We start from the raw sequence: 57,671 nt of genomic DNA, 5'->3' as shown, positions 1-57,671 counted from the left end.
CGAACGCGAAGGGGATCGCCGCCAGGCACAGCGCCAGCACATTGAGCGGATAGAACCAGCGGCCCCAGTAGTGCTCCTCGTACTCGCTGGCGTCGAGCGCGTTGCGGCGCCGGTACTGGATCGCATCGCGCAACTGCACCGCGCTGAGATACCGCGGACGATCGATGTCCGCGCTCAGCGCGGTCGCGTCCAACTGCGAATCCCAGCGCTCCTCGGCCACGGTGGACTGGCTCACCGAATCCAGCCCGAACACGGTCCGGGTGACGTCGCGCAGCAGCCAGCCGCCCGGCCGGTGCTCGGCGACCTTCGCCAGCGCCAGCGATTCGAGGCGGCCGTCGTCGTCGAACTCGTACAGCCGCACGTCGCGAAGCTCCAGCCAGTGGTCGTCGCCCTCGTAGCGCTCCTCGCCGCCTTCGGCATTGAGAATCACCTCGCCCTCGCGCGCCCACACGCCCGAGTACTGCGCCACGATCAGGTCGTCCGACCGCGACGACGCCTTCAGCGCGTCCGCGCGGCGCTGGCCCCACGGCCCGAGGGTCTCGCCGTTGACCACCATCACCGCGGTGAGGATCGCCAGCGCCGCCACCACCGCCACCGTCAGCCGCCGCCGCGACAGGCCGATCGCCCGCAGCGCGGTGAGCTCGGAGGTGGCGGCCAGTTGCCCCAGCGCCATCAGCGCGCCGATCACCGCCGCGGTCGGGAACAGGTAATGCGCGCGCCGCGGCACCGTGTACAGGGTGTAGACCACCGCCTCGACCGGCCCGTAGTTGCCTTCTCCGACGTCGCCGAATTCGCCCACCAGGCTGAGCATCACGTCCAGCCCGAGCAGCACGGCCCAGGTCAGCACGACGGTGGCGAGCACCACCTTGCCCAGGTAGACGTCATGGATCTTCGGGAACGGCTTCATCGGCTCGCCTCCTGCGCGGGTGCGGGCGGCGGACTGCCGGGCGGCCCTCCGGTACCCGGCCGGCGGGCCCAGCGCGGCCGCTTCATCCGGCCATCGCCGAAGTACAGCCACAGCGCGAACCCGAGCAGCGGCAGCACCAGCCACCACAACCCGAACGCGGGCGCGAGCCGACCGGTTTCCAGCCAGTCACGGCCCATCAGGGCCATCTGCATGCCGACCAGATAGGCCAGAAAACCCATCATGACCCGGCTGTAGCGGGCCTGGCGCGGGGTGCTGCGCGCCAGCGGCACCGCCATCAGCGCGAACGCCAGGGTCAGCAGCGGTGGCGCCAGGCGGAAATGCAACTGGGCGGCGGCAGCGGGCCGTTCGTCGCCCAGCAGCTGCCCGGTAGGCATGATCTCCGGGTCGTTGGGGTCGTACCGTTCCTCGCCCGCCGGCAATCGGACTTCGTTGCTGGCGTAGCGCATCAGGCGGTAGTCCAGGCCGTGGTCGACCGGCCCCTCGACCTGGAAACCCTCCTCCAGCGTCAGGTAGCGCTCGCCGTCGGCGTCCACGCTCAGCGCGCCGGCGTTGGCGGTGGTGACGTCGAGCCGGCCCTCGGAGCGGCGGTAGATGAAGATGCGGCGGAACTGGCTGCCGTCGGTCGACATCGCGCCGACGTAAACCACCCCGCCGCCGCCCGGGAGCTCGGTGAAGCTGCCCGGCTCCAGCCCCGACACCACCAGGTTGCGGTTGGCCTCATTGATCATCTGCCGCGAGATCCGCTCGGCCATCGGGCCCAGCCACAGCGAGCATGCCCCGACCACCAGCACCACCGGCACCACCAGCAGCAGCACCGGCTTCAGCAGCCGCGCCGGGCCGACGCCGCTGGCGGCGATCACCGGCATCTCCGAGTCGCGGTACAGCCGCCCCACGCCGAGCATCATTCCCAGCATCAGCGCCAGCGGCAGGATGAGCGGCAGCCAGTTGAGCAGCACCAGGCCGAGCTGGGCCAGCATCAGCCCCGCCGGCAGCTTGCCCGAGGCGATGTCCTTGAGCACGTCGGTGATCACCCCGCCGATGCTGACGATCAGCAGCACCACCAGCGCGGCGAAGGTCGATTGGGCGAATTCGCTGAGCAGATAGCGGTCGAGCTTGGGCATCGGCGGTCTGGCGGCTGGGGGAACGGGCGCCCACGGTGGCCGTGGCCGGCTCTACGGGGCGTGTTGGTGCGGACTGGCGCGGATTTTTGGAAATGCTGGAAAAACGTTCCGGGCGCGGCGTTCATTCGGAACCCGGGGGCCTTGCTTTAGACTCGGGGGCTTGTCTGGACGCGCCCGAGCGGCACATCGCCACGGCGCCGCCCGCTTCCGCCGGCTTGCTCCGCCGGCTCGCCCCACGGGCGTGCCGGCCGGCATTGTCGCTTGGATGGCGGGTTTTCGCCGCATCGGCGCGACCGGCGGCGACTCGTCCTCCTTTCCAACCTCCCCCCGGAACCTGCTTCATGGCCCTCGAATTCGACCTGAACCGCGACGCACCCGCCACCGCCCAGGCGGACTGCATTGTCGTCGGCGCGTTCTCCGACCGCACCCTCACCCCCGCCGCCAGGGCGCTCGACACCGCCAGCGGCGGCCGCATCGGCAAGCTGCTGGAACGCGGCGATGTCGGCGGCAAGACCGGCGCGACCGCCGTGCTGCACGACCTCGACGGCGTGGCCGCGCCGCGCGTGCTGGTGGTCGGGCTCGGCGAGGCCGGCAAGTTCGGCGTGCCGCAGTACCTCAAGGCGGTGGGCGACGCCGCCCGCGCGCTGAAGACCGGTCCGGCGTCGCATGCGCTGTTCACCCTGGCCGAGGTCGCCGTCGACGGCCGCGACGCCGACTGGGCGATCCGCCAGGCGGTGATCGCCGCCGACCACGCCTGCTACCGCTACAGCGCCACCCTCGGCGAGAACAGCAAGAAGAAGGCCGCCGAACCCGGCCTGCGCAAGCTGTCGATCCGCGCGGCCGACGGCGCCGACGGCACGGCCGCCCTGGCCCAGGGCCAGGCGATCGCCGCCGGCGTCCAGTTCGCGCGCGAGCTCGGCAACCTGCCGCCGAACGTGTGCAACCCGGCGTACCTCGCCCAGCAGGCCCAGGAATTCACCGGCCGCTTCGACAACACCAGCTGCGAAGTGCTCGACGTCGCCGCCATGGAGAAGCTCGGCATGGGTGCGCTGCTCGCGGTCGGCCGCGGCTCGGCCAACCCGCCCAGGCTCATCGCGCTCAAGTACGACGGCGGCGCGGCCGGCGAGAAGCCCTACGTGCTGGTCGGCAAGGGCATCACCTTCGACAGCGGCGGCATCAACCTCAAGACCCAGGGCGGCATCGAGGAGATGAAGTTCGACATGTGCGGCGCCGCGACCGTGATGGGCACCTTCGTGTCCGCGGTCGGCATGAAGCTGCCGGTCAACCTGGTGGTGGTGGTGCCGGCGGTGGAGAACATGCCCGACGCCGACGCCTACCGCCCCTCCGACGTGCTCACCAGCATGGCCGGCATCACCATCGAGGTCGGCAATACCGACGCCGAGGGCCGCCTGATCCTGTGCGACGCGCTGACCTGGGCCCAGAAATTCAAGCCCGCCGCACTGGTCGACGTCGCCACCCTGACCGGCGCCTGCATGGTAGCGCTGGGCAAGTACGCCACCGGCCTGATGAGCAAGGACGACGAGCTCTCGGCCGAACTGCTGTCCGCCGGCGAGCAGGTGTTCGACCGCGCCTGGCGCCTGCCGTTGTGGGACGAGTACCAGACCATGCTCGATTCGACCTACGCCGACGTCTACAACGTCGGTGGCCGCTGGGGCGGCGCGATCACCGCCGGCTGCTTCCTGTCGCGCTTCACCGAAGGCCAGCGCTGGGCGCACCTGGACATCGCCGGAAGCGGCAGCGACGAGGGCAAGCGCGGCATGGCCACCGGGCGCCCGGTCGGGCTGCTGAGCCAGTGGCTGCTGGACCGGTCGGCGCAGTAAGCGCCGCCGGCACGGCAACCACCCGATGCAGGCCGATTTCTACCTGATCAGGAAGGAGCGGTTCCGCGAGGAGCCGCTCCTGCTCGTATGCGAGCTGGCCAAGAAGGCCCACGCGCGCGGCCTGCCGATGCTGGTGCTGGCGCGTGACGCCGGCCAGGCCGAGCGGCTGGACGACCTGCTTTGGTCGTTCGAGCCCGACGCCTACATCCCGCACCACATCGCCGACGCGGACATCGATGGAGACGGGGACGAAGCCGACGTGCTGATCGCCCCGCCCGAGGTCGACGCGCCGCTGCGCGCGCTGGTACTCAACCTGCGCGACGCGCCGGTCGACGGCAGCTTCGAGCGCGTGCTCGAGGTGGTGCCGGCCGACGAGTCCGCCCGCGGTCCGCTGCGCGAGCGCTGGAAGCAGTACAAGGCGCGCGGGCTGGACCTCAAATCACACGACATGTAATCGACCGGCCGCCCCGGACCGGGGCCGCCCTCCATGCCAAGACCCATGACCGACACCCTCGCCCCGTCCTACGACCCGACCGAGTTCGAATCCCGCCTGTACGCGCAATGGGAAGCCAGCGGGGTGTTCCAGCCCAGCGGCAAGGGCGAGCCCTACTCGATCCTGCTGCCGCCGCCGAACGTCACCGGCACCCTGCACATGGGCCACGCGTTCCAGCACACGCTGATGGATGCGCTGGTGCGCTACCACCGCATGCGCGGCTACGACACCCTGTGGCAGATGGGCAGCGACCACGCCGGCATCGCCACCGAGATGGTGGTCGCGCGCAACCTCGCGCTGGAAGGCCACGGCGAGACCCGCGACTCGCTCGGCCGCGACGGCTTCATCGGCAAGGTCTGGGAGTGGAAGCAGCATTCCGGCGACACGATCGAGCGGCAGATGCGCCGGCTCGGCGCGTCCGGCGACTGGTCGCGCAGCGTGTTCACGATGGACCCGATGGCGGCCGAGGCGGTGGTCGAGGCGTTCGTGCGGCTGCATGAGCAGGGCCTGATCTACCGCGGCCAGCGGCTGGTCAACTGGGACCCGGTGCTGAAGACCGCGATCTCCGACCTGGAAGTGGTCAACGAGGAGGAGGACGGCTTCCTGTGGTCGATCAGCTATCCGCTGTCGGACGGCAGCGGCTCGCTGGTGGTCGCGACCACGCGTCCGGAGACCATGCTCGGCGACAGCGCGGTGATGGTGCATCCGGACGACGAGCGCTATAGCGCGCTGGTCGGCAAAACCGTGACCCTGCCGCTGACCGGCCGCGAGATCCCGGTGATCGCCGATGCTTACGTGGACCGCGAGTTCGGCACCGGCGTGGTCAAGGTGACCCCGGCGCACGACTTCAACGACTACCAGGTCGGCCAGCGGCATTCGCTGCCTCTGATCAACATCTTTACCCCCGACGCCGCCGTCAACGACGCCGCGCCGGAGAAGTACCGCGGCCTTGATCGCTACGAGGCACGCAGGGCCGTACTCGCCGACCTCGAGGCCGCCGGCCTGCTGGTCGAGACCAAAGCGCACAAGCTGCAGGTGCCGCGCGGTGACCGCAGCGGCCAGGCGATCGAGCCGTACCTGACCGACCAGTGGTTCGTGAAGATGGACGGGCTCGCCAGCCGCGGCATGGAGCTGGTCGAGAGCGGACAGGTGAAGTTCGTCCCGCCGAACTGGATCAACACCTATCGCCACTGGATGGAGAACATCCAGGACTGGTGCATCAGTCGCCAGCTGTGGTGGGGTCACCGCATCCCGGCGTGGTACGACGATGCCGGCACCCTGTACGTCGGCCGCGACGAGGCCGAGGTCCGCGCCAGGAATTCGCTCGGCGACGCCGTCGCGCTGTCGCAGGACAAAGACGTGCTGGAGACCTGGTTCTCCTCGGCGCTGTGGCCGTTCAGCACGATGGGGTGGCCCGACAAGGAGCGGATGGACGAGCGCGGCTTCGAGCGCTTCGTGCCGTCTTCGGTACTGGTCACCGGCTTCGACATCATCTTCTTCTGGGTCGCCCGGATGATCATGATGACCGACCACTTCACCGGGCAGGTGCCGTTCCGCGACGTCTACATCACCGGTCTGGTGCGCGACTCGCACGGCCAGAAGATGTCCAAGTCCAAGGGCAACGTGCTCGACCCGCTGGACCTGATCGACGGCATCAGCGCCGACGACCTCGTCGCCAAGCGCACCACCGGGCTGATGAACCCGAAGACCGCGCCGAAGATCGAGAAGGCCACGCGCAAGGAGTTCCCCGACGGCATCCCGGCGTTCGGCGCCGACGCGCTGCGCTTCACCATGGCCGCGCTGGCCGGCCCGGGCCGCGACATCAAGTTCGACCTTGGCCGCGCCGAGGGCTACAAGAACTTCTGCAACAAGCTGTGGAACGCGACCCGCTTCGTGCTGATGAACACCGACGGCGCGCGCTTCGAGGGCGCACCGCAGCCGCGGACCGACGCCGAGCGCTGGATCCTCGCGCGGCTGGACGCGACCGCGGCCGAGGCCGCGCAGCACTTCGCCGCGTACCGCTTCGACCTGCTCGCGCAGGCGCTGTACGAGTTCGCCTGGAACGACTTCTGCGACTGGTTCGTCGAACTGGCCAAGCCGGCGTTGAATGGCGAGGACGCCGCCGCGGCCGACAGCACCCGCCACACCCTGCTGCACGTGCTGGAGCGTCTGCTGAGCCTGCTGCACCCGCTGGTGCCGTTCGTCACCGAGGAACTGTGGCAGCAGGTCGCGCCGCGGCTCGGCATCGGCGGCGACGATGCGACCATCATGCTGCGGCCCTACCCGCAGGCCGGCGACCTCGACGTGGCCGGCTTCGATGCGGCCGCGGCCGCGGCCGACGTCGAATGGCTCAAGGCGATGGTCTCGGCGCTGCGCCGGGTGCGCAGCGAACTCAATGTCGCGCCGTCGAAGCAGGTCGCCCTGCTGCTGGCCGATGCCGGCGACAGCGACCGCGCCCGCACCGCCCGTTTCGAGGCCTCGCTGCGGTTCCTCAACCGGCTGGAGCGGATCGACTTCATCGACGACGCCGGCGCCGCGCCCGCGGCCGCCACCGCGGTGGTCGGCGAGCTCAAGCTGCTGGTGCCGCTGGAAGGCCTGGTCGACCTCGGCGCCGAGCGCACGCGGCTCGACAAGGAGCTGAAGAAGGTCGACGGCGAGATCGCCAAGTGCCAGGGCAAGCTCGCCAGCGAGACCTTCGTCAGCAACGCCCCGCCGGCGGTGGTCGAGCAGGAACGCAAGCGCCTGGCCGACTGGAACCTGCAGCGCGGGGCACTGGCCGCGCAGCGGGCGAAGCTGGGTTGAGGGGCGGCGGGTTGAGGCGCGGCGGGTTGCGGCCGACCGGCGGTTCGGTCGGTCGGCCTTTCACTACCCGGTCCCCCTGCACGCCTGGTCGTCAGCCGCTGCGTGCCGGGTTCGTGCAGACCGCTTCCTGCAGGAGCGACGTAAGTCGCGAACGCGCAGGCAAGTGATGCGCGGCCGCCGCCCGTCATGCCGGACCGGCTCCGGAGCCGGCGCGCGCATCCGTGGATGACGCCCCCGCCTGCACTTCGGCGGCGCCCGCCTAGGCCTCCGGCAACAGCTCCAGCGCCATCACCACCGCATCCTCGCGGCCGCTGCGGGCCGGGTAGTAGCGCGGCCGCCTGCCGATCTCGTTGAAGCCTTCGGTGTCGTACAGCGCGATGGCCCCCGGGTTGCTCGGACGCACTTCGAGGAACACCCGCTCGGCGCGGCGGGCGCGGGCCAGCCGCAGCAGTGCGCGCAGCAGCGCGCGCCCGTGGCCGCGGCCCTGCATTTCCGGCGCGACGCAGATGTTGAGCACGTGCGCTTCGCCGGCCGCGATGCTCATCAGGAAGTAGCCACCGATGCGGCCGTCGACCTGCAGCACCCACGCCGGGTAGTCCGCGCGCAGGCAGTCGCGGAAGATGCCCGCGGTCCAGGGAAACTCGTAGGCGCGGATCTCCACCTCGTGGACCGCCGGCACGTCGTCCTCGCGCATCGGCCGCAGCGTGGTGGCCGGCATCGGCGGGGCGGACGCGATCGCGCTCATGGCGTTGCGGACCGCCGCAGGCGGCGCAGGCGGGCCCACAGCGCGCGCTTGGCGGCCGGATCGGCGCGCAGCGCGGCGAGGTCGACACCGAGCTCCCGCAGGGTGCGCGCGGCCAGCGCGGGCGGCTGCCCGGTCGCCGCCAGCAACGCATCCCAGAGCGGTCCTTCGTAGCGGCCGCTGGCCCCGGCGCGCGCCGCTTCGAGCGCGGCGGCCTTGGCGGCGGCGTCCGTGCGCGGCCGAGGCGGCGGCGCAGGGGCGCCCCCGGGCGCGGCGGGCAGCGCCGGCGCTGCGCGCGCGCGCACCGGTTCAGGCAGCTCAGGTCCGGTGGAGGCCGGGCTGCGGCGGGTCGTGTCGGGCGCGCGCCCATCGCCACCGTGGCCGGGACCGGGACCGGCACCGCCGTCGGCGGCACGGGGCGGCTCCGCCAGCGGCTCCCCGACTTCATCGCCAGCCAGTACCAGCAGCGAATAGCCCATCGCCTGCAGCCACTCGCGCTGGTCGGCGTCCCACAGGCTCACGGCGACGGCTCCCGCGTGGAGGGCCTGCGCACCCGCCGCCAGACGGCGTATACCGGCCCGGTGAGGGCGTACAGCGCGGTGATCGCGAGCAACACCGCGGGCGGGTCGATCGCGATGCCGGCGAGGATCGCCAGCACCGCCACCAGAGCCAGGAACGGCATGCGGTCGCTGCGCGGGCCGCTGCCCTTGAAGCTGAAGTAGCGCACGCGGCTGACCATCAGCAGTGCCGCGGTCGCCGTCGCCGCCAGCGCCAGGTAGCGCAATTGCGCACCTTCATAGCCCAGGTCGAAGCAGAACCACACCAGGCTGGCCAGCAGGCCGGCCGCGGCGGGGCTCGCCAAGCCGATGAACCAGCGCTTGTCGACCTGGTGCACCTGCGAATTGAACCGCGCCAACCGCAACGCCGCGCACGCCGCGTACAGGAACGCCACCACCCAGCCCACCTTGCCGGCGGTGATCCCGTCGAGCCGCATCGCCGACAGCGCCCAGTGGTACATCACCAGCGCCGGCGCCAGGCCGAAGCTGATCAGGTCGGCGAGCGAGTCGTACTGCACGCCGAATTCGCTCTGGGTGTGGGTCAGCCGGGCGACCCGGCCGTCGATGCCGTCGAGGATCGCGGCGACGAAAATCGCGACGCAGGCGTCGTCGAACCGGCCCTGGGTGGCGGCGATGATCGCGTAGAACCCGGCAAACAGCCCGCCGGTGGTGAACAGGTTCGGCAACAGGTAGATCCCGCGTCCGCGGGGGCGGCGCGGCGGCGCGGACGGGTGCGTGGGTTCCATTTCGGCAGTTTAGCGCTTGCCTGCGGGCCGGCACGGTGCTGCAATCGCGATCCGCGACACCCGCATATCCGATCCGCTGGAGCCCCGCATGTCCGGTCACCGCCGTCCGTTCCCCGCCCGTTGCCTGCCGTGGCTCGGCACCGCCGGCCTTGTCGTCGCGCTCGCCCTGCCCGCCGTGGCCGGCGAGCTGTACCAGTGGAAGGACGCCAACGGGGTGACCCATTACTCCGACGCGCCGCCCCCGGGCAAGACCGAGTACCGCAACCGCTCCATCCGCGACGACGGCGCCACCCCGGCCGCCACCGCCGCCGCTGCGCCGGCCAAGCCGGCGGAGAGCGAAGCGTGCACGCAGGCGCGGGCGAACCTGACGCTGCTGCAGAGCGATGGACCGGTCGGCACCGACAGCGACGGCGACGGCAAGCCCGACGCCGAACTCACCGCCGACCAGCGCGCCGACCGCACCGAACTGGCGGCCGCGGCGATCAAGGTCCACTGCGGCGGCCCGGGCGCGGCGCCGGCGGAAGGACCGGCGCGGAACTGAGTAAACGCCTGTCGGGCCGCTTCGGCGGCACTCGATCGACGCCAGTCACGATGAGGCAGGAGCGACGAAAGTCGCGATCCACTGACCTTTGGCGCCTCTCGGATCAACGCAAGCCGTTTCGCGCGAACCGCGCGAGTGCGAGTGACGCGTGCACCGCTGCAAGGACGGCGCGGCAGTGGGTCGCGACTCACGTCGCTCCTACACGTGCGAGCGGCTGCCGATGACGTCACTGCCCACGCTGTCTTCACGAAGCTTTTAACGGCCCCCGTTCACACTCCGGTGATTGCCGCGGTCGCTCTGTGCTGACCGCGCGGCCACCCAGGAGCGCGCCGTGCCGGAGACCGTCGTCGAACGGACCATCGCCGACGAACACGTCCCGATCGACCGCCCGCGCTGGACGGACGGGCAGCCCGGCCGGGCGGAAAGGTCCTTGGCCGCGACGGGCGGGGCGCGGTCGTCGTGCGGCCCATTACCCGCGGGTCTTCGGCATCCTGACCTGCTCACCACCATCGGACTGTTGCTTCTGCTGGCGGGCTGCGACGGTCCCGCCTCTACCATGGCGCCGGCCGGCCGCGGCGCCGCCGACATCGCCCTGCTGTTCAAGGTCATGGCCATCGGCGCGGCGGTGGTCTGGGCCATCGTGGTCGCGATCGCGCTGTACGCCGGCCTGCTCAACCCGCGCCCGCACAGCCGCCGCAGCGCCCGCTGGCTGATCCTCGGCGGCGGGGTGATCGTCCCGACCGTCACCCTCGCCGCGTTGCTGCTGTACGGGCTGGTGCTGATGCCGCAGTTGCGCGAGCCGCCGCCGGCCGACGGCCTGCGGATCGATGTCTCCGGCGAACAGTGGTGGTGGCGGGTGGACTACCACCTGCCCGGCCGCGAGGCGCCGGTCACGCTGGCCAACGAGATCCGGCTGCCGGTCGGCGAGCGCACCGAGTTCCGCCTCAGCAGTCCCGACGTGATCCACTCGTTCTGGATTCCGGCGCTCGGCGGCAAGCTCGACAACATCCCCGGCCGCACCACCACGCTGGTGCTGGAGCCGACCCGCACCGGCACCTTCGAGGGCATCTGCGCCGAGTACTGCGGCACCTCGCACGCACGGATGGAATTCCTCGCAGTGGTGATGGAGCGCGACGCGTTCGACCGCTGGATCGCCGCCCAGGCCGGGCCGGCGCACCCGCCCGCCACGCCGCTGGCCCGACACGGCGCGCAGGCCTTCATGACCCACGGCTGCGCCGCCTGCCACGCGATCCGCGGCACCGACGCCGCCGGCACGGTCGGCCCCGACCTCACCCACGTCGGCAGCCGCCTGAGCCTGGCCGCCGGCACCCTGCCCAACGATGCCGACGCGTTCCGCGCGTGGATCGGACACCCTGACCGGATCAAGCCCGACGTGCTGATGCCCTCTTTCGGAATGCTGCCCGACGACGACCTCGACGCGATCGCCGCCTACCTGCAGGGCCTGCAATGAGCGCGGCCGCGCCGACCGGGACGAACCACCCACCCGGCGATCCCGCGCAGGCCGCGCGGCTCGAAGCCGCGTGGGCGACGCCGCGCGGCTGGCGCTACTGGTCGGCGGTCAACAACAGCAATGTCGGGCTCTGGTACACCGGCATGTCGTTCGTGTTCTTCCTGTTCGCCGGCATCCTGGCGCTGCTGATGCGGGTGCAACTGGCGGTGCCGGACAACGACTTCGTCAGCGCTGAGATGTACAACCAGCTGTTCTCGCTGCACGGCTCGGCGATGATGTTCCTGTTCGCGGTGCCGATCTTCGAGGCGTTCTCGATGCTGGTGCTGCCGCAGCTGCTCGGCGCGCGCGACCTGCCGTTCCCGCGGCTGTCGGCGTTCGGGTTCTGGTGCTTCCTGATCGGCGGCGTGTTCGTCTGCGGCTCGATCTTCTTCAACGCGGCGCCGCAGGGCGGCTGGTTCATGTACCCGCCGCTGACCACCGATTACCAGGACGGCTACGGCGCCGACATCTGGCTGCTCGGACTGAGCTTCATCGAGGTCGCGTCGATCGCCGCCGCGGTCGAGCTGATCACCGGCACGCTCAAGACCCGGCCGCCGGGCATGCGGATCAACCTGATGCCGCTGTACGCGTGGTACATCCTGGTGGTCGCGGCGATGATCCTGTTCGCGTTTCCGCCGCTGATCGCCGGCGACCTGATGTTCGAGGCGCAGCGCGCGCTCGACTGGCCGTTCTTCGACCCGGCGCGCGGCGGCGACCCGCTGCTGTGGCAGCACCTGTTCTGGATCTTCGGCCACCCGGAGGTCTACATCATCTTCCTGCCGGCGATCGCGCTGGTAGCGATGATCGTGCCGACCTTCGCGCGCCGGCCCATCTTCGGCTACAGCTGGATCGTGCTGGCGGCGGTCGGCACCGGCTTCCTCAGCTTCGGGCTGTGGGTGCACCACATGTTCACCACCGGACTGCCGAACATCTCGCTGGCGTTCTTCTCGGCCGCCTCCCAGGCAGTGGCGCTGCCGACCGGGGTGCAGATCTTCGCGCTGCTGGCGACGGTGCTGATGGGGCGGCTGGTGCGCTCGGTGCCGATGCTGTTCGTGCTCGGCGCGCTGGTGATCTTCGTGCTCGGCGGGCTGACCGGGGTGATGATCGCGATGGCGCCGTTCGACTTCCAGGCCCACGACAGCTACTTCATCGTCGCCCACCTGCACTACGTGCTGATCGGCGGGATGGTGTTCCCGGTGGTCGCCGGCGTGTACTACTACTTCCCGCTGGCGGTCGGCAAGAAACTGTCGGACCGGCTCGGCAAGTGGGCGTTCTGGCTGATGTTCGCCGGCTTCAACATCGCCTTCCTGCCGATGCACCTGACGGGGCTGATCGGCATGCCGCGGCGGGTGTTCACCTACTCCGGCGCACATGCCGGCTTCGACGTGCTCAACCTGGTGTCGACGGTCGGCGCGTTCGTGCTCGCCGCCGGGTTCGCGCTGGTGGTGGTCGACGCGGTGTGGCTGGTGCGCCGGCGCGGGACCTCGCCGCGCGACCCTTGGAAGGCCGGCACGCTCGAGTGGCTGGCCGAGATGCCGTCCAAGCCGTGGGGCGTGCGTTCGATCCCGTCGATCGAAAGCCGCTACCCGCTGTGGGACCAGCCGGGCCTGATGCGCGACGTCGACGCCGGCCGCTTCTACCTGCCCGACGCGTCGGAGGGCAAACGCGAGACGCTGGTGACGTCGACCATAGACGCCGTGCCCGAGCAGTGCCTGCGGGTGCCCGGCCCGACCTTCATCACGCTGTGGGCGGCGCTGTTCACCGGCGGCGCGTTCATCCTGCCGGTGTTCAAGCTGTACGCCGCGGCCGGGGCCAGCGGCGTGCTGGCGATCATCGCGATCATCGCGTGGCTGTGGACCGGCACCGCGATCCGCCCGGAAAGGCCGGCCAAGGACGTCGGCCACGGCGTCGAACTGCCGCTGTACGCGTCCGGCCAGGTGTCGGTCGGCTGGTGGGGCATGTTCATCACGATGATCGGCGACATGACCGCGTTCGCCAGCATCGTGTTCGGCTACTTCTTCTTCTGGACCATCCACGACGACTTCCCGCCCGCGGGCAGCAACGGGCCGGGCCTGCTGTGGCCGTCGGTCGCGCTGGCGCTGGGGCTGGCGGCGTGGGCGGCGATGCTGCTGGCGCGCCGGCTCAACCGGCGCCCGGCCGGCGGCGCGTTCGTGGCGACGACGCTGGTGGCGGCGGGCCTGGCGGTCGCCTGCGTGCTCGCGCTGCTGGCCGGGCCATGGCCGATGGACCCCACCCGGCACGCCTACGATGCGACCGTCTGGCTGCTCAGCGGCTGGACCATCGCCCACGTGCTGGTCGGCGTGCTGATGCAGCTGTACTGCGTCGCCCGCCGCCTGACCGGGCGGATGGACGCGCTGCACGACATCGACATCCACAACGTCACCCTGTACTGGCATTTCGTCGCGATCACCGTGGTGGTGACGGTGGCGACGATCGCCGGATTCCCGCTGGTGGCCTGAGCCGACGACGATGACGCCCGACGACACCCGCCCCGCCGAAGGCCCGCTGCACGAGCTGCGGGCGCTGCCCGAACGCCGCGCCAGCCTGTGGCTGCTGACCGCGGGGCCGGCGATCTGGGCGCTGCACTTCCTCGCTTCGTACGTGACCGCGTCGGTGTGGTGCGCCAAGGCCGGCGGCGCCGCGGCACCGCTCGGCGATGCGCGCACGGCGCTGTGGGTCTACACCGCGATGGCACTGGTCGCCATCGTCCTGTTCGGCTGGCGCGGGCTGCGCGGCCATCGGTGGGGCGACGCCACCCTGCCGCATGACGACGACACGCCCGGCGACCGCCACCGCTTCCTCGGCTTCGCCACCCTGCTGCTGTGCGGGCTGAGCTTCGTCGCCGTGGTCTACGTCGCGATGGCGGTCGCGGTGATCGGGACCTGCCGCTGATGGGCGCGCCCGCCGTCCGCGCCGATGGTCTGCATCCCGGCTGGCTCGCTGCCGGGTTGGCCGTCCTCGGCGCGGTCTGGATCGGACCGCTGCCGGAGTGGTCGCGGCAGTCGTTCGCCTCGCACATGCTGATGCATATGGGCGTGGTCGCGGTGGCGGCGCCGCTGGTCGCGGCCGGGCTCGCGCGCAGCCGGTTCGACCCGGCGCGGCGCTGGCCCGGCGGGTTCGCGCCGATGCTCGCCTCGGCGCTGGAGTTCGTGGTGGTCTGGGCCTGGCACGCGCCGGCGCTGCACCACGCCGCGCGCCACGTGCCGGGGCTGCTGGTGGTCGAACAGGGCAGCTTCCTGCTGGTGGGGCTGCTGGTGTGGATCGCCGCGTTCGGCGGCGACGCCGCGCGGCGCCGGGATCGCGCCGCGGCCGGGGTCGCCGGCCTGCTGATGACCTCGATGCACATGACCCTGCTGGGCGTGCTGCTGGCACTGGCGTCGCGGCCGCTGTACGCAGGGCACCAAGTGGCGCTGTTCGGGCTGTCGCCGCTGCAGGACCAGCACCTCGGCGGCGTGCTGATGCTGGTGTTCGGCGGTGTGTCCTACCTGCTCGGCGCGCTGGTGCTGCTGGCCGGGCTGCTGCGCGAACGGCGCGGGATGGTGGTCGATGGCTGATTCGCGGCGGACGGTGGTCGGCAACGCGGCGCGGCGTTTCTGGCGCTGGCTGGTCGGGGATTCCTGGAAGCGCTCGCTCGCCCGGCTGGTGGTGGTCGGCGCGGCGGCGGGCATCGCGGCGTGGCTGTTCGTCTCGGCCGGCCTGGTGCCGATCGCCGCCAGCCAGCCGCACTGGCCGATCACCCGGTTCCTGCTGCACTACTCGATGATCCGCTCGGTGCAGACCCACGCACTGGGCGTGAAGGAGCCGCCGCCGGAAGAGCGCGCGCTGGACGGGGACGCGATGGTGCTGAAGGGCGCCGGCCACTACGCCAGCGGGTGCCTCGCCTGCCACGGCGCGCCGGGCACGCCGCGCGCCGCGGTGGTGCGCCACATGGAGCCGGCGCCGCCCTACCTGCCGCCGAAGATCGACCGGTGGACCGATCGCCAGCTGTTCTGGATCGTCCGCCACGGCATCAAGTACACCGCGATGCCGGCCTGGCCATCGCAGCAGCGCGAGGACGAGGTCTGGGCGATGGTCGCCTTCCTGCGGCGGCTGCCCGAGCTGGAACCGGCGGAGTTCCGCCGGCTGGCGTATGGCGACGAGGCGGCGCTGGCGCCGGGGAGCGAGGACGGCAGCGCGGCTGTCCGCCCGTATCCGGACTCGGGCACCGGTGCCGGTGCGGTCGGTCCTCGTGCGGGTGCAGCGGCATTGACCCTGCTCGAAAGCGGCATCGGAGTCGCAGCACCGCATGGCGGATCGAGCGGACGGGAAGCCGTCGCGGCGGCGGCGTCACCACGCGGAACGGCGGCGAACGCGCCCGAAGCAATGGCAGGAGACGGCGCACTGTCGTTGCGACTGGCCGATTGCGCCCGCTGCCACGGGCGCGACGGCAACGGGCGCGGCACCGGTGCCTTTCCGACGCTGACCGGACAGAGCGAACGCTACCTGCTGGAGAGTCTGCAGGCGTACGCGCGTGGCGACCGGCACAGCGGGGTGATGGAGCCGGTGGCGGCGGGCCTGGGCATGGAGGAGATGCGGGCGATCGCGCGGTACTACGCGGGGTTGCCGGCGGGTGCGGGGCGCGCGACGCCGTCGGTGAACGGAGGGCTGATCGCGGCTGAAGGCGCTCCAACAGGAGCCCGGGAGGACGTCGGAACACGGGACGAAGCGTCGGCCGTGCGGGGCGGGCAACTGGCGCGGCGCGGCGATGCGGCGGCACGGATTCCGTCGTGCGTGGAATGCCACGGCCCGGGCGCGGAGACGCGCAACCCGGTGTACCCGCGACTGGCCGGGCAGCATCCGGACTACCTCGTGCTGCAGCTGCAGCTGTTCAAGCAGGGCCGGCGCGGCGGCAGCGGCTACGCACACATCATGCGGACGGTGGCGAAGTCGCTGGAGCCGCAGGACATCCGCGACCTCGCGGCGTGGTACGGGTCGCTGCCGGCGGAGCCGGGACGTATCGGCATGGCCGCCGTCGAAACCGGCGCGACCGCCGCTGCTGTCGCGACCCAAAGCGCCGCGGACGACTCCGACGCGACGCCGTGACTGTAGGAGCCACGTAAGTCGCGACCCGACAATCCGTCACCGCCGCGATCCACCGATGGGGGCGGTCGCGCGACCGTGGATGCGCGTTAATCGAGGGGATCCGGTTGCCAGTGGGTCGCGAGTTACGTCGCTCCTACCGCGAGATGGGTGCCGCCGCGCCCCGGCGGCAAAGCCCAGCGCCACGACCACGCCGGTGGCGGACACCGCGCTCCATCCACGTCCGGCCAGGTCCGGCCGCCTCCAGCGCCGCGGTACCACCGTGCCGCCCCGCCATCGCCGCATCACGCCGCCCCATCCACCGGCCGGCGACCGCCTCCGCACCACGGCCGAACCCCCTTCCCCGCGTGTCAGAATGCCGGGTTTCCGGCTCCAGAATCCCGCCCATGCGCCTGTCGCAGTTCCACCTCCATACCAGCAAGGAAGTTCCCGCCGATGCCGAGGTCGTCAGCCACAAGCTGATGCTCAAGGCCGGCATGATCCGCAAGCTCGCCTCCGGCCTTTACACCTGGACGCCGCTGGGCCTGCGCGTGCTGCGCAAGGTCGAGCGCGCGGTGCGCGAGGAGATGGACGCCGCCGGCGCGATCGAAATGCTGATGCCGTCGGTGCAGCCCAGGGAGCTGTGGGAGGAAACCGGGCGTTGGGAGAAATTCGGCGGCCAGCTGCTGAAGATCCGCGACCGCAAGGAGGCCTGGTATTGCTACGGCCCGACTCACGAGGAGGTCGTCACCGATTTCGCCCGCCACGAGCTGTCCAGTTACAAGCAGTTGCCGGCGTGCTTCTACCAGATCCAGACCAAGTTCCGTGACGAGATCCGCCCGCGCTTCGGAGTGATGCGCTCGCGCGAGTTCCTGATGAAGGACGCCTATTCCTTCCACCTCGGCGACGAGGACCTGGACCGGCAATACCGCGTGATGTACGACGCCTACAGCCGGATTTTCAGCCGGCTCGGGCTCGGGTTCCGCGCGGTATTCGCCGATACCGGCGCGATCGGCGGCAGCGCCTCGCACGAGTTCCACGTGCTGGCCGATTCCGGCGAGGACGCGATCGCCTACGCGGTCGACGGCCTCGATTCGAACGGTTCCGGCTACGCCGCCAACGTCGAACTGGCCGAGGCGCTGGCGCCCGGCGAGCGCCCGGCCGCATCCGAAACGATGCGCAGGGTCGAAACCCCGACCCAGAAGACCTGCGAGGCGGTCGCCGGACTGCTCGGGATCGAACTGCAGCGCACCGTGAAATCCATCGCGCTGGTCGGTGAAACCCCGGACGGGACACCGGTATTCGTGCTCGCGCTGGTCCGCGGCGACCATTCGGTCAACGAGATCAAACTGGCCAAGCTCGAAGGCATGGCCAATTACCGGCTGGCGACCGAGGCGGAAATCCTCGAGCACCTTGGCAGCACGCCGGGCTTCCTCGGCCCGGTCACGCCGAAACAGACCGTCACCGTCCTGGCCGACCGCAGCGTCGCGGCGATGGCCGATTTCGTGGTCGGCGCCAATGAAACCGGTTTCCACCTCGCCGGGGTCAACTGGGGGCGCGACCTGCCCGAACCCGCCGTCGTCGCCGATATCCGCAACGTGGTCGAGGGCGACCCTTCGCCGGACGGCCACGGCACGCTCGCTATCGCCCGCGGGATCGAGGTCGGGCATATCTTCCAGCTCGGCCGCAAATATGCCGAGGCGATGGGTTGCACCGTGCTCGACGATTCGGGCAAGGCCGCGACCCTGACGATGGGCTGTTACGGCATCGGCGTATCGCGCATCGTCGCCGCGGCGATCGAACAGAACCACGACGACAACGGCATTGCCTGGCCCGAGGCGATGGCGCCGTGGCAGGTGGCGGTGTGCGTGATCAATCCGAAGAAGGATGCCGCCGTCGCCGAAGCCGCGGAGGCGCTGTACCGCGAGCTGGCGACGACCGGCCTGGAGGTGGTGCTCGACGATCGCGGCCTGCGTCCCGGGGCGATGTTCGCCGACATGGAACTGATCGGGATTCCGCACCGGGTGGTGGTATCCGAGCGGGGACTGGCGGCCGGTACGTTCGAATACCGCCACCGCCGTGGCGGCGAGGCGGAACACCTCGACCGCACCGCCCTGCGGGCGCGGCTCGGACTGGACGGCTGACCCGCCGGGGTTTTCCGGCGGCGGGGACGATATACCCGACTCGGCATATTGTTTTCATTTACTCTGAACGCGAGCCTCCTTACCATGCGCGGGCACCGGCCAAGGGACCGGCCGCTATTCCACTTTCCCCGGGAGGCCCAAATGTCGATCGATATCAACGCGCTGTCCGCAAAAGAGCTTGAAAACCTCATCAGCCAGGCCAAGAAGCGCAAAACCACGCTGAACAAGCGCAAGCCGGTCGCCCAGGTTCGCAAGAAACTGGCGCAGCTGGCCAAAAACGAGGGCTACACCCTCGATGAACTGTTTGGCACCGGCTCGGCCGCTACCGCCGGTACCCGCGCGCCGCGTGGCACGGCCGCCAAGAAGACCCGCAAGTCGATCGGCAAGGTCGCCCCGAAGTACCGCGACCCCTCCAACCCGGAAAACACCTGGACCGGCCGCGGCAAGCAGCCGCGCTGGCTCGCCGCCTACACCGGCGACGGGCGCAATCTGGAAGACTTCCTGATCAAGTAAGCCGGTCGGGTGACCGCAGCAGAACGCCGGCCCAGGGCCGGCGTTTCTGTTTCCGGATGCCGTTGAAACCCGACACTTTCCCGGTGGAACCGGACCGCACCCATTAGTGGAAAGAGCGCCCGGCTAGAGGTTGCGACGCGAAGGCAGCAGCAGGTTGCCGAACAGCAGGCCGGCGATCAGCGCGAGCAGGATGTTCATTACCGCCAGCACCGCCACCTGTCCGGCGCTGACGTCCTGCTGCTGGATCAGGTTGAGCAGGCCGCGCAGGCTGGCGCTGCCGGGTACCAGCAGGATGATGCCGGGGACCCGGACGATCGCGCCGGGGCGATGGAACCAGCGCGCGTACCCGTTGCCGGCCGCGGTCATGACCAGCGCGGCCAGGAATATCCCCGCACCGGCGCCCCACGCCATGCCGGCGAACCGGGAAACCAGGTAGCCTGACGCGGCGGCGAGCATCACCGCCGGGTAATCGCGCCAGCCGGTGCGGAACAGCACCGCGAACGCCAGCGAGGCGGCGGCCAGCGCTAGCCATTCCATCCATGCCGGCTGCGGCCGCAGCGCGCGTACCGCCGGCTCCAGCCCGAGCAGGTTGGCCAGGTAGAGCGTGATCGCGGTGCCCAGCGCCAGTTTCAGCACGGTCATCACCGCGCCGGAAAACCGCGCCGTGCCGGACACCAGGTGCTGGCTCGCCAGCTCGTTCATCGCGTTGGTCAGCGACAGGCCCGGCAGCAGCACGATCAGCGAGCAGATGATGACCGTGTTCTGGTTCAGCGGCGCGACGAAGCTGGCCACCAGCACCGCGATCGCCGACGCGACCAGCGCCAGCAGCGCTTCGGAGGCTTCGCGCAGGCGCGGCCGCGACTCGCCCATCTGGGTGAGCACGCCGATCAGCAGCCCGTTGAACCCGGCCACCCCGATATCCAGCCATGGCAGGCGCAGCAGTCCGCCGATGGCTGCCGCGACCAGGCCATAGCCCAGCACCTGCGTCATCCGCCATTGCCGGCTGGGCGGCCGGTCCAGCGCCGCCATCGCCGCGAAGGCCTGCTCCAGGTCCATGTCGCCGGCGATCAGCGCCTCGGCGATGCGGTCGGTCTCGGCGAGCTTGTAGAGGTCGTTGTCGCCGGGCGGAAGGCGCACCACGCGCGTGGTGTCGCTGGCGCCGGGCAGGCGTTGCGGGTCGCTGAAGCTCAGGATCAGCGCGGTCGGGCTCGACCACGGCTCGCATTCCAGCCGCAGGCGCTCGGCCACCATCAGCAGCGCCGCCTCGAGCCGTTGCGCGGTGGTCCCGTACAGATGCAGCCGCTCGGCCAACTCGACCATGAAGTTGATGCGGTCGGCGTAACTGGCGTTGCTCAGCGGGATCGGACTGGGCATCGGGCTGGATATCGTCGGGACCGGGCTCGTCATCGGGCTAGGATCGCATGCGACAGGGACGCGTCGACCGCAGCCGTCGCGCGCAAAACGGTATCCTGCCGCGACGAGGCCCCATGACCCCGACCGCCCCGCAACCGCCACGGATCGAACCCGATGACCGCCAGCCCGGCCGGCTGCGGCTGTCCGGCCAATGGACGCTCGAGCACGCCGGCACATTGACCGACGGCCTCAAGTCGGCCCCGCGCGAAGCCACCGGCGTCGATGCGAGCGGCGTCGAACGGCTCGACTCGCTGGGCGTGCTGCAGTTGCTGCGCTTCGCCGACGCCCGCGGGCTGGATTTCGGCGACTTCGTGTTCCACGACGACCACCGCGCGCTGGTCGCGGCGATCGACGACGTCGCCGACGGCCGGCCACAGGGCAAGCGCGAGTACGGCGTGTACGCGGCGCTGGCGCGGCTGGGTTTCGCGGTCACCGACAACTGGAAGGAATTCCTCGCCCTGCTCGGCTTCTTCGGCGAGGTGCTGGTCAAGATGCTGCGGATGGTGAAGGAACCGGGGCGGTTCCGGCCGACCGCGACGGTCGCGCACATGGAGCAGGTCGGCCTCGACGCGGTGCCGCTGGTGGCGCTGCTGTGCTACCTCGTCGGCGCGGTCGTCGCGTTCCTGGGCGCCAACGTGCTGCGCGACTTCGGTGCGACGATCTTCGTGGTCGAGCTGGTCAGCATCGCCTTCCTGCGCGAATTCGGCGTGCTGCTGACGGCGATCATCCTGGCCGGCCGCACCGCCAGCGCCTTCACCGCGCAGATCGGCGCAATGGTCAGCCGCGAGGAGGTCGACGCGATGCGCACGCTGGGCCTCGATCCGATCGACCTGCTGGTGATTCCGCGGGTGCTGGCGCTGATGGTCATGCTGCCGCTGCTGACCTTCATCGCCGACATCTTCGGCCTGCTCGGCGGCCTCACCGTCGGCGCCTATGGGCTGGACATCCCGCCGCAGCAGTACCTCGGGCGGATGCAGGACACGATGGAGCTGCGGCATTTCTGGACCGGGCTGGTGAAGGCGCCGGTGTTCGCGCTGGTGATCAGCCTGATCGGCTGCCTGGAAGGGCTGCAGGTGGAGGGCACCGCGCAGTCGGTCGGCGAGCGGACCACCTCGAGCGTGGTGCAGGCGATTTCGCTGGTGATCGTGCTCGATGCGTTCTTCGCGATCTGGTTCATGGAGGTCGGGCTGTGAGCACCGCCGCGAAGCCGGGCGAGCCGATCATCCGCGTGCGCGGGCTGGTCAACCGCTTCGGCGAGCAGGTCGTCCACGAGGACCTCGACCTCGACGTCATGCCCGGCGAGATCCTCGGCGTGGTCGGCGGCTCCGGCACCGGCAAGTCGGTGCTGATGCGCTCGATCCTCGGCCTGCGGCGGCCGGACGCCGGCGAAATCGAGGTGCTCGGCATCGACGCGCTGGACGAGGACGCCGGCGCCCACCGGCAGATCGAACGCAGCACCGGCGTGCTGTTCCAGGACGGCGCGCTGTTCTCGTCGCTGACGGTCGGCGAAAACGTGCAGGTGCCGCTGAAGGAGTACCACCGCGACCTGCCCGACTCGCTGCGCTACGAACTCGCCCTGCTCAAGGTCAAGCTGGCCGGCTTGCCCGCGGACGCGATCGACAAGCTGCCCTCGCAGCTGTCGGGCGGCATGCGCAAGCGTGCCGGCGTGGCCCGGGCACTGGCGCTGGACCCGCCGCTGCTGTTCCTCGACGAACCCACCGCGGGGCTGGACCCGATCGGCGCGGCGGCGTTCGACCACCTGATCCGCACCCTGCAGCAGGCGCTCGGGTTGACCGTGTTCCTGATCACACACGACCTGGACACGCTTTACGCTATCTGTGACCGGATCGCGGTGCTGGCCGACCGCAAGGTGATCGCCTGCGCACCGGTCGACGAGGTCGAACGGCTCGACCATCCCTGGGTGCAGGAATACTTCCACGGACCGCGCGCCCGCGCGGCGCAGAACGCGCGCGACCGGACGTCCCATGGCGCAACGGGCCCGCGCCCGGACCGGAATGCCGACCCGACCGAGACGAACGACCGAGGCGACCGACTGAGGGAAACCCGCTGATGGAAACCAAGGCCAACTACGTCCTGATCGGTGCGTTCACGATCATCGTCTCGCTGTTCCTGCTGCTGTTCGCGCTGTGGGCGGCCAAGTACTCCTCCGAGAAGAGCTGGCAGGAGTACATGGTCATCTTCAACGAGCCGGTCACCGGCCTGAGCGAAGGCAGCAGCGTGCAGTACAACGGCATCTCGGTCGGCACCGTGGAGAAGCTCAGCCTCGCCCCGGACGACCCGCGCCGGGTACGGGCGCTGCTGCGGGTGCAGGCCAACGCGCCGGTGAAGACCGACACCCGCGCCAAGATGTCGATGACCGGCATCACCGGCAGCCCGATCATCCAGCTCACCGGCGGCGACCCCGGCAGCCCGCGGCTGACCGATGTCGACCAGCGCCCGATTCCGGTCATCCAGACCGAGCCCTCCGCGCTGCAGAACATCGCCGACACCGCCAACCGGCTGGTCGCCCGGCTCGACCAGGTGCTCAGCGAGGACAACGTCGAGCGGGTCGCGCAGACGCTGGAGAACATCGAGTCGCTGACCGGCTCGATCGCCGACCAGCGCGAGGACCTGCGCGTGATCATCGCCAACGCGCGCGAGTCCAGCGAGCACCTCAAGAGCACCCTCGCCAGCACCGAACGGGTGGTGGCCGACGTCGACCGCGAACTGGTGCAGAAGCTGCCCGGCCTGGTCGACCGGCTCGACCATACGCTGGCCGAACTGGATTCCGCCGCGCAGGGCGCCAACGGCGTCATCAACGAGAACCGCGCCGCGATCAGCAGCTTCGCCAACGACGGCCTCGCCCAGCTGGGGCCGACCCTCGGCGAGCTGCGCGCGCTGGTGCGCGACCTGCGCCGCATCAGCGACCGGCTCGACAACAATCCCGCCGGGTATCTGCTCGGCCGCGACGCCCCGAAGGAGTTCGAGCCCGAATGAACCGTCGATTCGATTCCGCCCTCCGTGGCGCCGGTGGGCGCGCCCGCCGCGACCGGCGGCCGCGCCTGGCCGTGCTCCTGGCCGCCGTACTGATGGCCGGCGGCTGCTCGCTGCTCGGTGGTTCCAGGGAACGCGCCACCATCTACGCCCCCGATCCCCGGGCGGAGGCGACCGCGGCGTGGCCGAGCGTCGACTGGCAGCTGTCACTGTCGCGCGCCACCGCGTCGCGCATGACCGACAGTCTGCGCATCATGGTGCGGCCACAGGCCAACGAACTGCAGGTCTACAAGGGCGCGAGCTGGGCCAAGGTGCCGTCGGACATGGTCGAGGACGCCATCCTGCGCGCGCTGGAGGACTCCGGGCGGATTCCCGCCGTCGCCCGCCAGGGCAGCGGCATCAGCGCTGACTACAAGCTGGTGCTCGACGTACGCCGGTTCGAGTCCGTCTACGCCGCCGGGGGCGCCACCCCGGCCGCCACCATCGAAGTGAACGCCAAGCTGCTACATGCGCGCGACCAGGAAGTCGTGGCCGCGCGCACGTTCCTGCAGGCGCCACGCGCGGCCAGCACCGATGTCGCGGATGTGGTGGCCGCCTTCGAGGCCGGCCTTGGCACGCTGGCGGGCGAACTCGCCGGGTGGGTGCTGGCCAGTGGCGATGCGCACGGGCGGGAGCATCCGTAGCCTCGTGGCGAGAGCCAACCCCTGGACTGCGGCCCCCTGTAGGAGCGGCTTCAGCCGCGATCGTGGATGGGCGCGGGCGCGCACGCATCCGATCGCGGCTGAAGCCGCTCCTACAAGAGCCCCATCGCCGCGCCATTTGGCGCCCTGCGCCCAAACCCGCGACAATCACGGGCTTGCTAGCAGGAGCCCGCCATGACCGACCCGAACACCGCCCCCGAAGCCGAACGCGACGTAATGGAATACGACGTCGTCATCGTCGGCGCCGGCCCGGCCGGGCTGTCGGCGGCGATCCGGCTCAAGCAGATCAACGCCGATACCTCGGTCTGCATCATCGAAAAATCCTCGACCATCGGCGCCCACATCCTCTCCGGCGCGGTGATCGAAACCGGCCCGCTCGACGCCCTGCTGCCGGGCTGGCGCGACCACCCGCCGCCGATCTGCGTGCCGGCCACCGAGGACGAATTCTGGCTGCTGAGCAGGGACGGCGGCCGCAAGCTGCCGGTGCCACCGGGCATGGACAACCATGGCAACGTGATCGTCAGCCTCGGTGCGATGTGCGCCTGGCTGGCGCCGCAGGCCGAGGCGCTCGGCGTGGAGATCTACCCCGGCTTCGCCGCCGACGAGACCCTGCACGACGACAGCGGCAAGGTCATCGGCGTACGCATCGGCGACATGGGCGTGGCCAGGGACGGCAGCCACAAGCCCGGCTACACCCAGGGCATCGACATCCGCGCCAGGGTCACGGTGCTGGCCGAGGGCGCCCGCGGCCACCTGACCAAGCGGCTGGTCAACCGTTTCAACCTCGACGCCGACAGCGACCCGCAGGGCTACTCGATCGGCATCAAGGAGCTGTGGCAGGTGCCCGAGGATCGCGTCACCCCGGGCAGGATCGTCCACAGCTTCGGCTGGCCCGCCGACAACAGCACCTACGGCGGCAGCTTCCTGTACCACCTCGACAAGGGCCGGATCGCGCTCGGCTACGTCAGCGGGCTGGACTACAAGGACCCGCAGTACAAGCCGTGGGAGGCCTTCCAGCAGTGGAAGAACCACCCGATGGTCAAGCCGCTGCTCGAAGGCGGCAACCTCGTTTCGGCCGGCGCGCGCGCGATCGTCACCGGTGGCTGGCAGTCGCTGCCGAAGGTGGAGATGCCCGGCGCGGTCCTGATCGGCGACACCGCCGGCCTGCTCAACGTGCCCAAGATCAAGGGCACTCACCAGGCGATCCGCAGCGGCATACTCGCCGCCGAGCACCTGGCGGCGACCGCGCTCGACCCGGCGGGCTTCGACGCGAAATTGCGTGATTCGGAGGCGATGGCCGAGCTGCGCAAGGTCCGCAACATCAAGCCAGGCTTCAAGAAGGGCCTGTGGTTCGGCATGCTCAACGCTGCCTGGGAAACCGTCACCGGCGGCCGCTCGCCGTGGACGCTGAAGAACAAGCCCGACTGGTGCAGCCTGGAGAAGGTCGGCGAGTACGAGTCGCCCAAGCGCGACTACGTCGAGCGCACCCTCGCCCCGCGCGACCGCCTCGCCGGCGTCTACTTCGCCGCCACCGAGCACGACGAGGACCAGCCGGTCCACCTCAAGGTCGCCGACACCAGCATCTGCATCGAGCGCTGCACGGTCGAGTACGACAACCCCTGCACCCGCTTCTGCCCGGCCGGCGTCTACGAGATCGTCGAGGACGCGGCCGAAGGCAAGCGCCTGCAGATCAACGCCGCCAACTGCGTGCACTGCAAGACCTGCGACATCAAGGACCCGTACGAGATCATCACCTGGGTGACGCCGGAGGGCGGCTCGGGGCCGAATTACCAGAATCTGTAATCGCGGACACCGCCAGGCGTGATGGCGTCGGCGTCCCGCTTTACCGGGCCCACTCGCCGACGATGCGCGCGACCAGCTCGTCGGCAAGCGCCTCGGCCGTGTGGGCGGTGGTGTCGAGGGTCAGCTCCGGCTGCACCGGAGGCTCATACGGCGAGTCGATACCGGTGAAGTTCCGGAGCTCGCCCGCCCGCGCCTTGGCGTAGAGGCCCTTGACGTCACGCCGCTCGGCCACTTCCAGCGGCGTGCTGACGTACACCTCGTTGAACTCGCCGTCGGCGAACATGTCGCGCGCCATGCGCCGCTCCGCGCGGAACGGCGAGATGAAGCTCACCAGCACGACCAGGCCGGCGTCCACCATCAGCCTGGCGACTTCGGCGACGCGGCGGATGTTCTCGACCCGGTCCTCGTCGGTGAAGCCCAGGTCCTTGTTGAGCCCGTGGCGGATGTTGTCGCCGTCGAGGATGTAGGTGTGCCGCCCGAGCGCGTGGAGTTTCTTCTCCACCAGGTTGGCGATGGTCGACTTGCCCGAACCCGACAGGCCGGTGAACCACAGGCAGCGGGGCTGCTGGTGCTTGATCCGCGACCGCGCCGCCTTGTCGACGTCCACGTGCTGCCAGTGGATGTTGCCGGCCCGGCGCAGGGCGAAGTCGAGCGTGCCGGCGGCGACGGTGGCGTGGGTCTGGCGATCGATCAGGACGAAAGCGCCGAGATCGCGATTGTCGGCGTACGGCTCGAACGCGACCGGCTGGTCGAGATAGAGGTTGACCCGCCCTACCTCGTTCAGATCCAGGGACCTCGCCGCCAGTTCCTCCTGGGTGTTCACGTCGACCTTGTGCCGGATGTCCGTCACCTGGGCGCCGACGGTGCGGGTGCCGATCTTCAGCCAGTAGGGGCGGCCGGGCAGCAGCGACTGCTCGCCCAGCCAGAGCAGGTGGGCGGCAAACTGGTCCGAGACCTCCGGCGGGTTGTTCGCGGCGGCGATGACGTCGCCGCGGCTGGCGTCGACCTCGTCGGCCAGGGTGAGGGTGATGGCCTGCCCCGCGCGGGCACGGTCGAGGTCGCCATCGGCGGTGACGATGGCCGCCACCCGTGAGCGACGGTCCGAGGGAAGCACCGCAACCTCGTCACCCACCGCGACCTCGCCACCGACGACTGTGCCGGCGAAGCCACGGAAGTTCTGGTTCGGGCGGCAGACCCACTGCACCGGCAGCCGGAAACCGCGGTCGGCCGCTTCCCGGGCGACGTCGACGGTTTCCAGGTGCTGCAGCAGGGTCGGCCCGTGGAACCACGGCATGCTGGCCGAATGCTCCAGCATGTTGTCGCCTCGCAATGCCGACAACGGAATGCAGGTGACATCGTCGATGCCGAGCTGCGCCGCCAGCGCGCGGTAGCCGTCGCAGATGCGGTCGAAGGTCGGCTGGTCGAAACCCACCAGGTCCATCTTGTTGACCGCCAGCACCACGTGCCGGATGCCGAGCAGCGACACGATGTAGCTGTGCCGGCGGGTCTGGGTCAGCAGCCCCTTGCGCGCGTCCACCAGCACGATGGCGAGGTCGGCGGTGGAGGCGCCGGTGGCCATGTTGCGGGTGTACTGCTCGTGGCCGGGGCAGTCGGCGACGATGAACTTGCGCTTGTCGGTGCCGAAGAAGCGGTAGGCGACGTCGATGGTGATGCCCTGCTCGCGCTCCGCGGCCAGGCCGTCGACCAGCAGGGCGAAGTCGATCTCGCCGTTCTGGGTGCCGTACCGGCGGCTGTCGGCCTCCAGCGCGGTGAGCTGGTCGTCCAGCAGCAGCCGGGTGTCATGCAGCAGCCGACCGATCAGGGTGCTCTTGCCGTCGTCGACGCTGCCGCAGGTGATGAAGCGCAGCAGGTCCTTGGTCTCGTGCTGCTGCAGGTAGGCGGCCACGGCCGCGCGTGCGTTGTCGCCCATCGCACCCATCAGAAGTAGCCCTCCTGCTTCTTCTTTTCCATCGAGGCGGTCGGATCCTGGTCAATCACCCGGCCCTGCCGTTCGGAGGTGGTGGATACCAGCATCTCGGCGATGATCGCCTCGAGGGTGTCGGCCTCGGACTCGATCGCCCCGGTCAGCGGGTAGCAGCCCAGCGTGCGGAAGCGCACCTTCCTCATCTGCGGCTTCTCGCCGGGGTGCAGCGGCAGGCGGTCGTCGTCGACCATGATCAACGCGCCGTCGCGCTCGACCACGGGACGCTCCTTGGCGAAGTACAGCGACGGCACCGGGATGTTCTCGCGGAAGATGTAGAGCCAGACATCGAGCTCGGTCCAGTTGGAAATCGGAAACACCCGCACCGACTCGCCCTTGTGGATCCGCGTGTTGTAGAGGTTCCACAGTTCGGGGCGCTGGTTCTTCGGGTCCCACCGGTGCTGCTCGTTGCGGAAGCTGAAGATGCGCTCCTTCGCGCGCGATTTCTCTTCGTCGCGGCGGGCGCCGCCGATGGCCGCGTCGAAACCCCACTTGTCCAGCGCCTGCTTGAGCGCCTGGGTCTTCATGATGTCGGTATGCACGGTGGCACCGTGGCTGACCGGCCCGATGCCGGCCGCCGCGCCCTCGGCGTTGTTGTGGGTGCGAAGCTCCACCCCGGTCTCGCGCGCCCGCTGGTCGCGGAACGCGATCATCTCGCCGAATTTCCAGCCGGTATCCACGTGCAGCAGCGGGATCGGCGGCCGGGCGGGATAGAACGCCTTGACCAGCAGGTGCAGCAGCACCGAACTGTCCTTGCCGACCGAATACATCATCACCGGGTTCTGGAACCCGGCGGCCACCTCGCGGAGGACGTGGATGCTTTCGGCTTCGAGGCGGTCGAGGTGGGAGAGGCGGGCTGCCGGCATGGGCGGGTCCAGGCGTCGTTCTCGGGATGCAGGCCAGAGTACCCGCCCGCTCCTGCCGCCGCCCATGACCGGCGAGCATCACGGTATCCGTACACGACAAAGCCGCCCGAGAGCGGCCTTGTCCGTGCACCACCGACGCCTACTGGAAGGCGACGGCCGTCTTCTCCCGCAACTCCTGATCCGTCACTCCCGGCGCCAGCTCCACCAGCTTCAACCCCGCGTCGGTGACGTCCATCACCGCCAGGTCGGTGATGATGCGGCTCACTACGCCCACGCCGGTCAGCGGCAGCGTGCATTCGGGCAGGATCTTGGAGTCACCGGTTTTGGTCGTGTGCTCCATCAGCACCACTACGCGCTTGACGCCGGCGACCAGGTCCATCGCGCCGCCCATCCCCTTGACCATCTTGCCGGGCACCATCCAGTTGGCGAGGTCGCCCTTGTCGGTGACCTCCATCGCGCCGAGGATCGCCAGGTCGATGTGGCCGCCGCGGATCATCGCGAAGCTGTCATGGCTGCCGAAGTAGCTGGCGCCCTTGCGCGCGGTGACGGTCTGCTTGCCGGCGTTGATCAGGTCGGCGTCGAGCTCGTCCTCGGTCGGGAACGGGCCGATGCCGAGCAGGCCGTTCTCGGACTGCAGCCAGACGTCGACACCTTCAGGGATGTAGTTGGCGACCAGCGTCGGCAGGCCGATGCCAAGGTTGACGTAGGCGCCGTCGGTGAGTTCCTGCGCGGCGCGCTGCGCCATCTGTTCGCGGGTCCAGGCCATCTCAGTTGCCTCCCTGGCGCACGGTTCGCTGCTCGATGCGTTTTTCGGGGGTCGGGTTGTGCACGATGCGGTCCACGTAGATGCCCGGCAGGTGCGCGTGATCGGGGTCGACGTCGCCAATCTCGACGACCTCCTCGACCTCGGCGATGCAGACCTTGCCGGCCATCGCGCAGGCCGGGTTGAAGTTGCGCGCGGTTTTGCGGAACACCAGGTTGCCGGCTTTGTCGGCCTTCCACGCCTTGACCAGCGACACGTCGGCGACCAGCGCGGTCTCCATCACGTAATGCTTGCCGTCGAACTCGCGGGTCTCCTTGCCCTCGGCGACCACGGTGCCGTAGCCGGTCGCAGTGAAGAACGCCGGGATGCCCGCGCCGCCGGCGCGCAGCCGCTCGGCCAGCGTGCCCTGCGGGTTGAACTCCAGTTCAAGCTCGCCAGCGAGGAACTGGCGCTCGAACTCCTTGTTCTCGCCGACGTAGGAAGAAATCATTTTGCGGATCTGGCGGGTGCCCAGCAGCAGGCCGAGGCCGAAACCATCGACGCCGGCGTTGTTGGAAATCGCGGTCAGACCCTTCACCCCCGAGTCGCGCAGCGCGGCGATCAGCGCCTCCGGGATGCCGCACAGACCGAAGCCGCCGACGGCCAGCGTCTGGTTGTCAGCGACCACGCCGTCCAGCGCCGTCTTGGCGTCGGGGTAGAGCTTGCTCTTCGCCTCGCCGGTGGGGCGCGCGACGGTACTGGCCTGGGCCATCGGGACAACTCCTTTGCGGGGAGGCGCAAGTCTAGCGCGGCGCCCGCGGCGGACCGAACCGTACGTTCGGACAGGTGGCCGCGCGCGGCCGTCGCCCGTCCGCGGCACTCACGAACGCCCGTAGACATCCTCCAGCCGCACGATGTCGTCCTCGCCCAGGTAGCTGCCGGACTGCACCTCGATCAGCTCCACCGGCTCGCTGCCGCGGTTGCGAAGGCGATGCACGCTCCCTCGCGGGATGTAGGTGCTCTCGTTCTCGCGGAGTTCGAAAACGCGCTCGTCGCAGGTCACCTCGGCCACGCCGGAGACCACCACCCAGTGCTCGGCACGGTGCGTGTGCTTCTGCAGGCTCAGCGCCGCGCCGGGCTTGACCACGATCCGCTTGACCTGGAACCGCGGCCCAACCCCGATGGAGTCGTAACTGCCCCAGGGCCGGTAGACCTTGCGATGGAACAGGTGCTCGCTGCGGCCGGCGGCCTTGAGCGCGTCCACCACGGCCTTGACGTCCTGCACCCGGTCCTTGCGCGCGACCAGAGTGGCGTCGGCGGTGTCGACGATGACCAGGTCCTCCACCCCGATGGTCGCGATCATGCGGCGCTCGGACGCGCGCACCAGCGAGTCGCGGGTATCCACCGAAATCACGTCGCCCTCGTACCGGTTGCCGTCGGCGTCGCGTTCGGCAACCGCCCACAGCGACGACCACGAACCGATGTCACTCCAGCCGCAACTGACCGGCACCACCGCGGCGCGGTCGGTCTTCTCCATCACGGCATAGTCGATGGAATCGCTGGGACTCGCGGCGAACGCCTCCGCGTCGATGCGGGTGAAGTCCAGATCGGCCGAGGGCGCTGCGTAGGCCCTCCGGGCGGCCTCGAGGATGGCCGACGCATGCCGGCCCAGCTCGTCCAGATAGCGCTGCGCGCGGAACAGGAACATGCCCGAGTTCCACGCATAGGTGCCTTCGGCCAGATATCGTTCGGCGGTCGTCAGGTCGGGCTTCTCGACGAAGCGCTCGATGCGGAATCCGCCTTCGCCCAGGGGTTCGCCGCGGAGAATGTAGCCGTAACCGATCTCGGCGTAGTCCGGCTGGATGCCGAAGGCGATCAGCCAGTCTTCACTCGCCAGTGCCAGCGCGGTGGATACCGCCTCGCGAAACGCCGCCTCGTCCTCGATAAGGTGGTCGGCGGGCATCACCAGCATGGTCGCGTCCGGATCGGACGCCAGCACGTGCAGGGCTGCCAGCGCGATCGCCGGCGCCGTATTGCGCGCTACCGGCTCCAACACGATGCCGCCGCTGGCGACGTCGATCGCCTGCAGCTGCTCGCCGACCATGAACCGGTGGTCCTCGCTGCACACCGTCACCGGCGGCCGCACGGACGGCAGCTTGCTGGCGCGAAGGATGGTCTCCTGGTACAGCGAGCGCTCGCCGACCAGCGCCAGGAACTGCTTGGGCTGGTTCTGCCGCGACAGGGGCCAAAGCCGGGTGCCGCTGCCGCCACTGAGCACTACTGGATGCAGCATCGCAAAGCCCCTTCGTTTGGGTGCCGTGAGAATAGCCGACCGGCACCCGATCGGCGGCACATGACCCGCACGCCGGGCCAGCGACGGACGCATTGCCAGTGTTGTCGCTCGTCTCTAGGGCCGGTTCGAGAGCACATCGGGAAATCCGAATCTGCCTTGCATTTCCGGGTCGGCAGAGTAGACCGGAGCGTTCGCCGCAAGCCAGGCCAGCGCGTGGGAGTCATGGTCCGTGTGGTTTCGGGGCGTCACGTCATCGGTGATGTAGAAGTGCCCCGGGTTGAACGAAAAGCCCGACGCATCGATGCGCTTGGCGCCAGCGGCGGCAGCCAGCAGCAGCGCAAGGATCCCATTCGAATGGGCATAGGGCCCGGTAAGCCCCCCGGAAGAATAACCGGTGAGATCCCGGATGAACGTCGCCCGCTGGTCAGCTGTAAGGACATCGTGCACGCGCCACGAAAATCCGAAGTCAGCAAACCGCTCCGCATAATCGGTATGTGTACCCGGGTGGACGAAAAGAACGCGCTCGCTGCTGCGGCCGTTCATATTCCTCAACGTATGACGGCTCGTCTTGTCCGCTGCGCGTGAAACTCCCGCGCCCAATACTGTCAGGTCGGCGGACCGCGAGAGGCCGTAGCCAGCACCGTTCGCACATACTACAACGGTCTTGTCGTAACCATCGGGCAATTTACGGTGCGGAGCGGAGCCAAAAACGGTGCAGTGGGCGCCCGCCAGAAATCTGACCACGCCGGGCAGTGCCGACATTTCCGGTAGTGGGATCACGTAATCAGTTCCCAAGGTTCCTGGGCATACATCCAATCGAACAGCGCTTCATAGTCGTACTTCAACCACGCCTTAGTACGATACGCCTTCAACAACTCCGGATAAGTATCATAGACAGGAATATCAAGACCGGAGGTAGCGATCAGTCCTTCGATCTTGTGAGTGTTCCCCTTCAGAGCAAGAAACGGTACCCGGGCCCGGCAGGCGGCGTAAACGGCATGGTGCCTGCCAGTCAAGAGAACACTCGCCGAGCGAAGCGACCGGACCAGAGAATGCCAATTCCATTCATGCATCTGGACATAGGCGACCTCCCAGGTCCATTGGGTGGTGACTTTCGCGAAGGTGCCCAGGTCTCGGCTAAAAAAGTCGGTCAACACGGGGCCGCCGATGAAGTCAGTGGCCCGTGCAGTTTCATCGATCGGAAGGAAGAAAGATTGATCCAGAGCCACGTCCGAGTTCACCCCCAACCTTCTTAGCTCCTCCTGCGACATAACTTCCCTAACTGTCACGCGCGTGCAGCGATTCAGTACCCTGGCCGCTTCTGGGGAATTGGACTGCCAGACGGTGTTCATCAGATGGACCGCCTTTCCTTCGTCAAGCGCGGCTTCGATCTCACGCAGCTTCTTCCGGCAGGTCACTGAGTCATGGTGCATCGAACCCTCGCCATTGACGACAAGAATATCGAAAGCCTCGTCCTGCCTGACCAGACGTCCGGCATTCTGGCAAGCGGCGGAGATGGCGTGGAAGGCCGCCGCCGATCCGGAGTGATAGGCGGAGTGGTCTCCGAGGACGCGAATTTTGTGCATGCGTAACGGCACTCCCCAGCTCAACCAATCTCGATCCGGCACGTCTCTCGGCGCCCAGCGCAGCTTCATAGCTCGCCGAACGGCCCACTAAAGAACAGTGATATTTTTACTGATGGTACGCAACAAGGTTGAGGCAGCCAAACAGCGCATCTCGTGGTTGCACCGATAGATCCGTTACTAAGCTGACGCCGGGCACCCTCGCCGGGCAATTTCGAGCCGATCGATCAATCGCACCGCGCGATCAGTCGCCCTTCGGCGCTGCGCCAGCGATGTCGTGACCCGCAGCATTCATGACCGGCGAGCGTTTCGTTGCGGCAAACCTGATCACAGCGCCCGTAGGACCTCCGCTCCGCTAGAATGAGCGGTCATCGGCCCGTCGGCCTCGCCCCCCTCATCGAAAGGACCCCGCAAACGATGAAGATCCTCGTCGGCTACAAGCGCGTGGTGGACTACAACGTCCGCATCCAGGTCAAGCCGGACGGCTCCGGCGTGGTCACCGACGGCGTCAAGCTGTCGGCCAACCCGTTCGACGAGATCGCGCTCGAAGAAGCCCTGCGCCTGCGCGACAAGGGCATCGCCACCGAGGTCGTGGTCGCCACGATCGCCCCTTCCGATGCCCAGGCCCACCTGCGCAACGGCTTGGCGATGGGCGCCAACCGCGCCATCCACGTAGTGACCGACGCCGGCCAGGAGATCGCGCCGCTGACCGCCGCGCGCACCTTCCTCAAGCTGGTCGAGAAGGAACATCCGGACCTGGTGATCCTCGGCAAGCAGGCGATCGACGACGATGCGAGCCAGACCGGGCAGATGCTGGCGACGATCTGGGGCCGGCCGCAGGCGACCTTCGCCAGCAAGCTCGAGATCGAAGGCGGCAAGGCCACGGTGACCCGCGAGGTCGACGCCGGCCTGGAGACGCTGGAAGTCGACCTGCCGGCGGTGGTCACCACCGATTTGCGCCTCAATGAGCCGCGCTTCATCAAGCTGCCCGACATCATGAAGGCCAAGAGCAAGCCGCTGGAGGCGATCGCGTTTGCCGACCTCGGTGTGGAGGTCGGCGAAGGCCTGAAGACCACGACCTTTGCGCCGCCGCCCAAGCGCAGCAAGGGCGTGATGGTGAAGGATGCGGCCGAACTGGTCGCCGCACTCAAGCAGAAGGGGCTCCTGTAATGGCCAAGGTACTGATCGTCTCCGAACACCTCGACGGCAAGCTCAACGCCGCCACCGCCAAGTGCGTGAGCGCCGCGCAGGCGTTGTCGCCGGAGTCTATCGATGTGGTGGTGCTGGCCGCCGATCCGGCGGCCGTTGCCGCCGAAGCAGCGCAGCTCGACGGCGTGGCGCGCGTGCTGACGGTCGCGAACGATGCCAACGCGAACCCGATCGCCCAGGTGCTGGCGCCCCAGGTTGCCAAACTGGCCGAGGGCTACAGCCACGTCTTCGGTCCCTCGACCACCTTCGGCAAGGACCTGATGCCCTGCGTGGCCGCGCTGCTCGGCGTGCCGCAGGTCACCGATGTCATGGCGGTGGAAGGCAGCCACACCTTCAAGCGACCGATCTACGCCGGCAACGCGATCATCACCGTCGAGGCGCCTGCCGACCGCGCGGTGGTCGCCACCGTGCGCACCGCGAGCTGGTCGGAAGCCGGCCAAGGCGGCAGCGCCCCCGTGGAACCGGCCGACGTCCAGGCCGAGTTGCCCACCCACACCCGCTTCGTCGGCCTGGCTGCCGGATCGTCGGACCGCCCCGACCTGCAGAGCGCCAAGCGCGTGGTCTCCGGTGGCCGCGGCGTGGGTTCGGAGGAGAACTTCAAGATCATCTACGACTTCGCCGACAGGATCGGCGCGGCCGTGGGCGCCTCGCGTGCGGCGGTCGATGCCGGCTACGTGCCCAACGAGATGCAGGTCGGCCAGACCGGCAAGATCATCGCACCGGACCTGTACATCGCTATCGGCATCAGCGGCGCGATCCAGCACCTGACCGGCATCAAGGACGCCGGCACGATCGTGGCGATCAACAAAGACGCGGATTCGGCGATCTTCGAAGTGGCCGATTACGGGCTGGTGGGGGATCTGTTCAAGGTGTTGCCGGAGTTGGAAGCGGCGTTGTAGTCGTGTCACCGACCCATTCCATGCCGCCCAGGGTTTCGGTGGTCTCCCCCGTTTACGGCTGCCGCGAGTGCCTCGAAGGTTTGGTAGAGCGGATCGACAGGGCGGTCGGGTCGCTCGACGGCACTCATGAAATCGTGCTCGTCGATGACGCGAGCCCGGATCGGGCGTGGTCGCGCATCAAGGAACTCACAGAAACCCACTCCCATGTCCGTGGCATCCGGCTTTCGCGGAACTTCGGGCAACACGCCGCCATCAGCGCTGGACTGCTGGTGGCGGCAGGCGAGAAGGTGGTGGTCATGGACTGCGACCTGCAAGACAGGCCGGAGGAGATTCCAAGGTTGCTGGAGGCGCTAACGGGCGACGTAGAGATCGTTCTCGCCAGCCGGACCGAAAGGCAGGACACCCTGTTCAAGAGGACCGCTTCGCGATTGTTCTACCGGTTGCTGGGCTGGCTGACCGACAGCGACTACGATCCCACGACAGCGAATTTCGGCGCGTATTCGCGAAAAGTCATCGATGCGGTTGCGAGCATGCCGGAGTCGGACCGCTTTTTTCCGTTGCTCGTCAGGTGGACGGGCTTTCGCACCGTGCTCGTCGCCGTGACCCACCACCGTCGCGAGCACGGACGCAGCGGGTATACCTTCCGACAGCTGATCCGGTTGGCAATGAACGTGGCCCTGTCTTTTTCCGACAAGCCATTGCGGCTCGTGGTGAAGGCGGGTCTGTTTTTTGCCGGCTTGGCCGCGCTTGTAGCCTTCTACAGCGTCTACCGCTATCTCGCAGGCGACGTCCAGGTGGCGGGGTTCACCAGCATCGTCGCATCCGTCTGGCTCATTGGCAGCGTCATTCTCTCCAGCATTGGCGTGGTCGGGCTATATGTCGGACGCCTTTACAACCAGGCAAAGCTTCGCCCGCACTTCATCATCGCCGAGCGATCCGGCGCGTGACCATGGGCCGCCACCTCGAATTGTCCGTCGCCGATTCGCAGCGCTTCGGCTTAAGAATCGTGCGCGGGCACCTTGGAGATGACGTCCCGGCCTCAGAGGTATTGGCGGACTTCGATGAGCTGCGCGCCGATATCGCCATCTTCCGCTGCCCGGCCGGTTGCGTCCGCCAGGTCCGCGGACTGGTTGATGCAGGAATGGTGCCGATCCATGCCGACACCCTGTTGTACTACCGGTATCACTTGCCGGACCACGAGCGTCAGGAGCTCCCTACCCAGCGTGATGATCCGTCCACCACTCGTCGAGCGACACGGGAGGACTTGGACGCGATTGCCCATATGGTGCGCGGTGCGTTCTCGGGCTATCGCAACCATTATCATGCCAACCCACTTCTGGATACCGGAGCCATCCTCGAAGGGTACGTGGAATGGGCGCTCGAATATATCGAAGGGCAGCACGGAAGAACCACTTGGGTGGTCAGCGGGGACCGCGGCGCGGTTGCCTTCGCGACCTGCCGTGAGGATGCTCAGAGGAGCGAGGTGGAAATCGTCCTGAATGCGGTCGACCCCGCGGTACAGGGAAGTGGCTTATACACGCTTTTACTGCAGAGGCTGCTCGACGAGTATGCCAACGCGGGATTCGACGGGCTTCTCGTCTCCACCCAGGTGTGGAACTACCGGGTACAGCGGGTCTGGGCGCGTTGCGGCCTGGTGCTGTCGCACGCTTTCGACACCTACCACGTAAATGCGCCGCACGCGTATCGAGGGAATACATGAAGTCACTGTCGACTACTTTCCCTTGGCTGATGGTCGCTGCGACCATTCTTCTTACAACGTACGGACAAATTGTCCTGAAGTGGCAAGTCACGACCCCCGCTCCCGCCCCTTTCAAGGCAATCGAGCATTGGCCGCCGATCGTTCTTCTGCTAATTCGTCCTTGGGTCATATCCGCACTGCTGGCCGCGTTCCTCGCCGCTCTTTGCTGGATGATGGCGATGTCGCGGCTGGAGCTTAGCCGCGCTTACCCTTTCATGGCGCTAAATTTTCTGCTTGTAGGGCTGCTGGCCATTCCGATATTTGGCGAAGCGCTCACCCGTCCGAAGATCGTAGGGCTGCTCCTTGTCGTGGCCGGCCTTGTTGTTCTCAGCAGGGACTGAGCACTCACCAGCCACTCCCATTGCCGTTTGTCAACCCAGAGTAGCTCCATGCTTCCGTTCAACAAGCCCTATATGTCGGGCCGCGAGCTCGAACTGATCAAAGAAGCATATGAGCGGGGCCACCTCTCCGGAGACGGGGTGTTCACCAAGCGCTGCCACGCTTGGCTGGAGGCCAACACCGGGTCGGCCAAGTGCCTCCTGACACACAGCTGCACGGCCGCCCTGGAAATGAGCGCCCTGCTGCTCGATCTCCGCCCCGGCGACGAGGTGATAATGCCCTCGTTCACCTTTGTCTCGACTGCCAACGCGTTTGTGTTGCGTGGCGCCGTGCCGGTTTTTGTCGATATTCGTCCTGACACCCTGAACATAGACGAGCGCCTTATCGAGCAAGCTATCGGCCCTAGGACCAGGGCAATTTGCGTGGTGCACTATGCCGGCGTGGCATGCGAGATGGACCGGATAATGGCCATTGCGGCGAGACACGGCTTGGCCGTCGTCGAGGATGCCGCCCAAGGAGTCATGTCGACCTACAAGGGACGACCTCTTGGCGCAATCGGCACACTCGGGGCCTTCAGCTTCCATGAAACAAAAAACGTTATATCTGGTGAGGGCGGCGCCCTGCTCGTCAATGACCCTGGATTCAGCGAGCGCGCGGAGATAATCCGCGAGAAGGGAACGAACCGCAGCAAGTTCTTTCGTGGGCAGGTGGACAAGTACACGTGGATCGATGTCGGCTCCTCCTATCTCCCCGGGGAAGTCGTTGCCGCTTTCCTCTTCGCGCAACTCGAGCAGGCCGAGTCAATTACGCAGCGGCGGCTGGCCATCTGGGGCAGCTATCATTCCTGGGCCAAGGGCCTGGAAGATGCTGGACGGCTGCGCCGGCCGATCGTACCCGTTGACTGCAGTCACAATGCACATATGTATTACGTGCTCCTGCCTTCGCTTGCCCACAGACAGAGCTTCATAGCGTCGCTGAAGTCACAGGACATCGGCGCGGTGTTCCACTACGTTCCCCTGCACTCCACGCCTCAGGGGCAGCGCTCTGGACGAGCGCACGGATCACTGGACGTCACCGATTCCTGCAGTGAGAGGCTCGTCCGCCTGCCGTTGTGGCTCGGAATCGAGCCGCACCTCGACAGGGTCCTCTCCGCATGCGAGCGGGCACTGGACGCTTCAGAACGGACGAGTAGTTGCCCGTGATTCCAATCGCTGTTCCATCCCATCTCGCGCGGCCTGGCACCTTGCGCAATTCGGATCCGCTCTACGCGGGTGAACTTCCATGACGCGGGTGATGGTGGCGTTCGGGACGCGTCCCGAAGCCATCAAGATGGCTCCTGTAGTGGCCGCACTAAGGGCAAATGCCGGGTTTGAGGTCACGGTAGTGGTTACCGGGCAGCACCGCGACATGCTCGACCAGGCACTGCGCGTTTTCAATATTGTTCCGGATCTCGACTTGGCATTGATGCGGCCCGATCAGGACCTTTCCTCGCTGACCTCGGTGGTTGTTTCGGCCATGGCCGGGGCAATCCGTACTTACCGGCCGCAGATCCTACTGGTTCACGGCGATACCACCACCACCCTTGCCGCGGCGTTGGCGGGCTTCTACGCCAAGGTTCCGGTGGGCCATGTGGAGGCGGGATTACGAAGCGGTTGCATCGACGAGCCTTGGCCGGAGGAGATGAACCGACGGGTCTGCGCCACGCTGTCATCGCTCCACTTCGCCCCCACGGAGCGGGCACGCAGCAATCTTGTCAGCGAAGGGATCGCCCCCTGCTCCATCGAAGTGACGGGAAATACCGCAGTCGACGCTCTCTTGCTCGCCGATCGCGCGCTCAGGACCGATGACGTTCTCCGAGCGTCGGTAGACGAGCGGCTTCCAACGCTCGACCCCAACAGACGCCTGCTTCTTGTTACGGCCCACCGCCGAGAGAACATCGGGGCGCGGCTCGATGCAATTCTGCTTGCGCTTCAGCGGGTTTCCCGCCGCGGGGACGTGCAGATCCTCTTCCCGGTCCACCCCAACCCGAACATCGCGGGGCCTGTCAGAAGGGCGCTCGAGGGCGAGGCGGATGTAATACTGACCGCGCCTCAGGAATATCTCCCGTTCGTACGGCTAATGCAACGCGCGCACCTGATCCTGACGGACTCAGGAGGCCTCCAGGAGGAAGCTCCGTCGCTTCACAAACCGGTGCTCGTCATGAGGGAAACCACGGAGCGCCCCGAGGTGATCGCAGCCGGGGCGGCGCGGCTGGTGGGCACGCGGACCGAAGACATCGTGAATGCCGTTGACGAGATAATAAGCTCCAAGGAACTGCATTCTGCAATGTCGGGAGCCCAGAACCCCTACGGCGACGGTGCCGCCGCCGCCCGGATCGTAGCGCGCATCGCAACGGAGTACCGTTCCCGGTAGGGAGTCCTATGAAGATTCTCAAGCCGAATGGCGAGAATTCCATGCGCTGGATCGCGCAATCGGCAGTGAGTGCGGCCATACTTTTGCTGGCGCTCGGTGTAGCCATGGGGGTGGTCGGCACCTTCGACTCCGCCAGAAGCTGGGAGCTGGTCAGCAGCCATGGGGGCCAAGGGGTGGCTGCCGCTGCGGTTATCGCCGTCACTACCGTGGGGTGGTTCCTGACGGTCTGGTGGTTGGGACGCAGAGGTGAGCCGATCGCTCCCCTCCCCTTCCTGGCAACTGCGCTTGTGGGCACTGTCGTCGTACACCTGTTCATGGTTGCCACGGTCGTACCCGATTGGGCCGCCGATTATCGGCAGTACTGGAGGTACGCGGGCAGAATGGTGCAGGAGGGCGAATACGCCGGAGTAGAGGGACCGTATTACGCCAGGGCGCTGTTCTTCCCGTATCCCGTCGTTAAGATTCTCGGCCCCGACGCCAAGTTGGCGTTGAAACTCGTCAATGTGGCGCTGTTCGCTGCAATCCAGCTGGTTGTGTATGACGTGGCGAGGCGCATTCGAAGCCACCAAGCGGCACAGTCGGCCAGCCTGTTGTTTGCTGCAGCCCCGCTGCCGGTAATGACGATCCTCATTCCGAGCCATGACCTCTGGGGTCTGTTCTTTCTTTCGACCAGCACGTGGTTGTTCTGCGTAAGCTGCGGTACGGGCCGGGCAAGCGCGAAGCCCAATTGGAAGATCCTGGGGCTGGCGGCCGTTGCGGGCGTCGTTGTGTACCTGACGCAAGTCCAGCGCGGCTACGGACTGATCTTCTGCCTATGCACCGCTGCTACCTGCTGCCTCATACTCATGTCGCGCCGACTCACCGGCCAATACCCCAAGAGGCAGGGCGTCCGGTTGGTGGTGGCCACCGGACTCGTACTGGTGGGCTACGCGCTATCAAGTGCCGCCGACCGGCAACTGCAACTTCAACCGGCACCCCGGCCGGTGCTCGAGGGGATGAAGTTCGCGGCCAATGCCAGCGGACTTGGCAACGGTAGGAGCGACTGGTTCGGGCGCTTCCGACCGCGCTTTTCCGAAGGCTACGGCACCCCGGAAGCCGCGAGAGATCTCGCGATATCCAACGGGCTGTCCAGCTGGGCCCTTTCGCCTCTGGAGCGCAGCCTCAGGGTCGCCACCCATGCGCAACGCCTCTACAGCCTGACCTATACCCGTGACTGGGACTATGTCTTCCGGAATCCGCGCGATCTCTCGACCGGGCAGCGGGAAGCAGTGCTGTTTTATGCCGATGTTTTCGGTATCGCTTTTGGCGTGCTCTTTCTCGCAGCTCTTTTGCGGCTTTTCCTGCGCTCCTGCTCCATCCAGCCCCTGCTACTGACGCTACTCATCTTTCTGGTCGCACTTTCACTGCCACTGCTCCTGTTCTTCGAAAACAAACCGTACAACATTTTCCCGATATGGATGATCGGGGCGATCACGATCGGCTGCCTTTTCGCCCCCGGCGCTCCTGGACCACGCCCCGGCGCGGCGGGAGCGACACGCATCGACTTACGTGCGGCTGTCGGAGGCACCGCGCTCGTTGCTGTGGCAGGAGTGGCGGTGCATCTTGCGTCCCTCGGACTCTACCGCGAGGCGGATGGCCGGATCCTCTCCGGCTGGGAAGTGTCTCTCAACAGACGCCCCGTGGATTCCCGGCTGGAACAGAACATTCTGGACGCTCGGCCCCGGGCATTCGATGTCCCGGCGTTGAAGCGGGCCGGCATCCGCGAGCTTTACCAGCGTACGGCCGCAGAGGATGGTGATCGCATTCGCCGCTACGGGGGCTTTCTGGTTACCACCCTGCAGCACCCCAACCCTGTCCGGGCGGGTGACGAGCTGCTGCTTACCACCCAGGTGTGCACCGAACGTGGAAGCCGGCGAAGCACGCTGGAGTTCTTCGCCTATGCGCCCGTTTCGCGGGAAGGCTCGGTACCAGCTGCGCTCGATGTCGTCATAGATGGCCAGCCCTCGAACCCGGCAGGAGTTCCATTTGCCGGAAAGGACTTCCGTCGGTGGACGGTCGAGAGCGGAGCACTGTCGGATGGAACGTGCCATGAAATCGGCTTCAGGCTCGTCGCGCTCGGGACGGATGCCTCCGGAGGCACTCCCGCTTTTGTCGAAATCTGGATGCCGCGTCTTATCGAAGCAAGGGACGCAGGCTAGAGTCCTGCCGCAGCTCGCTTGCCAGCGGGTCTACGAGTGGCGCCCGATCTCCGCGAGGCGCGCGTCGTATCGTCTGGTGATGTGCAGCATGATCTCGCTGCCCAGCCGCACCGAATCCGGAAGCCCGAAGGCCGCTTCGTAGAGCGTGCGGCTGTTCAGTCCAGTGATCGAGTACACCGCGGGATCCATTTCGTTGTGCATGTTTGCGCCCCAGACTCCCATGCGCTGCTCCCAGTAGTAGAGGTCACGCAGGTCCAAGTTGAAGAGGTCGCCGTCGTAGTTGGCCCTCTCCATGAATCCTTCGATGGCACGCATGGAGAACTTGGTGAATTCTGCGGAGGGGTTAGGAACACGGCGGGTCGCGTAAAGCCTGAAAAAGCCCTTTGCCACGTCGTCGCCTACCGCGTGGCCATGGCGGTTATAAAAACCCCTGATTATCTCTCCTCCATATCCCCTTACAAACACGTCGCCCGGTGCGGAAATCATCGCCATGTTCGCCGAAAGCTTGGAGTTGCCGCGTCCGCAGAACCCGGTGGCAGCATCGGTCGCCTGGAGTACTGCTTCAAAGCGGCGGTCGCCCTGGACCGCTCCCGGCTTCATGTACACGTGCGGCCTTGCAAGGTGGCGCACCATCCTCGCCACTATGTCCACTTCCTCTTCCGGCAACCTTCCCCCGGTCCACGTGACCGTTCTCATGGGCAGGTCGCGTCCCAGGAGACCGGCTATTACTGCCCGGGTGTCCACCCCTCCAGTCACGCCCAACAGTGGCGTATACAGCCCTCGCAGGTGCGCGGCGAATTTCGAGAAATAGGTATCGCATCCGGCGAGAAACTGCTCCATGGTCCCGGGCGTGACGGGATTGCGCGGCCAATACCTGAACGTGCGCCCGGTCCGTGAGTCGTAGCCGTTGTTCGGGATCAGCGCTCGAATCGCACCGAACATCGTCGCGTCGCCGGGTAGGTAGCTGGTCCCGCGGGCCTTGTACTCGGGAGCCCGGACGAAACGCTGGGCGTCCTCGTCCACGGTGTCGCCGAAAGCCGCGGCCAGGAGGCCCGCATGGGATGAAATTCCTAGCCTGTCATCACGGCGATAGTAGACAGAGCGCGAGCCGAACGGATCATGCACCACCCGGCATTCGCCGTCGGTGAGGATCAGAAGGGCAAAGCGTCCCGCGAGGCGATCGAGGTGTTGCCAGTTCCCGTCAATGCACAGCTGTTTCAGGATGGCGTCGATATTGTCGTCGTCGCCCACAGCGAAGACATCACCGACCACCACCACAGATGTTCTGTCGCAGGACAGAATCCGGACTGTTGTCTCCGGGTGTGTCTGAAGAACGAATCCCGCCAGCGACAAGTGCCTCCAGCCGGAAATGATGCTTTCGGGCGGAACCTTGCCCTCGCGAGCGAGAAGAAACCCGAATCTGTAGGACAACGACGCGTTCATTTTGGCCTTCTGATCGTCAATTCCTTACCCGGCTGAGAATCCCGGCCGGTCCGGGCCATCACTACGACCGACGGCCAGCACTGGGGCCACGTAAACATCCGACCTAGTCAACCTTCTGCCGGATTCTCAGGGAGCTCGCCGCTCCAGGCGTCTGTAGCTCGGGGCCGACGCCCCTCGGCCTGACAAGGATGTTCAGCCTGTTTTCCCCCGGACGCTGGAGGTAGATCCAACGGCTGCCGTCCTCGCCGTCACGTTGTTTTACGACTGTGTAACCGGCTTTCGAGAATGCGTCAGCAGCCCGCCTGGATGCGCGCTCCACCTCAGCATCGGGCAGCTCCACGAAGGCCTGCCGCTCGGTTCCCGCGGGGCCGGCAACCACCCTGTCGTAAACCAGTGTCGCCCCGCCGGTTCCGAGCAGGAGGCGAACACCTTCACCCATGGCAGCCGCGGGGGAGCCTTCCCCGCCAGCGGAAGACTCCAGCACAGGAGGCAGATGCACCTGCGGCTGCGAAGGGGGCGCCGGGTCGCCACAAGCGACGACCAGTGCGGGCACAAGGAAGACTAGAACCCTGCTGATGGCGGGCCGGAACGGCCTAAGCGGTCCGCCCCGGCCCTCTACCGGAACCTGCGCGGTTGCTCCGGTCGTGCCGATCGACGACACGCAGGGGTGCCGACCCGTGTCCGTCCGATCAGAGTCGGAACACATTATCACTCCGCTCCAGTACACCCTTGACGTCGAAGATGATGCCACCCGGTTTCAGCAGCCGCTGGACGTCAACCTGCGCGCCCTTGCCGACGAACTGTTTGTGAGCCACGGCAAGAACGACCGCGTCGTAGCTGCCTTCCACCAGGTCCGCGGTCAGCTCGACGCCGTATTCGTGCCTGACCTCTTCCGCATTCACCCAGGGGTCGTGGATATCGACGTCCGCGTGGATACCCGACAGTTCGGAGATGACGTCCACCACCTTGGTGTTGCGCACGTCGGGGCAGTTTTCCTTGAACGCGACCCCCAGCACCAGAATGCGCGACCCGACCACATTGATCCGCGATTCGGCCATCAGGCGTATCACGCGCCCGGCGACGTACGGTCCCATCTCGTCGTTGATGCGCCGGGCCGACAGGATCAGTTCGGGGTTGTAACCCAGCATCGCCGCCTTATGAGCCAGATAGTACGGGTCGACACCGATACAGTGCCCTCCCACCAGACCGGGCGAGAAGGGCATGAAGTTCCACTTGGTCCTTGCGGCGGCCAGCACCTCGTGGGTATCGATACCGACGCGGTTGAATATCCCCGCAAGTTCGTTCATCAGTGCGATGTTGACGTCGCGCTGCGTGTTCTCGATCACCTTGGACGCTTCCGCGACCCGTATCGAACTTGCCTTGTGCGTCCCCGCCTCGATGATCGACGCGTACAGCTCGTCGACGAAATCGGCGACGTCCGGGTTGGAGCCCGACGTCACCTTGGTGATCTTGGTGACGGTACGCTCCTTGTCACCGGGGTTGATCCGCTCCGGGCTGTAGCCGCAGAAGAAGTCTTCATTGAACTTCATGCCGGACGCCTGTTCGAGCACCGGGACACACACCTCTTCCGTCACGCCCGGGTAGACGGTCGATTCGTAGATCACGAGGTCGCCCTTCTTGAGGATGCTGCCGATCGCCGCGCTCGACTTGAGCAGGGGATCGAAGTCCGGCTGGCGAGCCGCATCGATGGGAGTCGGCACGGTGATCACGAATACGTTGCAATCGCGCAATTCGGCCAACTGGTCTGTGTAGGTCAGCTGGCCTGCACTTGACAGATCCTCCGGGGACACCTCGAGCGTCCGGTCCGACCCGCCTTTCAGTTCAAGGATGCGCGCCGCATTGATGTCGAACCCGACGACGGGGAAACGACGACCAAACGCAACCGCCAGCGGCAAGCCGACGTAACCGAGTCCTACAATGGCCAACTTGGCGTCAGAAATTTTCATATTGTCATCCTGTACACATAGATTATTTTGAAAGCGATTGCTTTATCGCCGGCTCAAGATGCGGAGCGAATGAACGTGCGTAAGTGGCGGTCAGGTGGTGTCGGTCCCGCCAGAGGATCACGTCATCTTTCATCGCCGGGCAGACGCCGTCCTCGCATATCAGATCGTTGAAGTTGACAAACCCGACGTTAGGCTTGGCCTCCATCGCGCGGAGGATCGAGTCCGGATTATCGAGAGTCTCGCTGATGGGGGTGTCGCAGCTCCCCGCTACGAAGCGCGGAGCGCTGAGGCAGTCCGGTATGTCCTGGGCCATCCACGGGGTGTCGGCAATGGCCAGCACCGGCACGCCGCGTGAGCGCAACTCCTTCCAACGGGCAAGCAGGCCGTTGGCCAGCTCCTCCACATTCTCCTCGTCGCTATCCTCTCCGGGTATTCGATGCCCGCGTGACTGGCTGGTAACGACCAGCGAAGGCTTTAAAGATTCCAGTCGGTTCATCAGATTCGCGTTCCAAGTAGTGCACGACTCGTAGGGTCGCCCTCCACTCTGCACTTCTGCATCGGAAAAAGCACAGGCTGACTTGGTGAAGCTATAGAGGGCCCAGTGGTTTTTGTTGGCCAGCACCTGCAGCGGTGGGAGCCACTGAGCAGCATGCGAATCACCGGCTAGAACTATGCGGACATCGGAGCTGCGATCCCCGTAAACACAATAGGTCGGCTCACTCGATGCGTGAGTGGCGTGACAGCCATCCGCGTAAAGATCGGGATTGTCTCGCTTGGCCGCTACCGCTCTCTGAGGCAGATTGCTCGGCTTCGGGAGCGTTTCGAAGCTTGGCACTTTCACCGACGGCAAGCCCAGCTCCTTAAGAGCCCGGGCAAATTCAGGGGCGAGCGAGCGGGAATATGTAGCGGTGAGGTTCGCAGTGCCCCTGTAGACGGCGACATTACCGACTACAGCGTTACAGGCCGTTTCGCTACAGATCCCGTTGCTGAGATCGACGAGACGAACACCCTTAACCGCTCTAGCTGCCTCAATGACTGGATCTTGCCCTCTTAGCGCCCTATTTCGAGGGCGCGAGCAGGTTTCCAGTTCTTGGGTCTTCCCGCAGGCGCTTCCGAGAGCGGGCGTACTACGAACAAGAACCACTTGGTCGGGCGACTCGGCCAGCGCGCTGGCAGCGTGCGCGAGCCCTTGTGCCAGCAACTTGGCTCGAGGACTTCCCCCGTTTGCACCCATGACGCGACCCGCGGGCGACTGCGCGATAAAGACAAGATCGGGAGCAAGCTTCTTTATCTGCCCGGGCAGCTTCTGCCTCCATTTTTCACACGCGGTGAAGAGCTTGTCGTCGCTGTCTCGCGGAGGGATGTCTCCGAGTACGCATCCGGTCTTGACTACCACGTCGAGCGCCCACCCGTTAGCGTGCGCCACCTCGGCAAGCGCCGGCTGCCACTGCGCGGCATAAGTATCGCCAACCAGTGCGACGCGGTACTCGCCCTCCTGGTTCCCGTAGTGGCAGACCTTGACCGCAGTGCTGTCGCCGCGGGACATGCAGTCGTCGCGATACGGCGCCGGAACGTCCCTGCGGGCGGCGGAGGGGTCCGGAATAATAGGGGCATCAGGGGCCGTGACACCGTCGGTCAGGACCGCCGCACCCGGGTGGAGGTTTGGCGCCGCGTCACGTTCGGTCGCCGCCGCAGCAGCAGTCACGGCTTCGTTTTGCGACCAGGGGCGCGGCGCCGCCCATGCGGCGGCAAGGCTTACGGCAATGCACACGACGGCCAGTCCAAACGCGCGGCCATGCCCGTGCGCGTCCGCCGACCGATGCCGGAAGCGGTCTTCGACAAGCACCTTCGACTGGTGGGCCAGTGCGCACGAGACGACGAAGACAGCCACGCCATCGACAAAGACCGGGGGGCGTCCCACTGCCGCCGTGTAGAAGATGATGACCGGCCAGTGCCACAGGTACAGGGAGTAGGAGATGTCGCCGAAGTACTGGAAGGGGCGTCTGCGCAGCAGGTTGTACGCACTGAGCCGGCGGGGGGATTCTCCTCCGAGCAGCACCAGGGCCGTGCCAAGGACGGGAAGCACCGCCATGTAGCCGGGGAACGGTGTCGACTGGTCGAACGTGACCACGGCCGCCGCGATCATTGCCAGACCGAGCCACGTCGCTGCCTCGCGCACGCCGAGTGGAAGTTCCCGCCAGCGGAACGTGACTGCGAGGAGACCACCGACACCGAGCTCCCACGCCCGCGTCAGGGTGGAGAAATAGGCCAGCGAAGGATTGGTGTGGGTCAGCCAGATCGAGTAGATCAGCGACGAGACGACCACGAATGCAACAAGCCCCGCGAACAGCCGGCCCGGCTCCCGCCGCCAGCCGAGCGGCGCCACGCCGACGAGCATCAGCAACAGCGGCCAGGCGATGTAGTACTGCTCTTCCACCGAGAGCGACCAGAAATGCATGACCGCGCTGGGCGCGGACTCTGCCGCGAGGTAATCCACCGCCTGACCGGCAAGCCACCAGTTCTGGACATAGAGCGCACTGGCACCGATGCCGGTGATCGTGTCATCCCACTGGGTGCGCGGCAGGAGAGGCACCATGAAGGCCACGGCGACCAGAACGACCGCGGCAGCGGGCAGCAGCCTGCGAATCCGCCGCACATAGAACTCCCGGACGGAGATCCGGCCGGTTTGGCTGAACTGCCTGAAGAGGATGCCGGTGATCAGGTACCCGGAGATCACGAAGAAGACATCGACGCCCACGTAGCCGCCGGGAAGGACGTCGGGCCAGATGTGGAACACGAGGACCGACAGGACGGCGATCGCCCGCAGTGCCTGGATCTCGAAGCGGAATCCACTTCCCGCAAACCCGGATACTCCGGTCGCGGCAGGAGGAGAAGAATTGCCCATGGGAAATGGTCTCGTCATTGCAGGCCTGCCAGCAGGGTGCCAAGCCGCCGGGCGTACGCCTCGTGGCTGAAACGGTTGCGCAGTTCAAGGGCGGCGCGCGCCCTGGCCGCCACTCTCGCTTCCCGGTCGCCGTGAAGCCCGAGAACAAGCGCGGCTACTTCGGCGGGCTTGCAATACAGTGCCGCCTCGCCGAAGACCGGCCGGAACTTTTCCGGAAGTATGACCGGGCGACCGCTGGCGATCGCCTCGAGGATGGACCTTCCGAACGCCTCGACGATCCGGTCGTTGTCGAAATACACGAAGTAGTCGATCCCGGCGAGGAATTCCCGCACGTCCACCTGGCCGTAGGGAAGCACGTCCCAGTTGGACGGAAAGCCCGCATCTCCCAGCAGGGCGCCGCACGTACGCGCACCGCCCATAATCCGCACGGCGATGTCCGGGCGGTCGGGATACGCCTGCATCAGTTCCTCCGCGGTGGCGGGGAACTTCAACGGGTTGTCGCGCGAATACCGACCGACTACGGGCACGCGCCCATCGGTATGACGCTCTTCCACATGCCACTCGCGCACATCGAGGATACCCGGCATGTCCACCGGATCGAGGAGCTCGTGCGGAACCAATGGCAGAAGCGCCTCGCGCACCAGCGGACCCTGGGGAATCCACACCGGATCCACCCCGAAAAGCGAGCGTGCATTGCGCATGCAGTCGGAGACGCAGTAGCGGACGTCACTGCCGTCGTGTTCACTGGGCGCCTGATTGGCGACAACGACAGCCGAGGAAAGCTCCCACGCGACCGCGTCGGCCTGGGTGAATTGCAGGATGGGAGGGTACCTCAGCACTGCCAGGCGAACGCGTACCTGGTCCGACGTGGCGATCTGGTCGACCACGCCGTCGTGGATGAGCAAACGGACCGCAGCGCAGAGAGGCTGCCGCTCTTTCGTCATGAACCGGAATGCCTCCATGTGGCAGATAGCCAGACGGAGTCCCGCGGCGTGGAGGGCGCGGATTTCCTCCACCATGGACTTCTGGGGGCCGCCGAACTGCCGCCAGTCGCCAATGAACACCACGTCGTATCCGGCGGCGGTCGCACGGTCAATCCAGAACCGCTGCGGTGCAGGAAAGGGACGCAGCTCTGTGCCGGAATCAAAATAAGGCGAGGCTTCTCCGGCCGTGATGCGACCGTGCCAGAGTTCATACGCTTCGCGGTATGCCGAACGCGCAGGGTGCCGCCAGCCCGGTCTGAACTCGGCTCGCGACAGTGAGTTCGGCTCAAGCCTCACCAGTGACAACGGCATCTTGTGGTCAAGCTCGACCAGCCCCCCGTCGAAGACCGCCGCGATGCGGAGTGCGTACTCGGTGTCGGCGCCCTTCCTCACCACGTCGAAGTGGCCGATGCGGTCGAGCACATCCGCGCGACGGATCATCAGGGACGAAGCGTTGCCCTGTATGGCCGCACTGCCGGGATTGGCCAGCAGCAGGTCACGATCGACCCGGACGCTCGCGCTCCTGCTGGCCATGAGGCCGTGGTCGTCCAACAAGGGACGCAGTTGGAGTTCAATCCGCTTCGGGTGGCTGTAGTCGTCCGCGTCCTGGAATGTGACGAACTCGCCCGTGGCCACGGACAGCCCCCGATTTCGGGCCATGTAGGTGCCCTGATTGCCCGGCTGCCTGAGCACCTTGACCCTCGGGTCCATGGCGAGGCAGTCCTCGAAGATCGGGCTGTATTCCGGGCCCGAGCAGTCGTCGACTACAAGGACCTCCAGGTTCCGCCAGGTCTGCGAGAGCACCGAGCGCAACGATGAGAGCAGCGCCACGGTTGGCCGCCATGCCGTGATGATCACCGTGACCATGACGTCGCTGTCGATGGGCTCCTGTCCATCCAGATCGAAGTCGATGCGGTCGAAAACGGCGAGCCCGTCCATCGCCTCGGCCAGGCGAAGTTCGTTCAATCCCCAGTCGCGGAAGATGGAGTTGAATGCGTCAATCCATTCGGCGTCGCGGTTCGACCACACCGGATGCTGGAGGTCGATGTCGATCAGTTGGCTGTCCTGCTTTCCGAGCCTGAGCACCTTTCTCAGCGTCAGCGCGGTCGAGTGCATTCCCAGCCGAAGGGCTGCATCGATGAAGACCTTGGACCAGTTCCTCGGCACCACATCGGCGCCATGTGAGATCACCATCGCCTCACACAGCGTGACCCCGTTCAACCGGTCGTCGCGGCGAAGCGCCTGCAAGACCAGGATCCGCGCCAGGCGAATGGCCATGGCCGCATCGAGTTCCGCGAGCGCGGTCAGCGCGGCCGAGCGTCGTCCGGGTGCTCGTGCCGCCTCCGCGTGCCCAATAATGTCGGCTACCGAAAACCGTCCGCGCGATGCCATGCGTGCAAGCAGCTCGCGCGCGTTCTCCGATCCGGTTCGCAGGATCGTCGCGTCCAGGCGCGTGGAATCGCTGGTCCTCCTTGCGATCGCGATGTAATCGCGAATCACCTCGGGCGTGCCTGCAACCAGTTCCGGCACGATGGACTTCTCGGGAGCCGGCCGCTTTGCAGAGGGCGCGTCCCGCAACCCCAGCCCTCGCAGAAAGGCCGCACCATCGAACCGCTCCGGATACCGCCGGGCAATGGAAGCCTGGTTGGCAAGTGCCTCGGGGTTTTTCGACAGCTCCGAAACGATGGAGTACACCTCTTCGGGTTCTGCTGGAATCACCGCTCCCTCGAAAGCTGACGCGTGGCGCCTCGAGGAGATCACCACGCAGCCGCTTGCCATCGCCTGTGCGAACAGGCGCACCGGGGTTTCGGCGGTCGACGCCTGACCGAAGTAGACGAAGAAATCGCATCCGCTCAGAAAGACGTCCGCAGCCATCGAGCCTTCCGGCAGGACTCTCCAGCTCGCCGGCATCGGCCGGTCGCCCAGGATGGCCGACAGCTCCGCCTCTCCCCCGAGAAACCGGGTCGGGGCCTTGCCGGTAGGAGGGTAGGAGTTCAGGAGCGCATCCCGCTGCCGGGGGAAGTTCCGCGCATCCTCCAGCGCCACGCATCCAATCACCGGCCGACGCCCCGACAGATCACGACGGGGCGAACGCCATGTTCCAGGATCGATCGCCATCGGATACGGCGGGCCGAGGCGAGCGTCCTGATGCAGGACACCCCGCAACGCGTCGGCCAATGCTTCTTTGGCACGCCACACCGGACGACGGGAAAAGGCTTCACGAAGATTTCTGTCGCAGGCCGTCGGGTCGTACCAGACCTTGCCCACACTTCCCGCGAAGGGTTCTTCTGCCACCACGATGACTTCCCGTGGCCGCAGGGCTATGCCTTGCGTGGCCAGGAAGACAGCCACCTCGGGTCGCCTGATGACCAGCACCCGGGGCGACTGCACGTCGGTGGTAAGGACCTCCCGCACCCTGCCCTGCTGGAGCAGTTTCGAAATCGGTGCCCAGAAGGTATCGATGCGCTCCACGCTCATTTCCCGCAGGGAACGCAGGTGCAGCACGCCTACGCCCAGTCCGGCACGCAGGGCAACGTTGATTTCGTCCAGTAGAGCACGCAGATGCAGAAGGTCCCTGCTCCCACGCAGGTCGTCGGCGAACACCAGGTCCAGCTCGGGTTCCGCTCGGGGATCGACCCTGAAGCGGGCTGGCAGGGGAAACCGACCCGCGCGACCGGTGTCCGGCTCCAGTCGAATGGCTTCCTCGGCACAGGCGGCATGCCAGTATTCGTAGCTCCTGCGATACGCCGAACGACTCGGGTGCCGCCAGCCGGGCCGGAACTCCGCGGTGGACAGCGACCCAATCGACTGGCGGATCATCGCCAGGTTGTGCTCGAGCGTGCGATGGCTCCGCTCTCCGAACGCCTTGCGGATGCGCAGCATGTATTCGGTGTCGCCACCCTTCCTCGTGCTGTCGTAGAAGCCGACACGCTCGAGCACTTCCGCCCGGCGAAACATCAAGGACGATGCGTTTTCCCGCCGCGCCTGAGTGCCGGGTGCATTGAACACGAGGGTCGGATCACACCGGAAGGCGTGACTCGCCGACGAAATGCGATGGCTGCTCTTGAGAATCGCCTTGGCCTGCTTCTCGATGCGCCGTGGATGGCTCCAGTCGTCCGAATCTTGGCCGGTGACCAGCTCCCCCCGCGCCAGTCGGAGCCCGACGTTCCTCGCCTCGTACGTGCCACCGTTGCGGTCCAGCCGGATCAGCCTGATTCGCGCATCCAGTGCGGCGACACTTTCCAGCAGCGGCCCGTAGCTGCCGGGAGACGCATCGTCGACCACCAGCACTTCGAGGTTTCGCCACGTCTGGTTCAGCAGGGATCGGACGGCGGTCTCGAGGCCCGTGCCCGGGTGCCATGAGGTGACGATGACCGACACCAGCGGCCCGTCGACAACGCCCGGATTCGCGTCGCATCCGAGGCGATCAAAAGGTTCACCCGCAGCTCCCGGGAGAAGCGAAGGCGGCTCGAGGCCATCACGGGAGAAAAGGCGGCCGAAGGTTTCCGCCCAGCGGACTTCGTCCTTGAAGGGCGATCCGCCGAGCGGATTCGACAGATCCGCCTCCATGATCAACTTGTCCAGACGCGACACGGGAATCTCACGGGCCAGGGCGGCGGCCAGATCGAAATCTCCCGACGCGAAGGCTAGATTCTGGAACAGCCGCGCATGGTCCGAACGGAAGGGTGCGCAACCTTTCTGCCGGTGCACCCACTTCATCACCGCCAGGGCGTCGGGTTTGTCGCGCTCCTGCTGGTCCTGCAAAGCGAGGATGCGAGCGATGCGCACCACGAGCACAGGTTCGACCACGACGCCAGCCCGTACCCCGAGGGTGGTGAAGTCGCTTCCAGCGCTGAACACGTGCCCGAGCACATCGGCACACCGCATGCGGCCGTCCGTCGCATGCAAGGCAAGCAGATCCAGGGCGCGCCTGGAGCCGGTTCGCAGGATGAGCCGGTCCAGCACGCGGTCGTCGGGCAGCCGCTCCACCACGCCCAGATACGCTCTCAGCACGTCGGCATATACGCCCCGGCGGCGCTTCAGCGCACCGGACTTCTGCAAAGAAGTAGTCACTGGAACTTCGCTGTTCACGACCGATCCGCCGTGCGCCACTCGACTGCGGTGGTCCGGGGGCCAATGGAATGCTGTGCTCCCAGGCCCGAGAACTCGCGGTGCCAGCGTGCGAGGATTTCGCGCTCCTCTTCGCGATGGATGTCGTCGAGCACCACCATTACATCAGCGGCGAAGCGAGTTTCGAGCAGCGGCAATGCCGGATAACGGGCGAGCGGCCCGGTGGCCTTGGGAGGCCCGTCGACCAGCAGAACATCTATACCCTCCAGGCCCGCCCATCCCGATTCGGCGTACCACTTGTAGGTGTCTCCACCGATCTCGAAGTCTTCCAGGGGAGCGGTGCGCACTTCCGCGACATGCGTCAAACCGTGCCGCTCCAGTTCAACCCTCGTCGCATCGGCGAACTTCTCCAGATGTTCGAGCGCGACCAGTCGCCCGCCGGTCTTCTCGAGCGCGTAGGCAAGCCAGATGGTCGAGACGCCACTTCCACACTCCACGACGAGTTGCGGCCTGCGCTGCAGTATCAGCTCAACGAGCAGCGCGATCGATTTCGGCTCCAGCGCCCAACCGGAGAACTCCGGCAGAACTGCACGAGGTGCGCAGCGCTCCAGCAACGAGGAAAGCGAAGAATTGTCGTTGATGACAGAGTAACGGAGGTTGGCAACCTCCTTCTCAATGCGCTCGAACGGACGGGCGAATGCTTCGATGGACTTCTTCTCCAAGGAAGCCAGGGATTTCAGCTCAGCCGATACCGCAGAGGAGCTGTCGACAAGCCGCTTTGCTTCCTTCTCCAGCGCATCACGCACCGAACCCACGGCCTGCTCCACGGCGCCAGAGTCACGACGGCTTTGCTTCCCGGCCTCCTCGAGCCGGGCAATCACGAGCCCCAGATCGCGGAGTACGCCCTGCTCGCCACTCTCGACCTGCGACCGCAACGCCGTCAGCTCGCGACCGGCTTGCTGCGCGGCGCTGTCGAAACTCCCTTTGAGGCCGCCGAGTTCCCGATCCAGCCGGTGGCCAAGCGCGCCCAGTGCGTGCTTGAGGTATTCGCCGGCATGCGTTGACTGGCGCTGCTGCTCCAGCAGGCGGGACGCCCTGTCTTCGATCGAGTCGCAACGCTCCATCGTTTCGCGGAACGCATTCAGCACGAGAACGCGCAGCTCTCCCGATTCCGCGCTGCGTAGTTGCTTTTCCACTGCTTGTTGACCCTGTACAAGCGCTTCCAGCCTCGCCTCGGCGTGTGCGGCACGCTGGTTCGACAGTACGATCAGATAACCTGCTCGACGATAGATACCGATTCCGAGCAGCCCCAGACCCGCACCCGCCATCGAGATGCCGGCGAGGGCCAGGAACAGATCACGTTGGAAGTAGCCAAGGACAAAGACCGCGGCACTGATCGAGATGCCGATGACGAACGCGATTCGCTTGACTGTCAGAACAGGCATGGGGGCCTCGATTTTTTGGAGCTGGGTGATGTTTGCCGGCGGCGAGGGCGGCGCCAATGTCGTGCGGCGTTTACCTACAGAAAAACCCGATCCGGGACATCACCGGAGTCGCCTATCCGTTGCGCGCGCTCCAGGAGCTCGCTGTTGTCGTGCTTCCACGTGTGGAAACCCGCCTTGCCGCTCCGGTACCTGGCGAAATTGAACCCGTCGACGGCCAGGACGTCCCGTCCGGCCTCGTAGCAGCGACGAATGAAATCGGAATCCGAGCCGCCGCGCCGCGTCTCCGAAAACGGCACCTCGTCGATGACCTCTCGCCGCGCCGTGATCGTCCCCCCCGCGATCAGCGCGCTCGTGGCGGTCGCGCTGTCGTGGAGCAGGTGGGCATGGGCCGCCCACACCGGATCCCAGTACAGTGCGTCCCGCTCTTCCAGCAGCGCGAACATCGGCGGCTTGCCGGCGACATCGAAATCGATCGCCCGCCTCCACAGCATCAGATCCGAAAGGTAGTTCGACCCGTAGAGGTCGTCATCGTCGACCTTGCTCCAGTACTCGGCATCGGAGAGTCCGATGGCGAAGTTCAGGCAGGCGCCAAGACTGCGCTCGCGCCCCAGGCACACGATCCGGATAGGCTCGCCGGGCCGGACCAGTGATCTGGCCGCTTGCAGGTCTTGCGACCCGTGCAGCACAACGACGAGTTCCTTGTTCGGGTATACGTCCGCCCTGAACCGCTCCAGACAGCCGGCCAACAGCTGTGGCCTCATCGTCACCAGGATCATGGCGACCGTGGGCGGCTCTGCCGGACGGCGCGCGATGCCTAGATCACCGGCGATCTTGCCCAGGCGGTCGGCCAGGCAGTGGCCGGTCATGACCTCACGCCAGACCTGGTGGGACAGCGCGTCACGCCAGAGCCGGTCGCTTGCCGCCCTGGAGATCAGTTCAGGGGCAGTGGCTGCGTCCGGACGGACGGCGAGGCCAGGTAGCAGCGCTCCCCGGGCCAAGGACTCGGGGTGCACCACCAGGCTACCGCACGCCGCCGCCCGGAGCATCGCCTGCTGCTGGCGCCACGGCACCCGGAAAACCGAATCGCGGAAGAGCTCCAGTGGCATCAACTTGTTCAATGCCACCTTCGCGAGTGGATCGACACACCCGATGACCTCCGGGGAGAAATCACCGCAATCGGCAAGCCGGACCTCGCTGAACTCCCAGTCGCTCTCGCAGATGCGCAATCCCTTGCCGTGCATCTCCCGGATCAGGGTATCTCCCGACGCTCCTGCGGAAAGTTCCCACCAGCCGTCGAACAGGACCTGATCATCGAAAGCCGCCCGGGACTCGCTCAGCGCATAGGACCGCACGGGGTTGTGCAGGCCGGGCTGGATGGCCACCGGCAGGAGCTGGACGTTCTTGTCCGGGTAGTCGCGCGACAGCCGGTCGCGGACGACCTCGTCGACCGCATACAGCAGGTCCGCGTGCCGGCCCAACCAGGCGAAGCGCTCGTAGTTGCGGATGTCCTCCCGGAACCAGAGCACTACCGGCACGGACTTGCGGCGGCATCCCTCCAGCAGATCCACCGCGTCGGCGCTACGTTCGGCATCGCCGACCAGGCTGTAGCGCCAGTGACCGCGCCCGTCGTGCCAGACAGTCTCCACCAGGAGAAAATCGAACTGGCACTCGTCCAGCCGGGAGGACCAATCTCCTTCCCCGGCACGGATCACTGCAGCGTCGAACGACAGTTCGTGCGCCAGTTCGTCGCCGCCCAAGAAGAGGATGCGCAACGCCCTGTCCGGCACTCCGCCTCGGGGGACGGCGGCGTTCACCACGCGTGAAAGTGCAGCAGTCGCATCGACCAGCTTGTAGGTCGCGTTGGGGTTCCCGGGGGCGAGTCCACCGGGAGCGCGCAGGGCGGGCGGCACGAAGGGCCGGGAAATCCCCGCGTCCTGGTCAGCGCGGCCGCCCGGCGTCGAAATGAGATTTCGCAGGGCGGCTCGCCAGCCACGGGTCTTCAGAGCACGCAGCGGCGCGGTGATTTTCCAGGAAGTGCTCGACAGCAGCTCGAGGCGGCGGGACTCCTCCCGCGCCAAGGCGTTACGAAGGTCCTGGACCTCCCGCTCGAGCGAAGCCTGACTGCCTGCGCCGTCATCCATGGTCGCCGCCGGGGTCGGGACGTCCGGGGTCCTTCCCGCCTCAGCGCCCATCGGACCGGCCCCCGTTCTCCGAGCGTTCGGCAGCTCTGGACACGACCCGTGTAAACGCGGCGCTCATCGTGGACCGGCCGCTTTCTCTTGGGCCGTGCGCTCGCCTGCAACCTGGGCCACGGCCAATTCTCCCGAAGCGGCAGCAGCGGCTTCCCGCTCCGCCTTTGCACGCTGCACCGCCTTCCGGTAGCGCGCCAACGCCTCGTTGATCTCCCCGAAATAGGCCACCTTGCCCTTCTGGATCAGCAACCCCTTGTTGCACATCTTCTTCGCAAGATCGGTGTTGTGGCTGGCGACGACCACGATCTTGCTGCCCTCCACCCGGTCCATCAGGCGCCCCCGCGCCTTCTTGACGAACTGGGCATCGCCGGCACCAAACCACTCGTCGAGCAGCATGATGTCGTGCTGCATCGCCGTGGAGATTGCGAAACCCAGACGCATGCGCTGGCCCGATGA

General features: G+C 67.1%; 44 protein-coding genes (2 of these 44 running past the window's edge). 24 read left to right on the top strand and 20 right to left on the bottom strand.

Features of this window, described 5'->3' with window-relative positions; genetic code table 11:
• Both lptG and lptF read right to left on the bottom strand, forming a co-directional pair.
• Positions 1-907, bottom strand: the 5' portion of a protein-coding gene (gene lptG / locus U8331_RS02940) for an LPS export ABC transporter permease LptG (RefSeq protein WP_481132147.1). It extends 194 nt beyond the left edge of the window; the window shows 907 of its 1,101 coding nt (coding positions 1-907); its start codon is at positions 905-907; its stop codon lies beyond the left edge, outside the window.
• Entirely contained in the window at positions 904-2,049 is a 1,146-nt protein-coding gene (gene lptF, locus U8331_RS02935) for an LPS export ABC transporter permease LptF (RefSeq protein WP_481132146.1), read from the bottom strand. The genes lptG and lptF overlap by 4 nt, the downstream gene beginning before the upstream one ends.
• Positions 2,050-2,390: 341 nt before the next feature.
• Between lptF and U8331_RS02930 the strand changes: the two genes are divergently transcribed.
• Genes U8331_RS02930 through U8331_RS02920 form a run of 3 tightly spaced genes read left to right on the top strand, consistent with a single transcriptional unit; the run spans position 2,391 to position 7,185 of the window.
• On the top strand, positions 2,391-3,890 hold the full coding sequence (locus tag U8331_RS02930) for a leucyl aminopeptidase (RefSeq protein ID WP_481132145.1): 1,500 nt from the start codon (positions 2,391-2,393) through the stop codon (positions 3,888-3,890).
• Between the two features lie 25 nt (positions 3,891-3,915).
• Complete coding sequence (locus tag U8331_RS02925; RefSeq protein WP_481132144.1) at positions 3,916-4,344, top strand: DNA polymerase III subunit chi; 429 nt, start codon at positions 3,916-3,918, stop codon at positions 4,342-4,344.
• A 45-nt stretch (positions 4,345-4,389) separates the two neighbouring features.
• On the top strand, positions 4,390-7,185 hold the full coding sequence (locus U8331_RS02920) for a valine--tRNA ligase (protein WP_481132143.1): 2,796 nt from the start codon (positions 4,390-4,392) through the stop codon (positions 7,183-7,185).
• Positions 7,186-7,444: 259 nt separating this feature from the next.
• On the opposite strand, the gene rimI is transcribed toward U8331_RS02920, so the two are convergent.
• From rimI to pssA, 3 genes are read right to left on the bottom strand one after another with little or no spacing between them, the layout of a single operon-like run.
• Positions 7,445-7,930 (bottom strand): ribosomal protein S18-alanine N-acetyltransferase, encoded by a 486-nt coding sequence (rimI, locus tag U8331_RS02915; RefSeq protein WP_481132142.1) that lies wholly within the window; start codon positions 7,928-7,930, stop codon positions 7,445-7,447.
• Positions 7,927-8,448 (bottom strand): hypothetical protein, encoded by a 522-nt coding sequence (locus U8331_RS02910; protein WP_481132141.1) that lies wholly within the window; start codon positions 8,446-8,448, stop codon positions 7,927-7,929. Before U8331_RS02910 ends, rimI begins: the two co-directional genes overlap by 4 nt.
• Positions 8,445-9,230: a CDP-diacylglycerol--serine O-phosphatidyltransferase gene (pssA, locus tag U8331_RS02905; RefSeq protein WP_481132140.1), complete on the bottom strand. Its 786-nt coding sequence runs from the start codon at positions 9,228-9,230 to the stop codon at positions 8,445-8,447. Before pssA ends, U8331_RS02910 begins: the two co-directional genes overlap by 4 nt.
• Before the next feature lie 88 nt (positions 9,231-9,318).
• On the opposite strand from pssA, the gene U8331_RS02900 reads away from it, so the two are divergent.
• From U8331_RS02900 to U8331_RS02865, 8 genes are all read left to right on the top strand, one after another.
• The gene (locus U8331_RS02900) at positions 9,319-9,771 is read left to right on the top strand and encodes a DUF4124 domain-containing protein (RefSeq protein WP_481132139.1); all 453 of its coding nucleotides are present in this window, start codon (positions 9,319-9,321) and stop codon (positions 9,769-9,771) included.
• Positions 9,772-10,327: 556 nt separating this feature from the next.
• Positions 10,328-11,242, top strand: a complete 915-nt coding sequence (gene coxB / locus U8331_RS02895; RefSeq protein WP_481132138.1) for a cytochrome c oxidase subunit II — start codon at positions 10,328-10,330, stop codon at positions 11,240-11,242.
• On the top strand, positions 11,239-13,761 hold the full coding sequence (ctaD, locus tag U8331_RS02890) for a cytochrome c oxidase subunit I (RefSeq protein WP_481132137.1): 2,523 nt from the start codon (positions 11,239-11,241) through the stop codon (positions 13,759-13,761). Before coxB ends, ctaD begins: the two co-directional genes overlap by 4 nt.
• Positions 13,762-13,771: 10 nt before the next feature.
• A complete protein-coding gene (locus U8331_RS02885) occupies positions 13,772-14,194 on the top strand; it encodes a hypothetical protein (protein WP_481132136.1) in 423 nt (140 codons plus the stop codon).
• Complete coding sequence (locus U8331_RS02880) at positions 14,194-14,856, top strand: cytochrome c oxidase assembly protein (protein WP_481132135.1); 663 nt, start codon at positions 14,194-14,196, stop codon at positions 14,854-14,856. The genes U8331_RS02885 and U8331_RS02880 overlap by 1 nt, the downstream gene beginning before the upstream one ends.
• Positions 14,849-16,384, top strand: a complete 1,536-nt coding sequence (locus tag U8331_RS02875; RefSeq protein WP_481132134.1) for a c-type cytochrome — start codon at positions 14,849-14,851, stop codon at positions 16,382-16,384. Before U8331_RS02880 ends, U8331_RS02875 begins: the two co-directional genes overlap by 8 nt.
• A 383-nt stretch (positions 16,385-16,767) precedes the next feature.
• Complete coding sequence (locus tag U8331_RS02870) at positions 16,768-18,504, top strand: proline--tRNA ligase (protein WP_481132133.1); 1,737 nt, start codon at positions 16,768-16,770, stop codon at positions 18,502-18,504.
• A gap of 141 nt (positions 18,505-18,645) precedes the next feature.
• Positions 18,646-19,017: an H-NS histone family protein gene (locus U8331_RS02865; RefSeq protein WP_481132132.1), complete on the top strand. Its 372-nt coding sequence runs from the start codon at positions 18,646-18,648 to the stop codon at positions 19,015-19,017.
• Between the two features lie 123 nt (positions 19,018-19,140).
• Here U8331_RS02865 and U8331_RS02860 read toward each other — a convergent pair whose 3' ends face one another.
• On the bottom strand, positions 19,141-20,391 hold the full coding sequence (locus U8331_RS02860) for a threonine/serine exporter family protein (RefSeq protein WP_481132131.1): 1,251 nt from the start codon (positions 20,389-20,391) through the stop codon (positions 19,141-19,143).
• 113 nt (positions 20,392-20,504) lie between these two features.
• On the opposite strand from U8331_RS02860, the gene U8331_RS02855 reads away from it, so the two are divergent.
• The 5 genes from U8331_RS02855 (at position 20,505) to U8331_RS02835 (ending at position 25,928) form a co-directional block, all read left to right on the top strand.
• Positions 20,505-21,623 (top strand): ABC transporter permease, encoded by a 1,119-nt coding sequence (locus U8331_RS02855; protein ID WP_481132130.1) that lies wholly within the window; start codon positions 20,505-20,507, stop codon positions 21,621-21,623.
• Entirely contained in the window at positions 21,620-22,501 is an 882-nt protein-coding gene (locus U8331_RS02850) for an ABC transporter ATP-binding protein (RefSeq protein WP_481132129.1), read from the top strand. Before U8331_RS02855 ends, U8331_RS02850 begins: the two co-directional genes overlap by 4 nt.
• Positions 22,501-23,427 carry an MlaD family protein gene (locus tag U8331_RS02845; RefSeq protein WP_481132128.1) on the top strand — a complete coding sequence of 309 codons (927 nt, stop codon included), beginning with the start codon at positions 22,501-22,503 and terminating at the stop codon, positions 23,425-23,427. Before U8331_RS02850 ends, U8331_RS02845 begins: the two co-directional genes overlap by 1 nt.
• Positions 23,424-24,107: an ABC-type transport auxiliary lipoprotein family protein gene (locus tag U8331_RS02840; RefSeq protein WP_481132127.1), complete on the top strand. Its 684-nt coding sequence runs from the start codon at positions 23,424-23,426 to the stop codon at positions 24,105-24,107. The genes U8331_RS02845 and U8331_RS02840 overlap by 4 nt, the downstream gene beginning before the upstream one ends.
• Before the next feature lie 192 nt (positions 24,108-24,299).
• Complete coding sequence (locus U8331_RS02835; RefSeq protein WP_481132126.1) at positions 24,300-25,928, top strand: electron transfer flavoprotein-ubiquinone oxidoreductase; 1,629 nt, start codon at positions 24,300-24,302, stop codon at positions 25,926-25,928.
• Positions 25,929-25,968: 40 nt separating this feature from the next.
• Here U8331_RS02835 and cysN read toward each other — a convergent pair whose 3' ends face one another.
• From cysN to U8331_RS02800, 7 genes are all read right to left on the bottom strand, one after another.
• Positions 25,969-27,867: a sulfate adenylyltransferase subunit CysN gene (gene cysN / locus U8331_RS02830; RefSeq protein WP_481132125.1), complete on the bottom strand. Its 1,899-nt coding sequence runs from the start codon at positions 27,865-27,867 to the stop codon at positions 25,969-25,971.
• Positions 27,867-28,775, bottom strand: a complete 909-nt coding sequence (gene cysD / locus U8331_RS02825; protein ID WP_481132124.1) for a sulfate adenylyltransferase subunit CysD — start codon at positions 28,773-28,775, stop codon at positions 27,867-27,869. The genes cysN and cysD overlap by 1 nt, the downstream gene beginning before the upstream one ends.
• 139 nt (positions 28,776-28,914) lie before the next feature.
• Entirely contained in the window at positions 28,915-29,541 is a 627-nt protein-coding gene (locus U8331_RS02820; protein WP_481132123.1) for a CoA transferase subunit B, read from the bottom strand.
• Between the two features lies 1 nt (position 29,542).
• Positions 29,543-30,289, bottom strand: a complete 747-nt coding sequence (locus U8331_RS02815) for a CoA transferase subunit A (protein ID WP_481132122.1) — start codon at positions 30,287-30,289, stop codon at positions 29,543-29,545.
• A gap of 108 nt (positions 30,290-30,397) precedes the next feature.
• A complete protein-coding gene (locus tag U8331_RS02810) occupies positions 30,398-31,810 on the bottom strand; it encodes a mannose-1-phosphate guanylyltransferase/mannose-6-phosphate isomerase (RefSeq protein ID WP_481132121.1) in 1,413 nt (470 codons plus the stop codon).
• A 114-nt stretch (positions 31,811-31,924) separates the two neighbouring features.
• Positions 31,925-32,572 (bottom strand): hypothetical protein, encoded by a 648-nt coding sequence (locus U8331_RS02805; RefSeq protein ID WP_481132120.1) that lies wholly within the window; start codon positions 32,570-32,572, stop codon positions 31,925-31,927.
• Between the two features lie 14 nt (positions 32,573-32,586).
• Entirely contained in the window at positions 32,587-33,396 is an 810-nt protein-coding gene (locus tag U8331_RS02800) for a polysaccharide pyruvyl transferase family protein (protein ID WP_481132119.1), read from the bottom strand.
• A gap of 414 nt (positions 33,397-33,810) precedes the next feature.
• Here U8331_RS02800 and U8331_RS02795 point away from each other — a divergent pair, with 414 nt between their 5' ends.
• The 8 genes from U8331_RS02795 to U8331_RS02760 all read left to right on the top strand — a co-directional run bounded on the left by U8331_RS02795 (position 33,811) and on the right by U8331_RS02760 (position 42,209).
• A complete protein-coding gene (locus U8331_RS02795; protein ID WP_481132118.1) occupies positions 33,811-34,563 on the top strand; it encodes an electron transfer flavoprotein subunit beta/FixA family protein in 753 nt (250 codons plus the stop codon).
• Complete coding sequence (locus U8331_RS02790; RefSeq protein ID WP_481132117.1) at positions 34,563-35,501, top strand: electron transfer flavoprotein subunit alpha/FixB family protein; 939 nt, start codon at positions 34,563-34,565, stop codon at positions 35,499-35,501. Before U8331_RS02795 ends, U8331_RS02790 begins: the two co-directional genes overlap by 1 nt.
• Positions 35,502-35,521: 20 nt before the next feature.
• Entirely contained in the window at positions 35,522-36,448 is a 927-nt protein-coding gene (locus tag U8331_RS02785) for a glycosyltransferase family 2 protein (RefSeq protein WP_481132116.1), read from the top strand.
• A 2-nt stretch (positions 36,449-36,450) separates the two neighbouring features.
• Positions 36,451-37,221: a GNAT family N-acetyltransferase gene (locus U8331_RS02780; protein WP_481132115.1), complete on the top strand. Its 771-nt coding sequence runs from the start codon at positions 36,451-36,453 to the stop codon at positions 37,219-37,221.
• Positions 37,218-37,601, top strand: coding sequence for an EamA family transporter (locus tag U8331_RS02775; protein WP_481132114.1), 384 nt, complete (start codon positions 37,218-37,220; stop codon positions 37,599-37,601). Before U8331_RS02780 ends, U8331_RS02775 begins: the two co-directional genes overlap by 4 nt.
• A gap of 48 nt (positions 37,602-37,649) precedes the next feature.
• Complete coding sequence (gene rffA / locus U8331_RS02770) at positions 37,650-38,801, top strand: dTDP-4-amino-4,6-dideoxygalactose transaminase (protein WP_481132113.1); 1,152 nt, start codon at positions 37,650-37,652, stop codon at positions 38,799-38,801.
• Between the two features lie 79 nt (positions 38,802-38,880).
• On the top strand, positions 38,881-40,011 hold the full coding sequence (gene wecB, locus U8331_RS02765) for a non-hydrolyzing UDP-N-acetylglucosamine 2-epimerase (RefSeq protein WP_481132112.1): 1,131 nt from the start codon (positions 38,881-38,883) through the stop codon (positions 40,009-40,011).
• Between the two features lie 8 nt (positions 40,012-40,019).
• On the top strand, positions 40,020-42,209 hold the full coding sequence (locus U8331_RS02760) for a hypothetical protein (protein WP_481132111.1): 2,190 nt from the start codon (positions 40,020-40,022) through the stop codon (positions 42,207-42,209).
• 30 nt (positions 42,210-42,239) lie between these two features.
• Here the strand turns inward: U8331_RS02760 and U8331_RS02755 are convergent, their stop codons facing one another.
• From U8331_RS02755 to U8331_RS02725, 7 genes are all read right to left on the bottom strand, one after another.
• Entirely contained in the window at positions 42,240-43,652 is a 1,413-nt protein-coding gene (locus U8331_RS02755) for an asparagine synthetase B family protein (RefSeq protein WP_481132110.1), read from the bottom strand.
• A 689-nt stretch (positions 43,653-44,341) separates the two neighbouring features.
• A complete protein-coding gene (locus U8331_RS02750) occupies positions 44,342-45,619 on the bottom strand; it encodes a nucleotide sugar dehydrogenase (protein WP_481132109.1) in 1,278 nt (425 codons plus the stop codon).
• A 22-nt stretch (positions 45,620-45,641) separates the two neighbouring features.
• Complete coding sequence (locus tag U8331_RS02745; protein ID WP_481132108.1) at positions 45,642-48,524, bottom strand: acyltransferase family protein; 2,883 nt, start codon at positions 48,522-48,524, stop codon at positions 45,642-45,644.
• A gap of 14 nt (positions 48,525-48,538) precedes the next feature.
• Complete coding sequence (locus U8331_RS02740; RefSeq protein ID WP_481132107.1) at positions 48,539-53,599, bottom strand: glycosyltransferase; 5,061 nt, start codon at positions 53,597-53,599, stop codon at positions 48,539-48,541.
• Positions 53,596-55,023, bottom strand: coding sequence for a class I SAM-dependent methyltransferase (locus U8331_RS02735; protein ID WP_481132106.1), 1,428 nt, complete (start codon positions 55,021-55,023; stop codon positions 53,596-53,598). Before U8331_RS02735 ends, U8331_RS02740 begins: the two co-directional genes overlap by 4 nt.
• 74 nt (positions 55,024-55,097) lie before the next feature.
• Positions 55,098-57,164, bottom strand: coding sequence for a glycosyltransferase family 2 protein (locus tag U8331_RS02730; protein ID WP_481132105.1), 2,067 nt, complete (start codon positions 57,162-57,164; stop codon positions 55,098-55,100).
• 114 nt (positions 57,165-57,278) lie between these two features.
• On the bottom strand, positions 57,279-57,671 hold the 3' portion of the coding sequence (locus tag U8331_RS02725) for an ABC transporter ATP-binding protein (protein WP_481132104.1). Its footprint extends 456 nt past the window's final position; 393 of the gene's 849 nt are visible here — the last part of the coding sequence; the start codon falls outside the window, past its right edge — the gene reads right to left on this strand; it ends in the stop codon at positions 57,279-57,281.

The organism is Lysobacter sp. CC-YZS074, from assembly GCF_056739745.1.
The sequence above is the reverse complement of the archived record's forward strand: the minus strand, read 5'-3'. Positions and strand labels throughout refer to the sequence as shown.

Coding starts and splice junctions, on each gene's coding strand:
- U8331_RS02880 (WP_481132135.1), top strand. CDS start 14,194: ATGGGCGCGCCCGCCGTCCGCGCCGATGGTCTGCATCCCGGCTGGCTC.
- lptF (WP_481132146.1), bottom strand. CDS start 2,049: ATGCCCAAGCTCGACCGCTATCTGCTCAGCGAATTCGCCCAATCGACC.
- U8331_RS02780 (WP_481132115.1), top strand. CDS start 36,451: ATGGGCCGCCACCTCGAATTGTCCGTCGCCGATTCGCAGCGCTTCGGC.
- U8331_RS02925 (WP_481132144.1), top strand. CDS start 3,916: ATGCAGGCCGATTTCTACCTGATCAGGAAGGAGCGGTTCCGCGAGGAG.
- U8331_RS02730 (WP_481132105.1), bottom strand. CDS start 57,164: ATGGATGACGGCGCAGGCAGTCAGGCTTCGCTCGAGCGGGAGGTCCAG.
- wecB (WP_481132112.1), top strand. CDS start 38,881: ATGACGCGGGTGATGGTGGCGTTCGGGACGCGTCCCGAAGCCATCAAG.
- U8331_RS02810 (WP_481132121.1), bottom strand. CDS start 31,810: ATGCTGCATCCAGTAGTGCTCAGTGGCGGCAGCGGCACCCGGCTTTGG.
- U8331_RS02835 (WP_481132126.1), top strand. CDS start 24,300: ATGACCGACCCGAACACCGCCCCCGAAGCCGAACGCGACGTAATGGAA.
- U8331_RS02870 (WP_481132133.1), top strand. CDS start 16,768: ATGCGCCTGTCGCAGTTCCACCTCCATACCAGCAAGGAAGTTCCCGCC.
- U8331_RS02865 (WP_481132132.1), top strand. CDS start 18,646: ATGTCGATCGATATCAACGCGCTGTCCGCAAAAGAGCTTGAAAACCTC.
- U8331_RS02820 (WP_481132123.1), bottom strand. CDS start 29,541: ATGGCCTGGACCCGCGAACAGATGGCGCAGCGCGCCGCGCAGGAACTC.
- U8331_RS02840 (WP_481132127.1), top strand. CDS start 23,424: ATGAACCGTCGATTCGATTCCGCCCTCCGTGGCGCCGGTGGGCGCGCC.
- U8331_RS02920 (WP_481132143.1), top strand. CDS start 4,390: ATGACCGACACCCTCGCCCCGTCCTACGACCCGACCGAGTTCGAATCC.
- U8331_RS02805 (WP_481132120.1), bottom strand. CDS start 32,572: ATGTCGGCACTGCCCGGCGTGGTCAGATTTCTGGCGGGCGCCCACTGC.
- rffA (WP_481132113.1), top strand. CDS start 37,650: ATGCTTCCGTTCAACAAGCCCTATATGTCGGGCCGCGAGCTCGAACTG.
- U8331_RS02900 (WP_481132139.1), top strand. CDS start 9,319: ATGTCCGGTCACCGCCGTCCGTTCCCCGCCCGTTGCCTGCCGTGGCTC.
- rimI (WP_481132142.1), bottom strand. CDS start 7,930: ATGAGCGCGATCGCGTCCGCCCCGCCGATGCCGGCCACCACGCTGCGG.
- cysD (WP_481132124.1), bottom strand. CDS start 28,775: ATGCCGGCAGCCCGCCTCTCCCACCTCGACCGCCTCGAAGCCGAAAGC.
- U8331_RS02875 (WP_481132134.1), top strand. CDS start 14,849: ATGGCTGATTCGCGGCGGACGGTGGTCGGCAACGCGGCGCGGCGTTTC.
- U8331_RS02755 (WP_481132110.1), bottom strand. CDS start 43,652: ATGAACGCGTCGTTGTCCTACAGATTCGGGTTTCTTCTCGCTCGCGAG.
- U8331_RS02750 (WP_481132109.1), bottom strand. CDS start 45,619: ATGAAAATTTCTGACGCCAAGTTGGCCATTGTAGGACTCGGTTACGTC.
- U8331_RS02815 (WP_481132122.1), bottom strand. CDS start 30,289: ATGGCCCAGGCCAGTACCGTCGCGCGCCCCACCGGCGAGGCGAAGAGC.
- U8331_RS02855 (WP_481132130.1), top strand. CDS start 20,505: ATGACCCCGACCGCCCCGCAACCGCCACGGATCGAACCCGATGACCGC.
- U8331_RS02785 (WP_481132116.1), top strand. CDS start 35,522: ATGCCGCCCAGGGTTTCGGTGGTCTCCCCCGTTTACGGCTGCCGCGAG.
- U8331_RS02860 (WP_481132131.1), bottom strand. CDS start 20,391: ATGCCCAGTCCGATCCCGCTGAGCAACGCCAGTTACGCCGACCGCATC.
- ctaD (WP_481132137.1), top strand. CDS start 11,239: ATGAGCGCGGCCGCGCCGACCGGGACGAACCACCCACCCGGCGATCCC.
- U8331_RS02760 (WP_481132111.1), top strand. CDS start 40,020: ATGAAGATTCTCAAGCCGAATGGCGAGAATTCCATGCGCTGGATCGCG.
- U8331_RS02930 (WP_481132145.1), top strand. CDS start 2,391: ATGGCCCTCGAATTCGACCTGAACCGCGACGCACCCGCCACCGCCCAG.
- U8331_RS02745 (WP_481132108.1), bottom strand. CDS start 48,524: ATGGGCAATTCTTCTCCTCCTGCCGCGACCGGAGTATCCGGGTTTGCG.
- U8331_RS02775 (WP_481132114.1), top strand. CDS start 37,218: ATGAAGTCACTGTCGACTACTTTCCCTTGGCTGATGGTCGCTGCGACC.
- U8331_RS02735 (WP_481132106.1), bottom strand. CDS start 55,023: ATGCCTGTTCTGACAGTCAAGCGAATCGCGTTCGTCATCGGCATCTCG.
- U8331_RS02795 (WP_481132118.1), top strand. CDS start 33,811: ATGAAGATCCTCGTCGGCTACAAGCGCGTGGTGGACTACAACGTCCGC.
- pssA (WP_481132140.1), bottom strand. CDS start 9,230: ATGGAACCCACGCACCCGTCCGCGCCGCCGCGCCGCCCCCGCGGACGC.
- U8331_RS02885 (WP_481132136.1), top strand. CDS start 13,772: ATGACGCCCGACGACACCCGCCCCGCCGAAGGCCCGCTGCACGAGCTG.
- U8331_RS02845 (WP_481132128.1), top strand. CDS start 22,501: ATGGAAACCAAGGCCAACTACGTCCTGATCGGTGCGTTCACGATCATC.
- U8331_RS02790 (WP_481132117.1), top strand. CDS start 34,563: ATGGCCAAGGTACTGATCGTCTCCGAACACCTCGACGGCAAGCTCAAC.
- coxB (WP_481132138.1), top strand. CDS start 10,328: ATGGCGCCGGCCGGCCGCGGCGCCGCCGACATCGCCCTGCTGTTCAAG.
- U8331_RS02800 (WP_481132119.1), bottom strand. CDS start 33,396: ATGCACAAAATTCGCGTCCTCGGAGACCACTCCGCCTATCACTCCGGA.
- cysN (WP_481132125.1), bottom strand. CDS start 27,867: ATGGGTGCGATGGGCGACAACGCACGCGCGGCCGTGGCCGCCTACCTG.